The organism is Nocardia sp. XZ_19_385, assembly GCF_015355755.1.
In the GTDB taxonomy this organism is placed as follows: domain Bacteria; phylum Actinomycetota; class Actinomycetes; order Mycobacteriales; family Mycobacteriaceae; genus Nocardia.
Map to the genome: position 1 here is coordinate 619,363 of NZ_JACVEE010000003.1, position 56,156 is coordinate 675,518.

Below are 56,156 nucleotides of genomic sequence, written 5' to 3' on the forward strand. Positions count from 1 at the left end.
CAGCAGAGTGCGGTGACCATCGCGAATGCCGCCGCGATCCCGCCGATTACGTCGGTCAAGTGGTGGTAGCCCAGGCCGATCATGCCGACGGTGACCGCGACCATGGCCAGGGCGGTGACGGCGGCGACCCAGCGGCGGGTGCGGGGCGAATCTGTCAGCAGGGCAAAGGTTGTCGCGACGGCGACCAGATGAACCGTGTGACCGCTGGGGTAGGCGAGATAGCCGTCCAGGGGGCGGTCCCACAGCGGTTTCAGCACCGCGGCATTGACAGCCAGGGCGACCTCGGGGACAACGAACATCGTTGCGGCACGCCACCATTGGCGGCGGTAGGCGAACCAGACCACCGCGGCCAGGAGCAGGGGCAGCACGATGTATGCGTTGCTGGGGAAGACCAGCACCTGGTAAACCCCGCGGTCGCCGTCCAGGGCTTCGTGGACCGAGTCGGCGACATCACGGTCCAGATCGGTGGCACCGCCGCCCGCCGGGAAACTCAGCGGCAGCGCCACGGTGATCAGCGCGCATAGCACGGCCACGCTCACCCAACCGAGGCCCAGCCGTTTGCCCAGTACGGTCACTCGTCGAAGTCAACCATGATCAACTGGGCAGCGGTCTACGGCCCGTAGGTGAGCAGCGCGGTGATGACGAACCACAGCACCCAGGCGAAAGCGACGAGCATGCCGAGGAACAGGGCGGTGCGCATGAATCCGCGGCCCATGTTCACATTCCCGGACTGCACCGGATACAGCTTCCACGGGCTGTACCAGGGCGCGACCACCACCCGGCGGCCCCCGCGCGCGGCCTCCCGTTCGGCGATGGCGAGTTCTTCGGCGTAGGCCTCGGCCTGGGCCTGCTGCGGCCCGCCGTGCCACAGCGTGATGTCGATCGGCCCGAGGAAGCCTTCGGCGAGCAGTTCCTGCGGCGCCGGCAGGTAGGGGAGGATGCCCATCGCACGGAACGCGACCGCGACATCGTTGGCGGTCCACAGGTGCTTCTCGGATTCGGTGAGCGCGTCGAAGTACTGCTCCAGCGCCTCCGGGTCGTTGCCCAGGATGACGTCGAAACTCGGGTCGCTCCAAGCCTGTTCGACGGTCAGCTGCGCGCCACGCAACGGCACGATGAGCGCGACGCCGTGCACCGCGCGCTGCCCGAGCCCCCGTGCCGCCAGCCAGTTCTGCAGCGCGAAGGTGTGCTCACGGGACTTCTCCAGCGGGGTGCGCCGGTCCCGGCCCTCCATGACGGCGGGTTCCTCGTTGATGGTCCAGGGACCGTTGAGCGGGATCTCCAGCACACCGTCCTGGCGGGCCACCAGCGCCTCGGCTTCGATCACCACGCAACTGGTCGGGGTCCACACCACCGCGTCGAACTGGTGCAGCCGGTCGGAATGGAACAGATTGCAGTTGATGGTGGCGACGCCCTTGGGGTTGTCCGGTTCCTTCCAGGTGCGCAGCCAGTCGATCAGCGCCCGTTCGGCATTCGTGCCTGCCGGGTTCTGGACTCGTACCAGCATGGGTGACCGCCCTTCAGTCGTCAGTGCTCAGAATACGAGCCGCGCGCCCCGCCGCGCCGCTCCGGCGGGGCTCGGCGTGTTCAATCCAGCGGCAATTCGGCGGCCAGCTTCCCGGCCTCGACGGCCGCGACGAGCACCGCGTGGTCTTCCTCGGTGCGGTCGGCGTAGCGCACCGCGAAGGCGGCGACGGCGTCCTCGAACTGTTCGTCACCGTCGAGATAGCCGGCGGTCAGGCGCGGATCCAGGGATCGTGAGTGCGCCCGGGCGAGCAGGGCTCCGGCGAGGCGGCCGTAGTCGTCGAGGTCGTCGGCGGACAGGGTGGCCGGGTCGATGCTGCCCTTGAAATTGCGGAACTGCCGCACAATGAACGGCAATTGTTCCGGGGAGCCGTCGTGCGGGTTGGCCAGTTCCACCGAGGTCCAGCCGAGGAGCAGGTCGCTCTGCGCCTGAACGAGGCTGGCGGCCTGGGCGATTCGCTCACCCTCGTGCAGCACGGGCGGCACCGGCAGGAACGGCGACAGCGCCGAGGGGATGGACTGCTTGAGCTGCAGCACCAGCACTTCGCCGTCGTTGCCGTGCAGCAGCGCCACATAGCTGTGCAAGCCGACGCTGCCGGTACCGACGATGCGGAAGGCGATGTCGGACACCGCGAATCGGGACAGCAGGTTGGCGCGCGAGTCGCGCAGGGTGACGGCGTAGCGTTCCAGGCCGTCGATCACCGCCTCGGCGACCCGGTCATCGACCGTGGTGAGCACCGGCGGCTCGCTGACGAACTTGTGCTTGTGGATGCCGGTTTTGTGATCGTCGATGTGGGTCCACTTCGCCGCCACCTTGGCGCTGGTGTTCTTGCGGGCCTTCTTGGCGGCCTTCTTGAAGTTGTCCAGCAGGTCGTCGGCCTTGGCCTTGCCGATCACGGATTCGTCCGGCAGCGCGGTCCAGGCCTCCAGGAAATGCATCCGGGCCAGCTGGTCGATCTCCATGCGATACGCCCGGGCGGCGTCGCGCGCGGCAGCCCGGCAGCCGTCGGCGTCCACCCCGGATTCCCGCCCGGCCAGCACCAGGCTGGCCGCCAGCCGCTCCAGATCCCACTCCCACGGCCCGGGCACGCTTTCGTCGAAATCATTGATGTCCATGATGATTTCGCCCTGCGACGTGCCGAACAGGCCGAAGTTCGCGGCGTGCGCGTCACCGCAGATCTGCGCGTTCAATCCGGACACCGGGCTGCCGTGCAGGTCCGCCGCCATCAACCCGGCCGCGCCACGATAGAAGGTGAACGGGCTCGACATCATCCGGCCGACGCGCAACGGCACCAGATGCGGCAACCGATTCGCATGTGAGGCGCGCAGGAAGGCCACGACGTCCGGGCGGTCCGGGCCGGTGGCGGCGCGGTCGCGGGCCGTCACCGGCGTCGCCTCCCGCAGCGCGCGGCCACGGGCCCGGACCTCCGTTTCCGGAACGTAGGTGCGTAAGTCGATACCACTGTCTGACACAACGGATCACGCTAGCGTGCGCGGATCACGGATGCTGTGTCGTTCCGGTCACGACACCGGCGTGATCGGCAGGCGCAACGCCCCAGGTGCCGCCGCCGGAACGGTCGGCTGCTCCGGCGCCACCGGATTGATCCGCTGGTATGCCGTGCCGAGCTCCGGACGCGGGTCGGCCGCACCCTTGTTGGGCCAGAACGCCATTGCGCGCTCGGCCTGCGCGGTGATGGTCAGCGACGGGTTCACGCCGAGGTTGGCGGTGACCGCCGAGCCGTCGGCGACATGCAACCCCTCGTAGCCGAAAACCCGCTGATACGGATCGACCACACCGGTTTCCGGGTTCTCGCCGATCACGCACCCGCCGATGTAGTGCGCGGTCGCGGGAATGTTGAACACGTCCATGATCATGCCGTGGGTATCGCCGCCGACCTTGTCGGCGAACCGGCGCCCGACATCGTGCGCGAGCGGAATCCAGGTCGGGTTCGCCACCCCGCTGCCCGCCTTGGTCTTGAGCTGCCCGCGCCTGCGGAAGGAGGTCAGCGAGTTGTCCAGCGACTGCATGACCAGCAGGATCACCGACTTCTCCGACGCCCGCCGGGCATTGAGGCTGCGCAGGAACACCATGGGATGCACCAGGATCGCGAGCAGGAAGCGCAGGAACCGGAACGCGCCGCCGTCCACGATCGGCGCCGACAACGGGAACAGCGCGTTCTGTCCCTTGCCGTAGTGGCACACCTCGATGTGGGTGTCGGCTTCGGGATGAATCGAGGACGTGATCGCGATGCCCTCGGCGAAATCCTTGCGTGTGCGGCTCACCACATTCAGGATCGCCTCGGAATTACTGCGCGTCAGCTCGCCCAGCCGCGGCGACAACCCGGGCAGCACCCGCTCGTCCCGCATCTTGTGCAGCAGCTTCTGGGTGCCCAGCGCGGCTCCGGCGAACACCACCTGCTGTGCGGTGAACGTCCTGGGCTGCTTGCGGATCCAGCGGTCCGGGCGGCCGGTGTCGATGGCGTAGCCGCCTTCGGGCAGTGGCCGGACGGCGGTGGCGATGGTGAGGGCGTGCACCTCGGCGCCCGCCTGTTCGGCCAGGTAGAGATAGTTGGTCGGGGTGGTGTTCTTGGCGTTGTGCGGGCAGCCGGTGAAGCATTGCGCACAGTGCACGCAGCCGCGCCGGCGCGGGCCCGCGCCGCCGAAGTACGGATCCTCGACCTCGGTGCCCGGATCGGCCTCGTTGAAGAACACGCCCACATTCGTGGCGTGGAAGGTCTCGCCGACGCCCAGGTCCTCGGCGATCTCCTTGATCACCTCGTCGGCGGGGGACAGGCGCGGGTTCGGCGCCACCCCCAGCATGCGTTTGGCCTGGTCGTAGTACGGGGCCAGCTCGGCTTTCCAGTCGGTGATGTGCGCCCACTGCTTGTCGGTGTAGAAGTTCGGCAGCGGCTCGTAGAGGGTGTTGCCGTAGATCAGCGATCCGCCGCCGACACCCGCGCCGGAGAACACCGCGCACTTGCCCAGCAGGCTGATCCGCTGGGTGCCGGTCATACCCAGCCGTGGCGCCCAAATCGATTTGCGCACATTCCAGTTCGTGCTCGGCAAGTCCTCGGCGGTCCAGCGCCGGCCCGCTTCCAGCACCCCGACCTTGTATCCCTTCTCGGTCAGCCGCAGCGCGCTCACGCTGCCGCCGAAACCGGAACCGATCACTACCACGTCGTAGTCGAAGGCGGGCATGTCTTCCTCTCACTCAGCGAGCCGATCAGTGTGAATCGTTTCACGCTGAATTACTCGGCGATAGAGATGTTCGGCCAGCCAAGGCGTCCGCGCGCCTGGATGGCGTTGCGCGCCCGGTTGGGGTATGCACGGGCTGTGACCACCGAACCCACCGGCCTGCGCGCGGTCCTCGCCGACCGCATCGTGACCGTCCCGAACGTGCTGAGCGTGATCCGGCTGCTCGGTGTCCCGCTGTTCCTGTGGTTGCTACTGGTGAAGCACGCCGATGGCTGGGCATTCGCGCTGCTCGTCGCCAGCGGCGTCACCGACTTCCTGGACGGCAAACTCGCCCGCCTGCTGGATCAGGCCTCGCGCCTGGGCGCGCTGCTGGATCCGTTCGTGGACCGGCTGTATCTGGTGACCACGTTGCTGGCCTTCGTGATCCGCGATCTGATCCCGTGGTGGGTAGCGGTGATCTTGGTCGCTCGCGACCTCGTTCTCACCGTCACATTGTCGGTCTACAAACGCCGCGATCTGGATCCGCCCGAGGTGATCTACCTGGGCAAAGCCGCCACCTTCGCGCTGATGTCGGCGCTGCCCTGGCTGCTGGCCGGTCAAATGGATTGGGCCCTGGCGGGTTTCAGCCGAGCCTTCGGTGGGGCATTCCTGGTCTGGGGCACGGTGGTGTACGTCTGGACCGGCATCCTCTACGTGGCCAAGGCCGTTGCGGTAGCGCGAGCGATACCTGCTTCGGCGCACCCCACCCGGTAGCGCATAGAGTTACGTGCAACCTTCAAATAGGAAAGGACGGCTTGTGACCGAACTGCCCGACGATCTGCGCTACACCGAGGACCACGAGTGGGTGCGCCGCACGACCCCCACCCGGGTCCGGGTCGGCATCACCGATTACGCCCAATCGCAGCTCGGCGACGTGGTGTTCGTGCAGCTGCCCGAAGCGGATGTCGATGCCGCCGCCGGTGACAGCATCGCGGAAGTCGAGTCGACCAAGAGCGTGTCCGACATCTACGCTCCGCTGGCCGCGAAAGTCGTTGCGGTGAACCAGGTCCTGGTCGAAGCCCCGGAGACGCTGAACACCGATCCCTACGGTGACGGCTGGATGTTCGAGCTGGAGGTCGACGACGCCGAGGCACTCGACAAGACGCTTGCCGAATTGCTGGATTCCGCAGGTTATCAAGGAGTTATCGGGGGCTGAAGGTCCCTTCCCAGTTCCACCTGCACGGGTACGCCCTGGCAGGGTACGGTCAATGCCAACTCCAGAAGAGCGAGCCCAGCGTTCGCGTCGGAGACGGCATCACCTGCTTGCATGGATAATCAGGTTCGAGGAGGAGAGAAACGGTGAGCGAGAACAAAGACCCGGGTTACCAGGAGACCGCGGCCGAGACGACGTCGGTCTTCCGTGCGGATTTCCTGAACGAGGTCGACGCGTCGCGCTCCGCAGAGGCGACCGGCGAGCAGCCGGTCCAAGGGGTCGAGGGTCTGCCGGTGGGTGCTGCCCTCTTGGTCGTCAAGCGCGGCCCGAACGCGGGCTCGCGGTTCCTGCTGGACCAGCCGACCACCTCGGCCGGCCGCCACCCCGACAGTGACATCTTTCTCGACGACGTCACCGTCAGCCGTCGGCACGCCGAGTTCCGGCAGGACGACGACACGTTCCAGGTGGTCGATGTGGGCAGCCTGAACGGCACCTACGTCAACCGCGAACCGGTGGACTCCTCGGAGCTGCAGAACGGCGACGAAGTGCAGATCGGCAAGTTCCGGCTCGTGTTCCTCACCGGGCCGCGCGCGCAGGTCAACGAGCCGTCGGCAGGTGCGGGCAGCTTATGAGAACCGCAGCGCCGACGATCTCAACGGGATCGGCGCTGTGACCGGAGCAGCGCAGTGGGCTCGCGGCGGGATGTCGATCGGCTCCGTGCTCGACCTGCTGCGACCCGATTTTCCGGACATCACCATCTCGAAGATCAGGTTCCTCGAAGCCGAGGGCTTGATCCGGCCCGAACGCACGCCGTCGGGCTATCGCAGATTCTCGGTCGCGGATACCGAACGACTCAGATTCGTGCTGACCGCTCAGCGTGACCAGTATCTGCCGTTGAAGGTGATCAAGGAACAGCTCGAAGCGATCGACAAGGGTGCGGCGACGCTCGGTGTGCGGGAAGCCCGCGCCCGGGCGTCTGCCGTCCCGGACACCGACACCCGCCTCGCCGCACCGCGCAAATTCGGCGTGGTGCCCGGCGAGGTCTCGCCGGAGGAACTGCGCTTCGATCACGAAATCCGGCTCACCAGAGCGGATTTGCTGTCCCAGGCCGAGATCGACGAGCCGTTCCTGAACGATCTGATCCGCGCCAACCTGATCGTCCCCGGCGCCGCGGGCTACTTCGACGCCGATGCGGTGACGCTGGCCCGGACCGCTCACGCCATGGCCGAATTCGGGTTGGAGGCACGACATCTGCGTGCGTTCAAGCTCGCCGCGGACCGTGAGGCCGCCCTGGTCGCGCAGATTGCTGCGCCGATAGCGAAAAGTCGCGACGCCGGTGCGCGCGCCCGGGCCGAGGAAACCGTGCGGGAGCTGGCGGCGCTGTCGCTGACCTTGCATACCTGCCTGGTCAAGGCCTCGGTACGGAACTCTTTGGGTAACTGACCGGTAGTCGCCCCATTCGCGAGTCCCGTATTCCACCATGGCAACACGCCGATTTCGGCTGTGCACACCGATCGCAGAGGTGCTCCGAGTTCGCTTAGACTCGGGGGTACGGCGAGCCCCGCGGTGGTCATGCCGGGCGGCCGGCGAATATGGGAGGCAGTGCGATGAGTGAAATGCGGGTCATCGGCATTCGTGTCGAGCAGCCACAGAATCAGCCCGTGCTGCTGCTCCGCGAGGTGTCGGGTGATCGTTATCTGCCGATCTGGATAGGTCAGGCGGAGGCGACAGCCATCGTGCTCGAGCAGGAGGGGGTGACCCCGATCCGGCCGTTGACGCACGATCTGATCAAGACGCTGATCTCCAAGCTGGGGCACACCCTCAAAGAGGTACGGATCGTGGATCTGCAAGAGGGCACCTTCTATGCGGATCTGGTCTTCGAGAACGGCCTGCGGATCTCCGCGCGGCCCTCGGACTCGGTTGCCATCGCCTTGCGGGTGGGTTGCCCCATCTACGCCGAGGAACCGGTGCTCGAGGAGGCCGGGCTGGTGATGCCGGACGAGAAAGAAGACGAGGTGGAGAAGTTCAAGGAGTTCCTCGAATCGGTCTCTCCGGACGACTTCAAAGCCACGGACAGCTAGGGCATGCTCCCGGTAGGGACGAGAGTCTAGACCACAGCTAGAGACTTTTACCGCGCGTCGCGCTTGGTCCGATGCTCCTGCTCCCGGGAGAATCGGGGGAGTAACCTCGGAAGTTGGGCGGGCCGCCAAGTCGTCGAAGGATGGCTGGGCGTCGAAGTAAGGGAGTGGTCAGTGGCAGAGCAAACGCAGGATGATGTCGTACAGCCTGGCCTGTTCCCGGACGACTCGGTGCCCGATGATCTGGTCGGTTACCGGGTGCCCAGCGCCTGCCAGGTCGCCGGAATCACCTACCGGCAGCTCGACTACTGGGCACGAACCGGGCTGGTCGTGCCGTCCATCCGGGGCGCCGCGGGGTCGGGGTCGCAGCGGCTGTACTCGTTCAAGGACATCCTGGTCCTCAAGATCGTGAAGCGGCTGCTGGACGCCGGTATCTCGCTCCAGAACATCCGGATCGCCGTCGATCACCTGCGTGACCGCGGCGTGGCGGATCTGGCCGGGATCACCCTGTTCTCCGACGGCACCACGGTCTACGAGTGCACCTCCGCCGAAGAAGTCGTCGATTTACTGCAGGGCGGACAGGGCGTGTTCGGCATCGCCGTCAGCGGCGCCATGAAAGAGCTCACCGGCGCGATCGCGAACTTCCCCGCGGAGCGCGCGTCCACGGTCACCGAGCGCCCCGAGGACGAGCTGTCCTACCGGCGTAAGGCCAGGCTCAACCGCAACGTCGGCTGAGTGACTCACCAAACACGGACCTGGTGACACGGATTCCGCGACGCACCACCTAAACTGGGCGGTGCGTCGCCGCCGTGCGGGAGAGTTCCGGTTTCGATTCGATTCCGGGCGCCGAAGGAGCAGCACCTCCCCGTCAATCTCTCAGGCAACAGGGACCGTACGGGCTTCGGCGCCTCTGGAAAGTGGTGAGCGTGCTTCAGCTGAAGCAGGTTGTCACCCGCCGATGGGGAAAGGGAGCAGCACTCCCGAATCTCTCAGGCTCCAACGACAGAGGGGGAGGGCTGCCTTGTCGACCGCACCCGTCGACCCGCCCCGACCTTGGAGCCGCCGTGATTCCGACCCGTACCTTCGCCGACCGTCATATCGGTCCTGACCAGGGCGAGCTCGCCAAGATCCTGCCCGTCGTCGGCGTGGGCTCGCTGGACGAACTGGCCGGTCGCGCCGTGCCCGCGAGTATCCTCGACGAGATCGCCACCAATGGCCTGGACGCGTTGCCGCCGGCCGTCTCCGAGCACGAGGCGCTGGCCGAGCTGGCCGCGCTCGCGCATTCGAACACCGTGGCCACCACCATGATCGGGCTCGGCTACTACGACACGCTCACCCCGCCGGTGCTGGTGCGCAACCTGCTCGAGAACCCGGCCTGGTACACCGCTTACACCCCGTACCAGCCGGAGATCTCGCAAGGCCGCCTGGAGGCGCTGCTCAACTTCCAGACCATGGTGTCGGAGCTGACCGGCATGGAGGTCGCCAACGCGTCCATGCTGGACGAGGCGACCGCGGCGGCCGAGGCCATGACGCTGTTGCAGCGGGCCAACCGCAAGTCCAAGTCGGTGCGGCTGCTGGTCGACACCGATCTGTTCCCGCAGACCCGGACCGTGCTCGAGACCCGGGCCGAGCCGCTCGGCATCGAGATCGTCGAAGCCGATCTCGCCGGAGGCGTGCTGCCCGAAGGCGAGTTCTTCGGTGTGCTGTTGCAGCAGCCGGCCGCCTCGGGGCGAATCATCGACGCCAAGCCCGTAATCGATGCCGCACACGAGCGGGGTGCGCTGGTCGCTGTCGGTGCGGACCTGCTCGCGATGACGCTGATCACCCCGCCCGGCGAGCAGGGCGCGGACGTCTGTTTCGGCACCACACAGCGTTTCGGTGTGCCGCTCGGTTTCGGCGGGCCGCACGCCGGTTACCTCGCGGTGCATTCGGCGCACGCGCGGCAGCTGCCGGGCCGCCTGGTGGGCGTCTCGGTCGACGCCGACGGCAACACCGCCTACCGGCTCGCGCTGCAGACCCGTGAGCAGCACATTCGCCGCGAGAAGGCGACCTCGAACATCTGCACCGCCCAGGTGCTGCTGGCCATCGTGGCCGCCATGTACGCCTCCTACCACGGTCCGGAAGGACTGCGGAACATCGCGCGCCGCGTGCACGGGCACGCCCAGTGGCTGGCCGCCGGGCTCGGCGACGCGGTCGTGCATCAGAGCTTCTTCGACACCGTGCTGGTGAAGGTGCCGGCCGGTGCGGAGACCATCGTGGCCAAGGCGAAGGGCGCGGGCATCAACTTGCGCCTGGTCGACGCCGATCACGTCGCCATCGCCTGCGACGAGGTGACCACCGACGGTCATGTGGTCGCCGTGCTGGACTGCTTCGGCGCGGAGGTCCCGGTCGGGCCGGAAGGCGCGCTGTTCCACGGCAAGCCGCGCCCGCACATCGAGAACCGCACCTCGGAGTTCCTGACCGCGCCGGCGTTCACCCGCCACCACACCGAGACCGCCATGCTGCGGTACCTGCGCTCGCTGTCCGACAAGGATATCGCCTTGGACCGCAGCATGATTCCGCTCGGCTCGTGCACCATGAAGCTCAACGCCACCGCCGAGATGGAGCCCATCACCTGGCCCGGCTTCAGCCGCGTGCACCCGTACGCGCCGGTCGAAGACGCCCCCGGCCTGCGCAAGCTGATCGCGGATCTGGAGGGCTGGCTCTGCGATGTCACCGGATACGACCGAGTCTCGTTGCAGCCCAACGCCGGTAGCCAGGGCGAGTACGCGGGCCTGCTCGCCATCCGCCGCTACCACCTGGATCGTGGTGACACCCACCGCGATACCTGCCTGATCCCGTCCAGCGCGCACGGCACCAACGCCGCCTCGGCCGCCATGGTCGGGATGCGGGTGGAGGTCGTGAAGTGCCGCGAGAACGGCGATATCGACCTCGACGACCTGCGCGCCAAGATCGCCGACCACGCCGAGCGGCTGGCCTGCATCATGATCACCTATCCGTCCACGCACGGCGTGTACGAGCACGAGGTCGCCGAACTGTGCGCCCTGGTGCACGAGGCGGGCGGTCAGGTCTACGTCGATGGCGCGAACCTGAATGCTCTTGTCGGCCTTGCCCGTCCGGGTAAGTTCGGCGGCGATGTCAGCCACCTGAACCTGCACAAGACCTTCTGCATCCCGCACGGTGGCGGCGGCCCCGGCGTGGGCCCGGTCGCGGTGCGCGAACACCTCGCCAAGTACCTGCCCGGCAATCCCTTGGAGGCCGGTTCGCACGCGGTGTCGGCGGCCGAATTCGGTTCCGCCTCAATCCTTCCCATCACCTGGGCCTACATCCGGATGATGGGCGCCGACGGCCTGCGCCGCGCCACCCTCACCGCCATCGCCTCGGCCAACTACATCGCCAAGCGCCTCGATGAGCACTTCCCGGTGCTCTACACCGGCGACAACGGCATGGTCGCGCACGAGTGCATCCTGGACCTGCGTGAGATCACCAAGCGCACCGGCGTCACCGTCGACGATGTGGCGAAGCGGTTGGCCGACTACGGTTTCCACGCGCCGACCATGAGCTTCCCGGTGGCGGGCACGCTGATGGTGGAGCCGACCGAGTCGGAGAACCTCGAGGAGATCGACGCGTTCTGCGATGCCATGATCGCGATCCGGGGTGAGATCGATCAGGTCGGGTCCGGGGTGTGGCCGGTCGAGGACAACCCGCTGCGCGGCGCGCCGCATACGGCGGAATGCCTTGTGGGCGAATGGGATCACCCGTACAGCCGGGAGACCGCGGTGTACCCGCGCGGTGTCGGCCACGCGCGCGCGAAGGTGTGGCCGTCCGTGCGCCGCATCGACGGCGCCTACGGTGACCGCAACCTGGTGTGCTCGTGCCCGCCGATGGAAGACTACGAGGACTGAGTGAAATGGCCCGCCCTGGCAAGTCAGGGTGGGCCATTTGCGTTGCCCCGTTGCGATCTGAGCGTATTGCGGAATCGTTCCGCTCAGAGCACTCCGGCGCGCGCGGCCGCCAAGGCGGCGTCGGCGGACTTGACCGCGTCCTCTTTGGTCGGCGGTTCGTGGGTCACGAAGATCCGGTAGTAGATCGGCGCGAGCGCGAAGCGGATCAGTTCCTCGCCGTCGACGCTCTCGGATAGTTCGCCGCGCTCCACCGCGCGGTCGACGATCACCAGGGCTTGCCGACGCCGCGCGGCGATGAAAGAGTGCAGCGCCGTAGCCGCGGCGGGATTCTGCATGCCCGCGAGGATGAACGCGCACCCGATCGCCCCGCCCTGTGGGCTGGCGAAACCGGCGCGGACCGCTTCGGCGAGGGCGCGCAGGTCGTCGACAATGTTGCCGGTGTCGGGGATCGGGATGGGTTCGGTGGCGGCCAGCTGTAAGGCGTCGGCGACCAACCCCTCCGGGCTGCCCCAGCGGCGATAGATCGAGGTCTTGTGCACGCCCGAGCGCTTGGCCACATTCTCGACCGTCAGACCTTGATAGCCGCGCTGGGTCACTTCCACCAGCGTCGCCTGCCGGACCGCGTCCCGGACGCGAGCACTACGGCCACCAGGACGGCGCTGGGTCTCCACAAACAACTCCCGCTCGAAAATCTGAACACAATCCGAAGGTTCGATCCCTCGTTCGTGGCAATTGTCGCTTCCCGGTCGCGGGCCATCGAAGCCGGGGGTTACGGTGTCGTAAGTGCCTGCACCATCGCGGTCCCGAAGCTGAGGTCGTTGGAGGTGGCGAGTTTGGTGTAGGTGCCCCCGGTTTGCTGGGCCAGTGCCTGCAAGGTTTGCGTGCCCGCGCCGCCGATGACGATGATGTTGATGCGCACCGGCTTCGATTTGTCGATGGCGGCGGTGAGGTCGGCGAGCAGCTTCTGGCCGGTGATCGTGGAATCGTCGTCGGGGCCGTCGGTGACGAGCAGGATCGAATTACTCTTGCCCGCCACGTAATTGGTGACGGCGTTGCGGTAGGCCGCCAGCAGGGTCGGGTAGGCCTGGTCGGTGCGGGATTCGGCGGCCTCGACGTCGTCGAGTTCGGTGAGGACGGCGGTGCGGTGGTCGTCGGTTAGCGCTTTGGTCGGGGTCAGCACGTCATACGGGGTGGTTCCGTCGAGGTTCTTCGCGAAAGCCCAGACGCCGAGACCGAAATCGGGCGGCATCACGTTCATGGTCGACTTCAGCGCGCCGATCACGGTGGCCAGGCGGGTGGCCGAGCCGTCGATGGTCGACATGGAGGACGAGGTGTCGAGCAGAACGGTGGATTGCACGCCGAGCACGGGGTTGTCGAGGGTGGCGCGCACCTTCTCCAGCGCGGCCCGGGATGCACCGGGACCGGTCGCGGGCGGGGCGGTGGTGAACCCGGCGGTAGTGAAGAACTGTGCCTGTTCGGGGGCGCGCAGATATTCGGCGAACACGCTGGCAATGAGATTCTGGGTTTGATCGACCCACTGGCCCGACATCATCGCGGCCGGATGGTCGGCCACCGGCGCGGAACCGATCGGGCGGAAGATCGCGGCGCCACCGTGGGCCTGCACCTGCTGTTCGGTGGCGGGGACCGCGTGGATCGCGGCCTTCGCGGGTTGCGGCGCGGCGATCGTGGTCAGCGCGGTCGTGGTGTCGGCGTCGGGTGCTCCCGCGGCGATCCCGGAGACAGCGGAGACGACCTGCCCGGTTTGCGCGGCCTGCTCCGTGAGCGGGTCGGTGCCCGAGGTCGCCGCGGCGACAGCGGTGGCGACGGCCAGGGTGGCGTCCCCGGCGGGCAGCGCCAGCTTCAGCCCAGCCCAGTTCGGCACGCCGATCGCGCTGAGCGAACCCTGTTGCAGGCGAGGCAGATCCGCCCAGGTGGTCTGCGCCTTGTCGAGCGCCTGACGTAGTTCTTCGGGGACGGCGAGCACGATCGGGCTGGCCGCGATCGGCGTCGGGTCGCCCTCGATCAGGCCGGGCACGCGCGCGGCCTCGACGGACCGCGAGGAGCTCGGAATCCAGAGCGCGGGCTGCGGCCCGAGCACGCCGTTCCAGGCGCCGCCCGCGGTCAGCCCGGCCACCATGTCAGCCGAAGGCCGCGCGGTCACCACTACTTTCGCGCAGTGATCACGCACCTGCGGCTTGGACGCGTTGTACTTGTCGGCGACGGCTCGCACCGGCGCCTCGATATCCGGATCGACGGTGACGAACAGTGTCGCGTCGCCCTCGACGCACTCCGAAGCCGCGGCAGTGTTCTCCTGCGCGGCTCTGTCACTTAGCTGAAACCACGCGAAAACCGCCCCGGCCAGCAACAACACGGCCACCACTGCGATAACCGGACCTTTGCTGACGCCCCGGGATCTGGCTCCGCTGCGATGAGTGCCCACGGCGGACAGTCTATGGTCACGTCCGGTTTACCGGGCGACCGGTCAGGCGAAATGCGAGCGGTACACGGGATGCTTTCATGCAGTAGCTGCATCAAAGCATCCCGTGCCGCTGCGAGTGCCCCATCACTCGCGGATCATGCGGCCGCGGTCGAACTCGTGCCCGCCCCAGACACCGGATTGCCCGGTCTCGGCGGCGAATTCACCACAGGCCTGACGGATGGGGCAGCCGGCGCAGATACCGCGCGCGTACTCGAAGTCCTCCGACGGGTACGGGAACCAGGCGTCGTGGTTCGAGTCGCCGCGGCAGGCGGCCCGATGCCAGTCCCGGGTGTCCGAGAGTGGGAGCAGGTCCGCCAGGGTCGGTTCGGTGACGTCGCCGACGGCACGTCTCAGCTCGGTTCGGACGGTCATGGTCCTTGCTCCTTTCTCTCAGGCGGTGGCCAGGGTCTTCCAGATCTGACGTTGGCGCTTGGCCAGGTGGTTCGGCGCCTTCGGTACCCACAGCAGCCGCATGCCCGCTTCCTCCGGCGTGCGGTCGGCCTTGGCCGAATTGCACGGAGCGCAGCAGGCGATCAGGTTGCTCCAGGTGTTCGGGCCACCCCGGCTGCGCGGCCGGATGTGGTCCACGGTGCGGGCCCAGGCGGCGCAGTAGCCGCACCGGTGGTTGTCGCGGCGCAGCACGCCGGGCAGGGTGGCGCGGCTTTCGTCGTGCACCCGCGCGGCGTGTTCGATGAAGACGTATCGGTTCAGCCGAATCGTTTCCGGGAGTGGTATTTCCAACTCCTTGGAGCGGATCGGGAAGTGCGGTTCGCGGTCGGCGATCGATTCGGCGGCCCCGCTCATCAGCAGCACCACGGCACGGTCGGCGCTGATCTCGTCGAGCGCCTCGAAGGAGGCGTTCAAAACCAGTACCGGGGTGTGTATCCAATTGTCTGCGGTCAACACCACCGAATCGGTGGCACGGCGGAATGGCATGGGGCTCACCATGTTTCGTGAAGAGTTGGACGAATTCGTGGAGTACGCCGGTCGCGAAGGACCTAGTGGCGGAGTGACGGGCGGGTCTAGCGACCGGCCAGGAGGAGGACGGGCTGCGGATCGCTGATCCGCTGTCCGTATCCGCCGATCTCGGGCATATTCTGCGAATTCTTCATCTCGTGCGGTTGCACAGGCCGTCTCCTCCTTCCTCGATAGTCCAAAAGATCACCCCGCGAATCGGGGTGATCATCGTCTGATTCCATGGTGGCACACAGCACCCACCGTTGTCGGCTCATTTTTTCCGACCGGTGGGTGCTGTCTTCAATTCTGTTGTAGATCAGGCCTTTTCCAGCGTCGCGGCGCCGAAGGAGACGTTGAACCGGTCGCACCAGATGGAGACGCTGGTGTACTTCGACAGGTCGGCGTCGGCGGGGATGGTGTAGTTCTGGCTGCCCTTGTTGCCTTTCAGCTTGCCCAGGTCGAGGTGCGCGCCGTCGTCGAAGACGCCCCAGCCGTCGCGGCCGTCGATGACCGGCGCGTCGGTGAGCCAGACGTGCAGGTCGGGGCCGTCGGAGGTGTCGAGATCGTCCAGGCGCAGCACATGGCTGCCGTCGGGCAGTTTCAGGATCACCAGGCTGCCTGACGTGGTGTGCTCATGGGAGATGAAGCGGCCGCTGGACAGCGGCCACGGCATCCGCGGCGCGGCGTACGGGTCGGGCCCGAAGACGGCGGTGGGTTGGGCCTCGTTCACCGTGGTGTCGGTGACCAGCTTCCAGGGCTGGAAGAAGGCCAGACCGGCCCCCAGCGCCAGGACGAGCGCGGCCGCCACGGTAAGGGCGATCTTCTTCTTTCGAGGTGTGCTCCTCGCGAATGCCATCTCATCCTCCCGGGACTCGGCCCCGACCATTGTCCGACCATTCAACCGCGCCGGGGCCGGACACGCCCAAGAGGGCGGCTCAGCCCAGCGGACTCTGGCCGAGCACCACCCGCCCGGTGAACTGGAGCTGCTTGGCCCGCGGCAGCGGATGGAACTGGCCGCCATGGATATCGCGGTAGTACATCTCCAGTGCGCAGGTCCGGGAATAGCCCAGACCGCCCACGGTTTCGATGGCCAGGCGCACGGTCTCGATCAACTTGTCGGCGGCGACGGTTTTGCGGCTGAGGGTGCGCGCGGCGTAGTCGTCGGTGTTGGCGAAGCGGAGATTCTCTGAGCCGTTGAACATCGCCTCGATCGTGTCCCCGGCGGTGGTGTAGGCGTTCATCATCTCGCCGGCGAGCTGGTAGACGTGCGCGTCGGTGCGTCCGTGCGCCAGCCTGGTGGCGAGTTCGACCGCACTGTCGGCGATCCCGAGATAGGCGGCCATGACCAATGGCAGCGCCGCCCCGATCACGACATTGAGCAGCGGCGGCCAGACATCGGCCGGGCGGGCCAGGGAGATCGCGGCGTCCGGTACGAAGACATCCTCGAGCACCACGGTGTGCGAGCCACTCGCGCGCAAACCCAAGGTGTTCCAAGTCTTTTCGATCCGGACACCGGGCGCGGACAGCGGGATCGCACAGTGCAACGCCTGCGCACCGCCGGGTGCGTCGTCCCAGCGGAAGCTGGTCACCAGCACGGTACCGACCTCACAACCACTGGCCGGAGCCTTACGGGCATGCACCCGATAACCACCGTCCACCCGGACCGCGCGCCCGTTGGAGCCGACCCAATCCGAAGCGCCGGTGCTCACCAGAATCGCCCCGGCCGCCACCTTCCCGAACACGGCGGACGCGTCCTGCCCATGGTTGTGCCGCCACACCTGCGTCGCGACCAGATGCGAATGCATCGCGAAAGCGACCGCGGTGGAAGGATCGTGGCGACCCAATTCCCGCAGCGCCGCGCCCATTTCGGCGTGCGTTGCCCCGCCGCCACCGAGCTCCACCGGCACCAGTGCGGCGGAAAGCCCGGTTTCACGCAGCTGCTCGAAGGCCGCGGCATTGATCTCGCCGCTGCGATCGCGGTCGGCGACCTCGGTGCGCAGTGTCTCGCCCACCGAACGAGCGAGGGTGACCCAGTCGGTGGCGGTCCGGGAATCAGCAGTAGTTGTTGTCATGCCCGAGTGCTACGGACGGGCGGTCGCGTCAGTTCACCGCCGCGACCGCCCCGCACCAGATTCACCCCCAGGGTGGCCTATGCGCCCACCCTGCCCGAAACGCACTGTGCCCATAGCCTTCTGCTCGGCACCCGCGCCGCCGAGCAGTGGTCTACGGCCACTGATCAGAGGTTGCCGACGGTGTGTTCCAGGCGTTGCGCCACGAGTTCGCGGGCCGCTTCGCGCAGGGCGGGGCGGTAGCCGGAGGGGTAGACCGGGTCGCCCGGCGCATAGGTCTTGAGGACCTCCTTGGCCAGGGTGATCTTGTGGACCTCGGTGGGGCCGTCGGCGATCGCCATGACCTGGGCGTAGTTCATCATGTCGACGAACGGCAGGTCGGTGCTGACGCCGATGGCGCCGTGCAGGTGCATGGCGCGCTGGGCGATGTCGTGCATGACCTTCGGCATCGCGACCTTGATGGCGGCGATATCGTGGCGGACCTTGCGGTAGTCCTGCTCCTTGTCGATGCGCCAGGCGGTGCGCAGCACCAGCAGGCGGAACTGCTCCATTTCGATCCAGGCTTCGGCGATCTTCTCCTGCGTCATCTGCAGGCCGCCGAGCACGCCCTTGCGCATGTGGCGCGAGACCGCGCGCTCACACATCATGTCGAAAGCCTTGCGCACCATGGCGACCGTGCGCATGGCGTGATGGACGCGGCCGCCGCCGAGGCGGGTCTGGGCGACGATGAAGCCGAGACCTTCCGTGCCGAGCAGCGCGTCGGCGGGGACGCGGACATCGGTGAAGCGCAGGTGGCCTTCCTTGTCGGAGAAGCCGGGCACGGTGAAGTTCCGGACGATCTCCAGGCCGGGGGTGTCGGCGGGGACGATGAACATCGACAGCCGCTGGTGCGGGTCGGCCTCCGGATCGGTCACCACCATGACGATGTGGAAGGAGGCGAATTCGGCGGCCGAGTTGAACCACTTCTCGCCGTTGATGACCCATTCGTCACCGTCGCGCACCGCGCGGGTCTTGAACGCCGTCGGGTCCGAGCCGCCGGTGGGTTCGGTCATGACGTAGCAGGACCCGATCTCGCCATCGAGCAAGGGCTGCAGGTATTTCGCCTTCTGCTCGGGGGTGCCGAAGTGGGCGAGGATCTCGGCGTTGCCGGAATCCGGTGCCTGACAGCCGAATACCAGCGGGGCCCACTTCGAGGTGCCGATCACCTCGTTGAGCAGCGCGAGTTTCACCTGGCCGTAGCCGGGACCGCCGAGTTCAGGGCCGAGGTGGCAGGCCCACAGGCCCTGCTCTTTCACCTTCTCCTGCAAGGGCCGCATGAGCACCCGGATCTCCGGGTTCTTCCGGTCGTAGGGTTCGGGGTAGATCAGGTCGAGGGGTTCCACCTCGGCTTTGACGAACTCCGCGACCCAGTCCAGCTTCTTCTGGTATTCCGGATCGGTGTCGAAATCCCAAGCCATGATCAGCCTTTCGTAGTGGTGATGCCGTCGAGGAAGGTTTCGGCGAGCAGGTCGGCGATTTCGCCGGGGGAGTGGTTGCCGTCCGGGCGGTACCAGACGGTCACCATGTTCAACATGCCGAGCAGGCTGTTTGTGATGACGTGGTCGGCGGTGCGCAGCAGCCCGGCCGCGTGCCCGTCGTCGATCACCCGCTGCCAGCAGTCCTGCACGTCGTCGCGCAGGTCTTGCAGTTGCACGGCGCGCTCACCGGTCAGCGCGGTCACATCGCGCAGCTGGATCGCGACCTCGCGCCGGTGCGCGATGATCAACCCGACGTAGCTGTGAATCAGCCTGTGCAGCTTCGCGATCGGATCATGGCCGCTGGCGGCGATCCGCTCGGCATCTTCGCGCATGAGCTGAATGTAATCGCGCAGGATCTCCCACAGCAGCTCCTCCTTCGAGCCGATGTGGTAGTACAGCGCGCCCCGTTGCACGTCGGCGCGATCGCCGATCTCGGCGACGCCGGTGCCGTGAAAACCCTTGTCGGCGAACAGCTCGACGGCAGCGCGGACGATACGCGCACGGGTATCACCGGCAGTACTCGCGGCGGCGGGCGGGCGGCCTCGGCGGCGCGCGGGTGCGTTGGTTGCCGCCGCGGCGAGGCGGCCGGACTGCTTCGGATCGCCGGCGTCGTTGCGCGCTGCCGCGGTCATTGCCACGGATCCAGGACGATCTTGCTGACGCCGTCGGCCCGGTCGGCGAACATCTTGTAGGCCGCCGCGCCGTCCGACATCGGCATCCGATGTGTGACAGCGACTTCGGGCCGCAGCCGCCCCGCGGCGGTTAGCCGGAGCAACGCCGGCAGCTCGTATTGGATCGAGCACAGTCCGATATGGAATTCGAGCTCTTTGATCTGCGCCAGCGGCATATTCACCGGGTAGGCCGTATTCTGGCTGACGCCGATCACGCTGACCCGTCCACGCGGCCGGACCGCGCTCATCGCCAGCTTGATGGTCGCGTCCGCCCCGACCGCTTCGATCGCGACTTCCGCACCGCCGTCGAGCATCTCGCGAATGGCGGTCTTGGGATCGTCGGATTCGACCGGCTCGGCTCCGAGTTCGGCGGCGCGCGCCCGTCGTTCGGCGACCAGATCCACACCGAGCACCCGCGCGGCCCCCATCGCGAACGCCGACTGCACCGCCATCAGGCCGACCGGGCCCAGCCCGATCACCACGACATGGTCGCCGGGTGCGATCCGGGCCCGCCGCGCGCCGTACCAGGCGGTGGGCGCGTTGTCGGTGAGCACGATGGCGGCCTCGTCGCTGACCGAATCGGGCAGGCGCACAAGGTTTCCGGTCGCGTGCGGCACCGCGAGGTACTGCGCCTGCGCGCCCGGCAGCGCACCGCCCAGCCCGTAGCAGGCATCCACCGGGAGGGGATGCCGCTCGCACGCGGCGACCAAGCCCTGACGGCAATTCCGGCACCGATCGCAACCGGCGGAAGCAGGCACCAGAACCCGGTCGCCCACCTTGAATCCGTGTGCCTCCGGCCCGATTTCGACGATCTCGCCCGCCGCTTCGTGCCCGACGCCGTAGCCCGTGCCCTGGACGAAACCGTGCCCGCCATAAATGTGGAGATCGCTACCGCAGATCCCGGCCGCGGTGACTCGCACGATCGCGCCGTCGGGCCCGGGCAGTGTCGGATCCGCGACCTCGCTCAGCGAGATCTGCTGCGGGCCTTCGTAAGTGAGCGCCTTCATCGCCATCCTCCATCGAGTGCGAGCGTGGAGCCGGTGCAGAACGCGGACGCCTCGGTCGCGAAATACATAGCCGCGCCGACGATATCGGCGGGCTGGCCGATCCGGCCCAGTGCGTTGTGGCCGCTCATGTAGGCAACCATCTCCTCGGTCCAGGCCTGGGAGATATCGGTGGCGAACGGCCCGCACTGAATAGCGTTGACCCGCACCTTCGGTCCGTAGGTCTGCGCGAGCCCTGCGGTCAAGTTGTTCAGCGCCGCCTTGGCTGCCGCGTACGGCACGGCCATCGGCTCCGGGTGGGTGGCCTCGATCGAGGTGATGTTGACGATCCGCCCACCCGCACCGGCCGCCATCCGTGACCCGACCAACGCCGAAAGCCGGAACGGCCCTTTGAGATTCACGCCGATGATCTTGTCGAACATCGCCTCGGTGACCTCGGTCAAACTCGGATACAGCAGCGACATGCCCGCGTTGTTGATCAGCACGTCGACCTGACTGAACTCCGCGTACGCCGCCTCGACGAGCTCGCCGCACTGCTCCCAGTCGCTGACATTGCAGGCGAGCGGCAGCGCCCGCCGCCCGTAGGTGGCCTTGACCTCCTCGGCCAGCGCGATACAGCCGTCGAGCTTGCGGCTGGCGATGACCACATGCGCGCCCGCCGCGGCGCAGGCCAGCACCATCTCCCGCCCCAGCCCCCGGCTGCCGCCGGTGACCAGCACGACTTGATCCAGCAGTGGTTGTTCCGGCATCCGACCTCCCGAGCACTAATGTTCCGATCAGTACATTAAATCGGGCACGGGTTAGAATCAAGAGGTTGACCGGCCGACCGCCGTCATCCCCCTGGCCGCAGCCGGACATCACCCGGAACAGATTGCGTGCACTTTGTGTTGACCCGACGCGCGGACCAGCGTCTACCGACGGGTAACATTACGAGCGTCTTATTTAAACCGGTTCTTCTCGACAAGTGAGGCATGAGATGACAGAGCGGATTCAGGTCGGTGGCCTGCAGGTGGCCAGTGTTCTCCACGATTTCGTCGAGAACGAGGCGCTTCCCGGCACCGGCGTAGATTCCGCGGCGTTCTGGGCGGGCGCCGAGCAGGTCATCAACGATCTCGCCCCGCGCAACCGCGCCCTGCTGGCCGAGCGCGACGAGATCCAGGCCAAGCTCGACGCGTGGCACGCCGCGAACCCGGGCACCGGCTACGACAAGGCTGCCTACAAGACCTTCCTGACCGAGATCGGCTACCTGCGCCCCGAGCTCGCCGATTTCCAGATCTCCACCCAGAACGTGGACGACGAGATCGCCGTGCAGGCCGGTCCGCAGCTGGTGGTGCCGGTGATGAACGCGCGCTTCGCGATCAACGCCGCCAACGCGCGCTGGGGTTCGCTCTACGACGCGCTCTACGGCACCGACGCCATCTCCGAGGACAACGGCGCGGAGAAGGGCACCGGCTACAACAAGGTGCGCGGCGACAAGGTCATCGAGTGGGGCCGCAACTTCCTCGACGACGTCGCCACCCTGATCACCAGCTCGCACCTGGGCTCCACCAGCTACACCATCGTCGACGACGAGCTCGAGGTCGGCCTGGAAGACGGCACCACCATCGGCCTGGCCGATCCGTCGCTGCTCGTCGGCTACCTCGGTGATCCGGCCAACCCCACCTCGATCCTGCTGAAGCACAACGGCCTGCACATCGAGATCCAGATCGATCCGGAATCGCCGATCGGATCCACCGACACCGCCGGCGTCAAGGACATCGTGCTGGAGTCCGCGATCACCACGATCATGGACTTCGAGGACTCGGTCGCCGCGGTCGACGCCGAGGACAAGACGGTCTGTTACCGCAACTGGCTCGGCCTGATGAAGGGCAACCTCTCCGAGGAAGTCGCCAAGGGCGGCAAGACCTTCACCCGCACCATGAACCCGGACCGCGTCTACACCGCGCTGGACGGTTCCGAGCTGGTGCTGCACGGCCGTTCGCTGCTGTTCGTGCGCAACGTGGGCCACCTGATGACCTCCGACGCGATCATCGACGCCGCAGGCAACGAGGTCCCCGAGGGCATCATGGACGGCCTGATCACCTCGCTGATCGCCAAGCACGCCCTCAACGGCGACACCGAGCTGAAGAACACCCGCACCGGCTCGGTCTACATCGTGAAGCCGAAGATGCACGGCCCCGACGAGGTCGCCTTCACCAACGAGCTGTTCGGCCGCATCGAAGAGGTCATCGGCGTCCCGGCCAACACCCTCAAGGTCGGCATCATGGACGAGGAACGCCGCACCACGGTGAACCTGAAGGCGTGCATCAACGCCGCGTCCGAGCGCGTGGTGTTCATCAACACCGGCTTCCTGGACCGCACCGGCGACGAGATCCACACCTCCATGGAGGCCGGGCCGATGGTCCGCAAGGCCGAAATGAAGTCGCAGCAGTGGATTACGTCCTACGAGGACTGGAACGTCGACACCGGCCTGGCCACCGGCCTGCCCGGCAAGGCGCAGATCGGCAAGGGCATGTGGGCCATGCCCGACCTGATGGCCGACATGCTCGTCCAGAAGATCGGCCACCCCAAGGCCGGCGCCAACACCGCCTGGGTCCCCTCGCCGACCGCCGCCACCCTGCACGCCACCCACTACCACCAGGTGGACGTCTTCAAGCAGCAGGCGCAGCTGGCCAAGGCCGGCCCCCGCGCCACCGTCGACCAGATCCTGGAAATCCCGCTCGCCCAGGACACCAACTGGACCGCCGAGGAGAAGCAGCAGGAGCTGGACAACAACTCCCAGGGCATCCTCGGCTACGTGGTGCGCTGGATCGACCAGGGCGTCGGCTGCTCCAAGGTCCCCGACATCCGCGACGTCGGCCTCATGGAAGACCGCGCCACCCTGCGCATCTCCAGCCAACTGGTCGCCAACTGGCTGCGCCACGGCGTCGTTACCGAAGACGAGGTCATCGCCAGCCTGCAGCGCATGGCCCCGGTCGTCGACAAGCAGAACGCCGGCGACGCGAACTACCGCCCGCTGTCCCCGGACTTCGCGGGCAGCATCGCGTTCCAGGCGGCCAAGGAACTGGTGCTGGAAGGCACCAAGCAGCCCAACGGTTACACCGAGCCGATCCTGCACCGGCGTCGGCGTGAGGCGAAGGCAGCCTGCAAGTGAGTGATGTTCAGTGATTGAAAAGTAGCTCCTAGCAGCTCTTTTCGACTCGAGGCCCCGCATCGGTGAACCCGGTGCGGGGCCTCCTTCATCACCGGAGATCACCCGAAATACCGGCCCGTCACGCTCAAAACGGTCACAAAAACGGTCACACACGGCATGGGGCAGCCAGCGTCCGCGACAGTTGCGCTGGTCCTCGGTGGGAATACTGCTCGAATCGTTGCTTGGTGGGCCACGATTCGTGCTTGGGCGTTCAGGAGAACATTGTCAGGAAGTGGCGTGTAAACCAGAGGCTGACGAGGAAGAAGATGATCGGTCCGATCCAGTCTTTCAGGCTGGATCCCAGGGCCAGGATCAGCCATCCGCAGTTGGCGAGCAGGCGTCGGGGCCGCCCGCTGAGCGCCGCCCAGATCCCGATCCCGGCGAGGACCCAAATGAGCATCAGCCGCCAGCTCATCGCCTGATCGCTGGGCGTAGGGAGGTTCTCGGTATGTCCACCAATAGCGATCTGTGCCACGGCGTCCTCCCACAATCGCAGTTCGACGGCTCGGCCGTGGCCCGCGGCGCGGTAGGTGCCGTAGCCGACATCGAGCCACGTGGTGGACCCGCGATAGCTCACCTGCACCTGGTGAGAGGTGGTGCAGGATCTCAGATTGTTGTCGCCGGTGTTGCTGAGCACACACGTAGGCTTTGGTGCAACCCTTCCGTCACCTGCGCGGGAATGGTCAACCTGTTGCATTAGCGTTCGCGCGAGCTCCCGGTCATCGGTCGCGACCAGCGGTCAGGCGTTCTTGTATGGAGAGCAGCCAACGCTCGCTTCGCAGACGCGGAAGCGGATGATGCGATCGACGACGCCCTGGTGGGAGTGGCCTGACTCGCCCCGGCAACCATTGGCATGGACCTTGCGGTCGCGTGTGAAGTCTGTGTCGAATTGGGCGTAGACGTGGTTGGCGTCGCACTCACCGTCCGACACCCAGATGTCGGCGTGGGTGACGTTGATCCATGCCTTGTCCTGGCCATGAAACGTGCTGGTGGCATGGGCATGTGCCGGCGTGGCGAACAGGGTTGCAAAGGCAAGGGCGGCGACGGTCGCAACGGCACCTAGTGCGGTGTTCCTCATCGGCTTCAGGCGGGGACGGGTCGCAGTCATGGTCGAACTCCAACTACTGGGATGCGAGGCGCACCCAGAATCCCGTGGTTTGCGGTGGTGACCCGGTTAATGTGGACAACCCTGGACGGGATTGGTCGTATCGAGACATCGGGTGGAGGGGGGAGGCCCCGCATCGGTGACATCCGGCGCGGGGCCGCTTTATCGCCTTGCGGGCCACGGCCCTTCGAGCTCAGAGTCCAGCGGCGGCGAGCCGGTAATCGGCTTCCAGGAGCATCCAGCCACTGAGCTGTACCGAGAGATCGCGGCTCAGGTTCGCCGGCGCGGCGACCGACGTACGCGGGGGTCGGTGAAAGTCGGCGGTGTGCGCCGCCGTCGTGATCGGGCGGGCCCAGTCCACGCCGAACAGCGGTAACCCGGCAACCTCGGCGCGATTGTTCCAGGCCGCCCGCGCCGAAGCGTGCACGATGGCGGCGGCGGTGGTGTCGCCCAAAGACAGGGCGGCCTCGGCCAGGTACCGGGCGAGGATCCCCATGAACAGCCCGGAGTCGTCGGCGCCCGCGGCGGCGATCACCCCGGCGTTCGTCAGCCGCTCCCCGGTGGCGGCGATGAGTGCGGCTGCGCGGTCGCGATGCTTCGATTCGCCTGTGCGGGTGGCGAGTTCGGTTTCCAGACCGATGGTCACGCCCTGACTGTAGGTGTGCACGGTTCGGTCCAGATGCCCGCCGGGTTCGTGGACCCCGTCGAGGATCAGGCCACTCTGCGGGTCGCGTAGTCGAGTGTGCAGGAAATCGGAAAGCTGCCGGGCACGGGACAATTCGCCCAGCCGCGCCATGGCGAGGGCGGTCGGACCGATTGCCGGTGTGTTGTAGTAGTCGTCGCCGGCCCGCCAGGGGACGGCCCCGACCATCGGGTTCCAGCCGTCGACCAGGGCGGACCGGAGATCGTCGAGGGCGGCGCCGAACTGGACATCGAGTTGCCGGTCGGACCGTTCCAGCGCCAGCGCCAGCCACCCCATATCGTCGAAGTACCGGTTGGTCCAGCCGGTGATATTCCGGAGCCGGATGCCCTGTGCCACACCGCGAACCTGCGCTATCCGATCCGGAGTGCGAGCGCGGGACGCGGCATCCACCGCACAGTCCAGCAGGTGCGCTTGCCACCAATAACACCATCGCAGGAACAAATGGTCTACCAAGGTCGCGGGCCAGGCGAGCAGCCCCAGCCGCGCCCCCGGCTCACCCAGCGGCGCGCGCAGATGGCGCCGCACGACCGCTTCCTCGGCCAGCGCCGCTCGCTGCACCGGCTGCTCGGGCCCGCCGCGCACATCCCGCGTGACCGTCACCGCCTGCGCCGGCCGTGCCATCGCTGTCTGTGCGACCGAAGCACCGGCCGCCAGCAACACACTGCGCCGACTGATCACCTCATTACGGCGATCCATCCGCGCAGCCTCCCTCGCAACGCTCATCGGAGCCGGAAACCGTTCGCTACATCCTATCTCGACCCCTTCGGACGAGTCGCTCCCCGCGCAAGCACGGCCCTGGTCAGTCGCCGGGGTGGCCTGCTCCGCGACACCCCAAAGCGCGCTGAGAGCGAATGAGACGACGATCACTGATAGTTTGCCGTGACGAATCTCTACGCAGCGGTGTCCTACACAGGAGCAGCGGAGGAGGTGCCGGTGTGACCACGACGTCGCCCGCACCCGAGGCAACGTTGGATGACGCGACCCTGGTCGGCCGGTCGCGTGACGGCGATGTCCGGGCATACGAGCAGCTGGTGCTGCGCTACCAAGGACCGATGTTCCGGTTGGCCGCCAAGATGCTGGCCGATCGCGCCGAGGCCGAGGACGTGACCCAGGAGGTGTTCCTGAAGGCGTGGCGCACGATCGGCCGACTGCAGGACGATGCGGCGTTCGCCGGGTGGCTCTATCGGGCGACGACCAACCGGTGTCTCAACGTCTTGCGCGCCCGCCGGCTCCCCGCCGACGTGGATCCCGACACGACGGCGTCACCACACGCCGACACCAGGCCCGAGCACGCGACCGAAATGAGCAGCCAGATGTCCGCGCTCACCGAGGCGCTACAGCAGCTGACACCCGAACAGCGCGCCTGCTGGCTGCTGCGCGAAGTGCACGGCCGCTCCTATGACGAGATCGCCGAGATCGTCGGCGCCAACAGCACAGCGGTGCGCGGGCGGATTGCGCGCGCCCGAGCCCAACTGGCAGAGGTGATGCAGCCATGGCGGTGACCCAGAGCACCGACAACGACTACCTGCTTCCGTGCGGACGCGGTCTGGAAGAGGTGTGGGAGCGACTCGACGACCTCGACGGCGACGACCACGATGTGTCCTGCCCGCACTGCCCCGCGGCCCGGGAAAGCCTGCTGACCCTGCGCAACGCCACCCGGGAGTTGATCGACGAACCGGATCCGCCGCCCCCCGATCTGTTCGGCCGGATCATGTCCGCCGTGCGCGCCGATGTGCGCCGCAGCCGGACTGTCACGGTGGACACGCCGTTGCCCGGCGCGATCCACGTCAGCGAACAGGCCGTGGCCACAGTCCTGCGATTCGCCGCCGACACGGTCGACGGCGTGCGCGCCCGCGGTTGCCGGGTGCGCAGCAGCGAACCCGACGACGACGGCGAGCAGACGATCGCGGTCGAGATGACCATCGCCGTGCGCAACGGTGAGCACACCATCGACACGCTGGTGACGGCAGTCCGCGAGCGGGCGCGCGCCGCCACGAACGCCCGCATCGGAGTTCGATTGGGCACGCTCGACATCACGGTGGTCGACCTCTACGAGGAGCGGCAATGACCGTCCCGGCAGCCGAGCTGGTCGTCGGGGAGCCCGTGATCGCCGGCGTGGCTGCCAGGGCGGCCGCCCGGGTGCCGGGCGTGGCTCGGCTCGAACCGGGTGTGCTCGGACTGGTCGGTCAGCTCGTCCGCTCCGGGCGGCAGCTGTGGAGCGGTCAGGAACCCGCCCCGTCGGCGGGTGTCCGGGTGCGGCGAGCGGGGGGCGTAGTCGATATCCAAATCAATCTGGCGCTTTCGGCCTCGGGAAATGTCGCCGAGGTGGGCCGGGCGGTCCAGCGGGCCGTGGCCGAGGCGGTCACCGAAGCCACCGGCGCCGAGGTCGACTCGGTCCGGGTGTACGTAGTCGATATAGAAACGGGGCGGCCGTGAGCACCGACGACCTGACCGACCGGATCGTCGCGGCGATCGGCACCATCGACGGCGCGGACCCCGCGGTGCCGATGGGTCTGCAGAACAATCGCTGGCTGTCGGGCCGCGCCGCCGTCGACCTCGGCGAGACGGTGGAGATCCGGGTGGTCGCCACCACGCTGCCGCTGCCGCCGTTGGTCGAGAAGCTGGACGCGGCCGTGCGGCCGGCGCTCGCCGGAAGCGCCTGGGCGAGTACGGCATTGCGAATCCATGTGGTGGACCTGCACGCCGACGCGTTCGGCAGCGATCCAGATCACTCTCCCGGCCCGTGACGATTCGCCGACCGCGGTGTCCTACCTATGACAGTTCGTCAACCCTTGTAGCACAAGACAATTGGGAGGCATCATGTCCAGCAGCACCACCGAGAACACCAAGACCGTGGCGAAGAGCGGCGACGGGGCCAAACGCCCCAGCGCCCTGGTGACCGACCAGGGCACCACCACGATCGCCGACGCCGTCGTGCAGAAGATCGCCGGGATGGCCGCGCGTGAGGTCCGCGGCGTGCACGACCTCGGTGGCGGCACCGCGCGCGCGATCGGCGCACTGCGCGACCGGATTCCGGGCGCGTCCTCGAGTGTCGGCCAGGGCGTGTCGGTCGAGGTCGGCGAGAAGCAGGCCGCGGTCGACCTCGAGCTCGTCGTCGAATACGGCGTCGCCATCGCCGAGCTAGCCGCCGCGGTGCGCCGCAACGTGATCACAGCGATCGAGCAGATGACCGCGCTCGAGGTCGTGGAGGTCAACATCAACGTCAACGACGTCTACATCGAGGACGACTCCGAGGAACAGCAGCCGACTCGCGACCGGGTGCAGTGACATGAACGCCACCACGATCTGCCTCGTCATGGGCTTGTCCCTCGGATTCGCCGCCGCCTTCGGCGGACTGGGCGCCTTCGCTGTCGTGTTGATCTTCGGTGGCCTCGGCCTGCTCATCGGGCGCTGGCTCGATGGCGAGGTCGACCTGTCCGGGCTGCTGCGTTCGGCGCAGGACCGGGGCAGGCGGTGACCACCGCCGCCGTCCACCTGCCCGGCACCACCACGATCGGCGAGCGCGCGGTACGCCGGATCGCCGAGCGAGCCGCCGCCGAGGTGGCCGGAGTCGAGCCGCGGGTACAGGTGGACGCGCAGGTCGTCGGAGCCGGCGCGACCCTGTATGTCCGGCTTCCGATCCGCTACCCGCTGCCGGTCGGGCGGGTCGCCGACGAATGTCGCGCGCATCTGATCGCCCGTACCGAAGAGTTGACCGGCCTCACCGTTCCCCGGGTCGATATCGAAGTCTCGGCGATGGTGCCCGCGCCACCCGAGAGGAGGGTCCGATGACACGTCTGCCACGCCGGGTCGTCCCGGCGGTCATCGTCGCGGTATTGCTTTGCGCCGCTGCCGTACTCGTCGCGGTATCACTGATCCAGCGGCTCACCGGAACTCGGGAGTGGGTCTCCTACGACAGCATCGCCACCCGGCTGCACGACACCACGTGGGGCAGTGTGTGGGTGCTGGCGGCGGGCATCATCGTCACCGTGCTCGGGCTTGCCCTGCTCGCGGCGGCGGCCCTGCCCGGAAAGCCGGTCGTGCTCGCGCTCGAACCCGGTGACGGCATCGACGCGGGGATCGCCCGCCGCAGTCTGCGGCATGCGCTCGCCGAGGCGGCGGGTCGCGTCGACGGTTTGGACAAGCCCCGAGTCGCGCTGCGCAACAAGAAGATTCACGTCAAGGGTCACACCCGCCACACCGTTGAACAGACCGCGCAGGAGGTCGGCCTCGCCGTCGCCGACCGGCTGGACCGCATCAAACCGGCCACCGTTCCGCTGCTGCGCACCAGCCTGCGCACGATCGACCAGGGAGGTGCCCGATGAGTGCCACCGCCAATCGGCCCGCCCGGCTCAATCGCAGCGTGCTGGGTCTGCTCGGCCTGCTGTGCATCGTGGGCGGCGGGCTGCTGATCGCCGCGCACTTCGGTGCCCTCGGTACCGCAGCCGGATCGCCGCTGGTCCCGGGTACCGAGGAACCGCCGCGGCTGGTCTTCAACCTGGTGATCGCTGGTGCGGTGGTGCTCGCTCTGCTCGCGCTGCGGTGGCTGGCGGCACAGTTCATCCGGCTGCCCAAGCCCACCCGATGGCAGCTCGGCGACACCAGCGACCAGGGCCGGACCGTCCTCGGTTCCGACATCGCCGCGGCTGCGGTGGCGGCCGATATCGAGACCTATGCGGGAGTCCGGTCCGTGACAGCCCGGCTCTCGGGCAGCGCGCTCGGACCCGACCTGCATCTGCTGGTCGACGTCGACCCCGCGGCTGATCTGCCCGCCCTGCGCGAGCAGATCCTCGGACATGCCGTCGCCCGGTTGCGGACGGCGCTCGACCTCGCTGTCGTCCCCGTGACGGTCGAGTTCCGCATTGCGGGCCGGGGTTCTGAACGCGGGGGCGTGGTCGAACCCCGAGCCAAGACTTCGCGACGGCTTGTCGAGCGCTCGCGGCGGTGATGCTCTGGAGAACCCGTAGACGTCTCGCGGGGGAGGACCTCGGTCGGGTCGCCGAGCCCTGCGGCAGAGGGTCGGCCGGGCACCCGGCAAACTGAGGGAATGGGTTCTGGTTCATCACCTCGGCCGTCGCCCGCAGATTTGGCCGCGGCGCCGGACAAGACTGTTCCCGATGTGATCGGCCCCGACTTGCGTGTGCTGTTCTGCGGAATCAATCCAGGTCTGTGGTCCGGGGCCACCGGATATCACTTTGCTCGTCCGGGAAATCGGTTCTGGCCGGCACTGCATCGGTCCGGTTTCACGCCGCGCCTGCTGCGGCCCGACGAACACCAAGAACTGCTCGGGCTGGGCTTGGGAATCACGAACGTGGCCACGCGCACGACAGCCAAAGCCGACCAGCTGACCGCCGACGAACTGCGCGCCGGCGGCCGCGCCCTGGTTGAACGGGTCGAGCAGTATCGGCCTCGGGTGCTGGCCGTACTCGGGATCGGCGCCTACCGCACGGCCTTCGGTCGTCCACGCACCACAATCGGTCCCCAACCCGAGCGGATCGGTGCTACCGCGGTGTGGGTTCTGCCCAACCCCAGCGGGCTCAACGCCCACTACACCCTCGACGCCCTCGCCTCGGAATTTGGCGCGCTGCGCGAGGTGGTCGAAGCCTGAGTGATCAGAGTGTTTTCACACCCCTGAAGCAGAGTCCAGTGGCGAGCTCGGCGGGTGCGGCCCGCATGCACGATCCGAATTCGCACCGAGTTAGCTTGTCGTTCAGAGCATTTCGCTACTGGTGACGGAACGGCGGTGGTTGAATCAGGGATCTGTCGCCGAATCGGTCTGCCACGAGCCGGTAGTTGGGAATGGCGGTGATTACATCGAGGGAGAGGGGCCACGATTGACTGCCACGGTTGCGGGAGAGAGCAAGGACGCCGATATTTCTGCTGCCCTGGGCGAGCTGCGTGGCCATGTCACCAGGGTGTGGTCGCCGGACCGGATCGAGGCCGTCTGCCGCGTATTCAGCGCGGACGGGCACGTGAAGCTCCCCGAACTGGTTCCGCCCGGAGTGAAGCGGATCGTCGCCGACGAGGTCGATGACCTCATTGCCGCCGAAGGTGTCCGGCGCGAACTTGCCTTCGCCGAAACGGGTTTCACGCCGCGACGAATGCGCAATGTCACTCGCGAGGCGATCGCGGCCCGAGCCCCGTTCATTCCCCGCCTCTACGGCGATCCGGCACTGTTGGCGGTGCTCTCCGCCGTCGCGGGCGAGCCGGTGCTGCGTTGCCCATATGAGCCCGAGCAGTTTTTGATCACCTGCCTCGAGCGCGACGGAGACACCCACGGCTGGCATTGGGACGACTACAGTTTCGCGCTGGTCTGGGTGATCGACACGCCGCACGCCGACAGCGGCGGGTTTGTCGAATGCGTGCCGAAGACGTTGTGGGACAGGAACGATCCGCGCATCGATGACTTCCTCGAGCGCGGTCCGGTGCACCGGATCGACTTGGCGCCAGGGGATTTGTATCTGATGCGCACCGACACCACGCTGCACCGTGTCGCCCCGATCAGCTCCGGTATCCGCAAGATCGTCAACATGGGATATGCGAGCAGCCGCGATGTGGCCTGTCCGCCGGTGTCGCACGAGACGATGGACCGGCTGTGGTCGACCAGCCGAGCGGATCAGACACGCTGAAACAATCCAGCTCAGCACCCGACCGGGTTACGGTTGCTCCGCGGCTCCGAGTGCGAGATGAACGAAGGTGCCGGACAGGCCATAGGTGTTGACTCCGGCGTAGAGGGGGCCAGGGTAGGGCCAGTCGATGCTGGTGCGAACGGGGGCGATACCCAGTCCGGACCAGTCCACCGCCGAGGTTGGCCGGTCGCAGTGCAGAGTCGCCGGGATGTGCCGATGCTGCAGTGCGAGTGCGGTTTTGATCAGGCCGGCCAGTCCTCCCGCAGCCTCGGGGTGCCCGAGGTTGGATTTGACGGATCCGACCAGGCAGGGCTGGCCGGGTGCTCGCAAGCGGCCGATCGCGGTGCCGATGGCTTGCAGTTCGAGGTGGTCACCGGCCGGGGCGGCGTTGCCGTGCGCCTCGATGTAGCCGAGTAGATCCGGAGTCAGACCAGCTGTGGCGCAGGCACGTTCGATGACTTGGAGGTAACCCTCGACCGAAGGCGCGATCACGGCCTTGGCGGTTCGGCCTTTGCTCGCTTGGGCGCTGCCATGAATGAGCGCGTGGATGTGGTCGCCGTCGCGGCGGGCGTAGGTGAGAGGTTTGAGGACGAGGACCGCTGCGCCGTCACTGCGCACGAAACCGTCGGCATCCGCACTGCCGAAACGGCAACGGCCGGTGCGGGAGAGCATGCCGGCCGCGGCGTAGCCGTCGGTGTGATCGGTACCCAGGACCAGACTGACCCCGCCCGCGAGCGCGGTGTCGCATTCACCGGTGCGCAGCGCCTGGCAGGCCAGATGCACCGCCAGCGTCCCCGATGAACAGGCAGCATCCACTGTCGCGCACGGGCCGCGCAGATCCCAGGCGTAACCGATGCGCCCCGAGGCCATGCTGCGGGCAGCTGCGCCGGCGATGGCGTACATGTCCGCGGGGCGATCGAGGGCGCGGGTGTCCCAGTGCTCGGCGGTGCTCTGCCCCATGAAGATCCCGATGGATTGCCCGGCGACATGGTTCTCGTCGAGCCCGGCATCGCGCAACGCATCGCGAGCGGTGAGCAGCAACACCTTGTGCTGGGGATCGAGAGCGGCGTTCTCGCGGTCGGTGAGGTGAAAGTCCCCGGGCACGAAATCGGCGGTGCCGTCCGGTGATTCGCCGCCGGCCAAGGCGTCGGTGCCCGCACACAGCAGCTCCCACAGTTGTCGATGGTCGGCGGCGCCAGGAAATCGGCAGCCCATCCCGACAATCGCGATCGGTTCGCTGAAACTCATGCACCCATCCGTTTCTCGACACGGGATCGACAGAGTGATCGTCCTTACAAGATCACTCGTAAGATAGCCGAGCCCTATCGCAATTGATTGACACCTGATGCTGGTCGGCGTGGCCGTGAACCGTACTTCCCTCTCCCGCAACAGAAAAGGTGTCCGAAATGTGCGGTATCGCAGGCTGGGTGGATCCCTGCGCCCTGGTGCGCGACGGCGAACGAGTGGTGGCAGCCATGGCCCGGACGCAGTCTCGTCGCGGCCCCGACGGGCACGGCACCTGGGCCGATTCCCATGCCGCACTGGCGCATCGCCGTCTCGCCGTGCTCGACCCCGAGCGCGGTCACCAGCCCATGATCGCCACCGACGACGCCGACCGCACCCTCGCGGCGCTGGCTTACACCGGTGAGGTGTTCAACTACGCCGAGCTGCGCGGCACACTGGAGTTACTTGGGCACAAGTTCACCACTGGCACCGACACCGAGGTGGTACTGCACGCCTGCCTCGAATGGGGCCTGGACGCGGTCCACCGACTGCACGGCATGTTCGCCTTCGCCTACTGGGATGTCGCCAGCCGCCGCCTGCTGCTGGTCCGCGACCGCCTCGGCATCAAACCGCTGTGCTACCAAATGCACGGCAGCGGTGTGCGTTTCGGTTCCGAACCCAAGGCCTTGCTCACCCCGGGCTCGGTCCCCGCGATCGATACCGATGGGCTGCGCGACTTCCTCTCGTGCGTCCGCACCCCCGGCCGGACCTTGCTGCACGGCATCCAGGAGGTGCGGCCCGGCACCGTTTTGATCGCCGACCCGCGAGGTGTTCGCGAACACCGTTACTGGCAACTGGAATCCGCCCCGCATACCGACGACCTATCCGCCACTATCGGAACCATCAGCGACCTCTTGGACGACATCACCACCAGCCACCTGCGCGCCGACGTCCCTCTCGGCGCGCTGCTATCGGGTGGATTGGATTCCAGCGCGCTCACCGCGCTGGCTCAACGCACACTGCACCCGACCGGCGCCGCGCTGTCGACGTTTTCGGTCGATTTCGCCGGGAACACAACCGATTTCACACCCGATGCGCTGCGCACCACGCCCGACGCACCCTATGTGCGCGATATGGTCGCCCACTGCGGTTTCGACCATCGCGACATCGTGCTCGACGCCACCGCCCTCACCGACCCCGCGCTGCGCAGCGCGGTCGTTGCCGCCCGTGATCTGCCCGCCGCCGGCGACATGGATTCCTCGCTCTACCTGTTGTTCGCCGCGGTGCGCGAACATGTGACCGTCGCAGTGTCCGGTGAGTGCGCCGACGAAGTCTTCGGCGGATACTCCTGGTTCCACGATCCGCAAACGATCGCGCGGCCCGACTATCCGTGGCGGTACTTCGCGGGCCGCAGCGGCGCCTACCGGGCGCTGCTGCGCGACGACGTCGCCGCCGAGCTCGATCTGACTGCACATCGTTACGCCCACTATCAGCAAGCGCTCGCCGAAATACCCGTGCTCCCCGGCGAATCCGCGGACGCGCGCCGCATGCGTGAGATCTTCTGGCTGCATTACACGCGCTGGCTTCCGGACCTGCTCGACCGCAAGGACCGCTTGTCGATGGCCGTCGGCCTGGAAGTGCGGGTGCCGTTCTGCGACCACCGCCTGGTCGAGTACGCCTTCAACATCCCTTGGCGCCAGCAGACTTTCGACGGCCGCGAGAAGTCGCTGCTGCGCGCCGCTGTCACCAGTTTGCTGCCGCCCAGCGTCAGCGGCCGCACGAAGGCTCCTTACCCGATCACCCACGACCCCGCTTATGACCGTGCCCTGCGCGAACAGGCCGCCGACCTACTCGCCGAACCCGCGGCCCCGGTCTGGGATTACCTCGACCGCACCCGTTTACGGGAGCGCCTGCAACGACCGCTCGACGATCGAGCCACCCGCTCCGGCATCGACTTCGCCCTCAACTTCGACATCTGGCTCCGGCACCTGGCTTAGTCTCCAAAATACCCGGGACTAGGACGGATGCAGGCGGCGGGTTCGCTCGCCGAGGATGTCGGTGACCCCGGGTAACCTCTGGATGGTCAATGCACTCGGACATCGGTCCGATGGGTTCGCGGCAACGAGTTTGGATGGACAGAGAGTGCAGGACAGGGAAAACGGCGTCGACGAGGACGCGACCACGCCATCGCGCGCGGTCACCGGCTGGACGGTGGGTCTGGCCTGTATGGCGGTCGTAATGTCCGGAGTCATCGTCAACGGGCTGTTTCACGAGCCGCAGCGGGAGTTGACGACCACGCCCGTTATCCCGACTGCCGAGGAGACGCCGGAATCGATCGAAACCTTGTATGTCACTGAGCCGGTGGTGTTTCCGGTGCAGATTCCGGGTTGTGATGTCGTCGAACCGCCCGTGGACGGGCGGGGGTACTCGATGATGTATATGGAGTCCGGGTACGACAATCCGGCCTATCCGTGGTTCTCGGGTCCCAAGGCGGGCGCGATGACCAACGCGCTGCGGGACGCGTTGCCCGATGACATCGAAATCGCCTTCGCGCCCGTCCGTGAGTCGCTGGTGTTCGAGCCGATTTCCGGAGACGGCAAGGAGCCGTACGGAATCGGCGGGTGGACCAGCGCTCGGGCTGCCGTGTTGCGCGGTGCCGGCGCGGGCGCGCTGAGCGTGACTGTCCGGCAGTCCACCAAGCCCATCCCGGCGTGTGTCGCCGGCGCTCTCGACGAACGGCGGCATCTGGCCGACGGCGCCATCGTCGATCTCCAGGACACCTGGTCCGAGACCAACGGGGTGCGCACCCTCTCGCGCACCGCCACCGCCTACCTGCCGGACGGCACCGAGGCCCGTGCCAACGCCACCGATGTCACCGTCGACGGCGAAGGCCACACCGGCGCTGTCCCACTGACATCGGAGGATCTGCTCGCCCTCGTCACCGCGCCCGGCCTGCGAGTAACGGCGCCGGTCCCGCCGGGGACACCGGATCCACCCCAGCAGTGCAACGTCTATGTCTTTACGCAATCCACCGCCCCCATCGATGAGGCTCGAGCCCGCCGAGTGAACGCTGTGCTGGCGCGGATCCCGCTCCCGGACCTCACCCTTGATCGCCCATTGGAGCTACGACCGGACCGCACGGGCGGACTCTGCCAGGCGGTTCGCGTCACCACACCAGGGCGAGAATCGGACTTGAGAATAGCGATTACCGCCGGAGTGGTCCTCCCTTCGATAACCGAGACCTCGTCGAATAGCGGTTCGGAGCGTGTGACCACACGGCAGCAACCGGATGGCTCGGTTGTCGAGAACAGCGAGCGGCGGGACGTGAGAGTGAGTCAGGCAGGCCAAACCACCGTTGAGATCGATCGCTCCGTCACTGTCACGTACCGGTCGGGTACTCAGGTCGACGTGGCGTCGTCTGGCGCCGAGCCCTTGTCGTTCGCGGTCCTCGAGGCGATCGCGCTGAACCCCGGCCTCGAGGTGTCTGCATGAGATCGATCCCTGGCCTTCGAAACCTGGTGCTGGCCGCCGCGGCCGCCGTCATCACCAGTGCCGGTGCGGTGCTGGTCCTGCTGCAACCCCCGGACACCACCCGCAAGATCACCGGGACCGCGGACTCGGCGCCGGGTCTGGCCTGGTCGGTCGACGCCGCGGCGATGTCCGGGCGGGCGGGTGCGGAGTTCCGCGACCCGGTTGCCGGCACCGAGTACGACTTCGGCGGGGGGCCCGGATTCGTCGACGCCGGTGCCACGCTCGTGACGGTGCTCGGTGTGTCGGATGACAATATGCCCCTGCGGGATCCGGTCCTGGTCGGCATCGACGCCGAAACCGGCGCACAGCGTTGGCAGGCCGCCGCCCCGGACCTGAGTGGTTGCGGAGCCGCTCCCGTGGCCGGCCGGCTCGTCTGCTTCGACGCCGACTCGGCGCTGGTCGGCTACGACATCGACACCGGGAATATCACTCGCACGCAGACAGATTGGTACATCTTCGCTATCGCCACCGACGCCGATCGCGTGTACATCGCCGAAGGCGACGTCGAGTCCGATGATGTGCGTGTGCATGCCGGAACCGTCGACGACCCGGACGCGCACTGGTCCCGCGCGTTCGACATGGGCGCCTCGTGGGAAGACCTCCCCGGCGACGCATTGGACGTCTCCCATGGGCAGGGCGTGTTCAGTCTCGGTGGCGATCTCGCCGGATTCGACCTCGCCAGTGGCAGGGCGACCTGGAGCGCGGACGTGGTCGGCTGCTCCGATGCCACCCCAACCAACGGCGGATTGATCGAACGCACCCGAAGCGAATGCGACGGTAACGGCCTCACCGGCACAGACCTCATCGACAACACCGGCCGCATCATCGCGACCACCAATAGTGCAGCTGCCCACAATATTTTGATCGACTTGCCGGCCGACGAAACCATCCCGGTACTGCTCGGCGACAGCGCCTACGACCGTCGCACCGGAACCCTGATGTGGACCAATCCCGAGCTGCTCGCGACCCAAGAGGCGGACGAACACAATGTCGCCTCCGTGATCGGCACCGCCACGGCGATTATCGGCGATGTCGCCCTGCTGCGAGATACCGCCGCGCACACCGCAACCGGCCTGGATATGCGCACCGGCGAGCGCCTATGGCGCATCGAGGCCACCCGTTTCGAAACGGTTCACGGAGGTGACGAGCACGCCGCCGTCTTTTCCGACTACACCGGACTCTGGGCGATCGACCCGCGAACCGGCGCGACGATATGGGATATCCCGTTCCTCGCCGTGAACGACAAGCCCGACGCCATCACTGGCGACGGCGAACTCGCGTTCCAGGGGAACGGCCGCTACACCTACGCCAGCGCCCGCACGATGATCGGCCTCCGCCCGCTGGACTGACCCCCTTTGTCAGCGTTCGGCCGCCAGCCGGACGCCCAGTCCGATGAACAGGCTTCCGGTCGCGGCATCGATCCGACGCCGCACCGATTGTCGTTCGCGCAGCCAGCTGCCGATGCGTCCGGCCAGGACGCCGACCGTGCCGTCGGCGAGGAACTCCAGGACGATCAGGACGCCGCCGAGGACGGCGAACTGCGCCCACACCGGACCGGCTGCGGGGTCGATGAACTGGGGTAGGAGTGCGACCATGAACGTGAACGTCTGCGGGTTGGCCGCAGAGGACACCACACCGTTGAAGAACGCGCGCCGACCCGACATCCCGCCGGCTTCCGGATCATCGACCTGAGGATTGCTGCGCCGGCGGATCAGCTGGATGCCGAGGTAGATCAGGTAGGCGGCCCCGGCGAAGCGCAATATCGTGAAAACGACTGGGAACGTGGTCAACAGGACGGCGAGTCCGGCGGCGGCCGCGGCGATGTACAGCGCGTCCCCCGTGACCACCCCGAGGGTGGCCGACAGCCCGGCGCGGGCCCCGCCCCGCATGCCGCATCCGAGCACGAACAGCATGTCGGGTCCGGGCGTGACCAGGGCGATGATGGTGGTCACCGTGAATGCGGCGAGCAGGTGAGGATCAACGGGCATTTCGGTAATCTTTGCAGCCGAATTCGCGGCGCGGAAGCTGTTTGATGGTGCTGGCGACGGGTATTGCGTGCGTTCGTGCCCCAATACTTCTAGCTGGAGGACAAACCGAACGTGCCTCAAACGCGAGAATCCGCCTTGCGGAACGAAACCGGCTCAGACCTTGCGGTGCTCGACATTCCGGTGCCGGCAGCGACAGCGTTGATCCAGCGCAACCGCGTCGTGCACCTGGTCAGCCGGATAGCGCCGGGGTTGTCGGACGCGGCGCTCGCCGAGCTCGCCTCGATAGCGGACCAGCTGCGCTGTGCGGAAGGGCTGCCGCCGGTCGAGTTCACCGCTCAGTGGTGACTCCTGCAGCGGCGGGCTGGACCCAGCGGCGGAGGGCATCGATGGTGGATTCCGGAGAGGTGTTGAAGCACAAACGGATTCCGGGAGCGACCTCGGTAACCACGTTGACGAGACGCTCGAACAGCAGCGTGTGTTCGGCCGCCATGCGAACCCCCGCCCCGATCATCGCGACCCGGAACGTCCTGCCCGCAGCGCATTCGCGCAGCTTCGCCTCGGCGGCCTCGGGGGCCGCGGGCACCTGGCAGGACACGATGTCGAATCCTGCGGCCCGCAGCGCGGTTTCGCCCGCCTCGATCCGGGCGGTGAGCGCCGCCTCGTCGAGACCCGGGTAGCGGCTGTAGTCGACGGCGCTGGGGTGCAGTCCGATCGACAACACGGTCGAATTCTGTGGTTCCACTGGATGATCCTCCGCTTTTGCGACGAGCATGAACAGTGCCAGGCACACGCCCGACAGGGTGAGGGCGATCGCCGCAGCCCTCACCACGGGGTGGTCGTTGTCGTCATGGGACCAGCCTCGCGCCGGTCATGATTCGGCTCCAGGGACAGCCGGTACCACCCCGGACGGTCGGCCCTGCGGCACGATGGGATGGTGGACAGAGCCGAGTTGGCCATGGTGCTGCGCACCGCGCGATCCCGCATCAAACCCGCGGATGCCGGGCTGGCGGGTGGACCGCGCAGGCAGGTTCCCGGGTTGCGGCGGGAGGAAGTCGCTCAGTTGGCCGGACTGAGTGTCGACTATGTGGTCCGGCTCGAGCAGGCGCGTGGCCCCAAGCCCTCCGATCAGGTGCTGGGCGCCTTGTCACGGGCACTGCGATTGAGCGACTCCGACCGTGATCTGATCTTCCGGCTCGCCGGTTCCGATCCGCCCCAGGCCGGCCGCATCCCGATGGCGATCCGCCCCAGCGTCCTGCGCCTGCTGGATCGTATGGCGGACCTGCCCGCCCTGGTTCTGTCCGCCAAATCCGATGTGCTGGCGTGGAATCCGCTGGCGGCGGCACTGTTCGGCGACTTCTCCGAATGGGTGCCCGCCCAGCGCAACATCATGTGGCAGCGCTTCCTCGGCATCGGACTCGACCGGCTCCGCATGACACCGGCGGAGGAAGCCGCCAATGCCGTCGACTGCGTCGGCTGTCTGCGCACGGTGCGGGCCAAATACCCGAAGGACCCCGGCCTGGCCCAGCTGATCGCCGAACTCCGGAGCGGCAGCACACGATTCGACGAACTGTGGCGGGCCGGGCGCTCAGGACAGCTGCGCAGCCTCACCAAAACCATCGCTCATCCCGACCTGGGCACCCTCACCCTCGATTGCGACGCGCTGCTGGTGCCCGAGGCCGATCAAACCGTCGTCGTCTATTCCGCCGCACCCGGCACGCCGTCCGCCTCGGCCCTCGAACTCCTCCGCGTCACCGGCCTCCAACGGTTCAGCCCGACCAGCTGAGGACCGTTAGATGGACGATCCGACCCGCGGGTATCGGTCGGTATCGAACGGTTGTCCCGGTTCGATCCCGTTGACCTCGTCCTGATACGGCTGGTCGGCGTCCGGGTGGTAGGTGGCCGCGGCGTCCATGTAGACAGTCGCCAAACTGATGCGGGCGGTGTCGGTTTCGTTGGCGCCCGCCATGTGGACGAGCCTGGCGTCGTGGAAGGTGCAGTCGCCTGCCCGCAGCGGGACGGTGACCCGCGGCCACCACTGCAGTTCGGGACGCGACTCGAAGGGATCGAACGACAGGTCCATGCCCTGCGGCCAGTCCTGCGAACCCGGCACGAAGGACATGCAGCCACGCTCGACCGGCACATCCACCAGCGCGACCCAGGCGGTCAATGCCGCCCCGCTGACCGGGAAGGCGGGGGCGTCGATGTGCAGCGGCGTTCTCGTCCCGCCGGGGCTGCGCTTGCGGAGCAGTTCGCTCTTGAACATGCGCAGCGGCTGACCGGCCAACTTCTCCGCGATCCCGGTGATCCCGGGATGCAGCGCCAGCCGGCGCATCGCGGCGCTCTTGGCTTCGGGTTCGGCCACCCAATCCATCACATTGCCGTTGCCCTCCTCGTCCCAGGAGATCTTCTCGTGCCGATCGAGCTGGTCCTGCGCATCCGCGAGGAACTCCCTGATCTCGTCCTGACTCAGCGCACGCGGAATGTGCAGGTAACCGTCCCGCCGGTACTGCTGGATCGCCGCGGCCGAAAGCGTCTGCGGCGTAGTGATATTCATCAGTTCGGTCATAAGTCCACGCTAACCGTCAATTAGGACAGCCTGGTTCCTAGGCGATGTCGACGTCCGGGTCGTGCGACGCCGTCCGCGGGTCGGCGGCACACGGATCCCCGGCTGGTGGCACCCGGCCGGGGATTGTGGTTTTGTGTGGTTGAGCAGCGGCTAATTCGATCCGTTACCCTGGTCGCTGCTAGAGAGAGATCGCTCGAGGTTAGGAAAACATGGGAAGCACCGCGCTCGACATTGTCGCTTTGATCACCAACCGCGTTGCGGCATTCTGGAATTGGATGGCCACCGGCTCCGCGGGATTCCCTCCGCTGTGACGTCACGCTGATCAAATCTCGGCGAAACCCCCTGGTCTGTACCTCATCCGAGGCATCGGCCCGGGGGTTTTCTCATACGTAGGCCCGGTCACCGTCGTATCTTGTGGGCATGAGCATTGGTGGCGAGCGGATTCGCACGCCGCGCTGGTTCGTCTTCGCCATGGGCTTGCTCACCCTGGTCGTCGCGGCGCTGTGCCTGGCGCTGTGCTGGGTGCTCGCCGCGCAGGGCACCTTCGTCGCCAAAGCGCTGCTGTGGGCCGCGCTGGTGGGGTTCGGGCTGGTATCGGCGGCGCTCGGGTTGATCGGGCTGGTGCGCTACCACGCGATCCAATTGTGCCTGGCCGCACCTCTGTTCATCGGCATCCTGGCCGCGCTGGTCTGGTATGAGATTCCGGAGCGGGCGGGGTGGGAGGTCACTCGCGGGATCCTGGAGGACCAGGCGGTCGAGTGCGCGCATCCGGGGGAGCGCACCCGGCTGGGTGTCTACCTGGTCCGTTTCGTCGAGCGCCGCGACGGCGGGTGCCTGTTCTACACCGAAGGGGCCGACCTGGATTGGTCGGGCTTCGCCTACTTCCCGGACAGCCCGCCCCCGGTGCTGGGCCGCCCGCAGGGGCCGGGCATCGGGTACGAAGCGTTCGACGGCGATTGGTACCGCTTCACCGAAAACTCCTGAATTCCCTGCCGCCACGCGGGTGCTGAATGTTAGCTGGGAGCCATTTGGGGTTACTGTCGTTTCGCTGTGTCGGTAGGTGGGGGCGCGGAACGGAGGAGCAATGGGTCTCGGATCGGTGTTCGTCAGCGAAGCGGTCGGTACAGCAGTGCTGGTTCTGCTCGGCGCCGGAGTCGTAGCCAACGTATTGCTGGTGAAGTCGAAAGGGTTCGACGGCGGCTGGCTGCTGATCAACTTCGGCTGGGGCCTGGGCGTGATGGCCGGCGTCTACCTGGCCTTCAAAACCGGAGCCCACCTGAATCCGGCTGTCACCCTCGGCATTCTGACCAGCGGTGCCAGCGACTACGCGCCCGGCATACCGGTGACCTTCGGCGCCACGCTGACCTACATCGCCGCCCAGGTGTGCGGTGCGTTCGTCGGTGCGTGCCTGGCCTATCTCGCCTACAAGAAGCACTTCGACGCCGAACCGGACGCGGCCAAGAAGCTCGCGGTCTTCGCCACCGGGCCCGAAATCCGCGACTACCGCTGGAATCTGCTCACCGAGATCATCGCGACGTTCGTGCTCGTGCTCGTGGTGCTGTCGTTCGGGAACACGCCTTCGGGTCTGGGCCCGCTCGCGGTCGCGCTGCTGGTCGTCGGCATCGGCGCCTCGCTCGGCGGTCCCACCGGCTACGCCATCAACCCCGCCCGCGACCTCGGGCCACGGTTGGCGCACGCGGTCCTGCCGGTCGGCCGCACCGCGCGCACCCCGGTCGCGGTCGGCGCGCACCCGTCGGCCGATCCCGGAGCGGACCACCCGGCCGGCTCCAGCGATTGGAGCTACGCCTGGGTCCCGGTCCTCGGGCCGACCCTCGGCGGCATCCTCGCGGGCCTGGCCTCGCAGTTCCTGTTCTGATTCTCAGCGCTGGCGCGGCTCGATCCAGAGCGCTTCGGCGAGGGCGCAGAGGTCGCCGTCCGGGGTGGCCAGCGCGACCCCGACGGTGTATTTGCGGCCGTCCCGGTTGGCCGCCCAGGAATACGAAATGTAGTCCGCGCCAACAGAAATCGGCTGCAACTGGGTGGCGGTGAGCGCGGCGGTGACCGCGCCGGGCCGCATGCCGTGCATGGTCATGGCCGCCCAGCCGCCGGGGCAATCGAGCAGTGACCACACGTGTTCGGCGCCGAGGGTGCCGTCGGCGCCACCCAGCGCCGGGTCCGGTGTCCAGGCCCCGGCGATGAGGTCGTGACCGGGCAGTTTCGAGGTGAACAACCGCATCCCGCGGCCGGGTGCACAGTCCGCGCCGCAGCCGTAGCAGTCGGTGCGCGGGCGTTCGCGGGACACCAGTGCCGCCTCGGTGGCCGCCTTCGCTTCCGCCCAGGACGGTACCGGCGGCGCGACGATGCCGACCGTCGCCTTCGCGGTCTCCGCCAGGAGCAAACCGTCGGCATCGGTGAGCGTCCGTGCGCCGGACTCGGTGGACGCGATCGTCAGTGGCTGCTCGATCGGGACCGGGGCCCGGAAATCGACCCGCAACTCGGTCGGATCTTCGGAATTCGCGGCGAGCACACCGGCCACATACCCGCCGAACGCCACCTCCGGATACCCGTGCGCATACCCCGGAATCCTGACCGCCACCTCAACCATGTTCCAACCCTTCACACACGCTGCCGCTCGAGGTTCGACACTACCGAGGGCCTCCGACAGCGCCGGTTTCGAGTGTCGGACGACTTCGCCAGGCATATGCTGAGGTGGACGCATTGGTGTGGAGTCCGGTTCGCTGCTCCGATCCCAGAATGGTCAGGCGCATGGCAGGTAATTCCAAGATGTCCGTGGTGGCGTGGGGTGCCAACCGCCTGGATATCCTCGCCGTCGGGGCCGGTAGCTCGTTGTTCCACAAGGCCTGGGACGGGGTGCGCTGGCATCCTGGGGGGACGGTCTGGCAGGGGCACGGCGGCACCACCCTCAACCCCGATTTGACGGTGGGCGATCCGGCGGTGGTGGCGTGGGGGTCCAATCGGCTCGACATCTTCTATCGGGACACCAGTCAAGCCAATCGCATGCTGCACCAGGCCTGGGATGGTGCGGCGTGGCGGCCGGGGGTGGGGGACTGGGAGAACCTGGGCGGAAATCTGGGCGGCGACCCGGCCGTGGCTTCGTGGGGAGCGAACCGGCTCGATATTTTCGTCAAAGGGCCGGGCAACAATATGTTCCATAAGGCGTGGGACGGCAGTGCCTGGCGGCCGGGTCCGACCGACTGGGAGAACCTGGGCGGGAGCCTGGGTGGTGATCCGGCGGTCGTCTCGTGGGGGCCGAACCGGCTGGAAATTTTCGTTAAAGGGCCGGGTAACAACATGTTTCATAAGGCGTGGGACGGTAGCGCCTGGCGGCCTGGGGTGACGGAATGGGAGAACCTGGGCGGGAATCTGGGTGGCGATCCTGCCGTGGTCTCGTGGGGGCCGAACCGGCTCGATATTTTCGTTAAAGGGCCGGGTAACAACATGTTTCATAAGGCGTGGGACGGTAGCGCCTGGCGGCCCGGCGTGACCGAGTGGGAGAACCTGGGCGGGAATCTGGGTGGCGATCCTGCCGTGGCGTCCTGGGGGCCGAACCGGCTCGACATTTTCGTCAAAGGGCCGAGTAACAACATGTTTCATAAGGCGTGGGACGGCAGTGCCTGGCGGCCCGGCGTGACCGAGTGGGAGAACCTGGGCGGAAGCCTCGGCGGCGACCCCGCCGTCACCTCCTGGGGGCCGAACCGGCTGGACATCGTCGTGTCCGGCCCGGGCAACAACGTCTTCCACAAAGCCTGGGACGGCGCGAACTGGCGGCCGAGCCGAACCGATTGGGAGCTCTTGGGATTGGGGGCCACCGGCCCGGGGCCCGGCCCCGGACCCGGACCGCTCAATCCGACCTGCGCCGTGGAAGTCACCGGGCCGGGTAGCGACGCCGTAGTCCCGGTCCGCGTCTTCGGCGGCGGATTCAGCGGGTCGGAGCCGGTCCACATCGAACGGGACGGCAACTTCGCCGGAACGGTCACCGCCAGTTCCGGCAGTTACAGCATCAACCTCGGCGCGTTCGTCAGCCATCCGCCCCGGCTCGTCGTCTTCCAAGCGTTCGGTGCGCAGAGCGGCAGAGCGTCCAACAAGGCCGGCATCACCCTCTGACCCGCTGCGGCCACCGATGTACGCTGCGCCGGTATCGCCGGATGACGAAAACCGCGGTGACTATCAGCAGCAGCGGATAGCAGCCCGCGTAGAGCGGAACCGCGAGGTAGGACCACCATTCGGGGATGTCCTCACGGGGGAGCATGAATAGTCCGATGCCGATCGGGTGGTCGGCGCCGAACAGCGGTGGCTGGTCGGAGTAGTTCCACCACCAGCAGAAGCCGACGAGTCCGATGATCAGCGGTGCCGCCGTCCACCATCGCGAGCGTTCCGAAAGCGCTTGGTGCAGTGCGAGGATCAGCAACGGGACCAGCCAAACCCAGTGGTGCGCCCACGAGAACGGCGAGACAGCGGCCGAGGTCATCCCGGCCACGGTGGCCGCCAGCAACGGGTGTCCGGTGCGGTAGGCGAGAGCGGCCGCGAGCAGGCCGAGCACGGCCACCGGCACCGCCACGGCCAACCACAACCAGGTGGGCGGCACGAACACCACAGCGTCGGCGTTGCGCACGGCGAACTGTTCGATATCGAGGAAGCGTGACATCTGTGCGAGGAAACCGTTGATCGACTGGTTCGCCGGTGAGTCGACCGGGCCGACCCGTGCCGGGGCGATGACTCGCTGACTCCAGAAGGTCTTCGCGTCGTCGGGGCGTGCCGCGAAGCCGATCGCGATGGTGGTCGCGAAGGCCGCGGCGGCGGTGAACAGGGTTCGCCACTGCCGGGTCCAGGCGAGGTAGACCAGGAAGAAGGCCGGGGTCAGCTTGATTCCGGCGGCGAGCCCGACACCGACGCCGCGGAGCCGGGCCGACGGCTCGCGGGTCAGGTCCCAGATCACCGCCAGCACCAGAAACACATTGATCTGTCCGAGCCAGATCGTGCTACGCACCGGCTCGAGCGCGGTGCACACCACCGCGAGCTCCACGGCGAACACCCAGGTGCGCAGGCAGTTTCGATAGCGCAAGCTGCGCAGGCAGCGCCAGACCAGCAGGACGAGCGCGACCATGGTCGCCACCCACCAGAGGACCTTCGTCACCGCCATCCCGGCCACGGTGAGCACGACGAACACCAGAGCGGCGAACGGGGGATAGGTGAACTCCATTCCATAGATCACCGGGCCGTCGTAAAGCGCGGCGTGCCGCCGCCAGACTTCCCCACCGGCCCGGTAGACCTCCAGATCGAGGTCGTTGCTGAACAGTCCGTAGTAGGGAGTGCCGAGCGGTACCGCGTAGCAATGCCACACCAGGACGAGCACCGCCGCGAGGCCGCCGACGACGACCATGGCTCTGGTCGCGGCCGGCTCGTCGGTCGTCCTGAACCACACGGTTCCTCGCTCGCGTCGACCCGGTCTTTCCGCACGGTGAGCGGGAAAACCGGGCTAATTCAAGACTAACGGAGCAGCCGCTGCGAACGCGGCGGAAATCGCTGGATCAGACTGCGTGCCTTTCATTTTCGATGCCGAGACCGACTCGGATCCGGTCGCGCGCAGCGGCAGCGCGCGCACCCGTCCGGGCGGCCTGCCGAATTGCGGGATTCGGGGTGAGTTATCTCATGAAAACCGATTCGGGCACCGCTCCGGAATTCGACCGCCGAATTGCGTGGTCACCAGGGGATTCATCGGCCGCGGCTCCGGAAGCCCGTTGTTGCGAATTGCCTATTGGTCAGGTGAACGAGCCTGATCTGCGTGTTTACCTGCTTGTTACCTCGGCTAACGTCTAACTCCAACAGCTGTGACCATCCATTGGGATAGAGAAAGGCTGGACTACATGCGAATCGGCCCATCGCTGCGGGCGGCGGCGCTGACCTTGACGGCCGCGATCGGACTCGGGCTGGTGGCGGTCGCCCCGGCGGGCGCTACCGCCGACCTGGACCGCTATCTGGACTTGCCGCTGGTCAACCGTGATGCCGCGAGCAGCCCCGGCGGGGTGCACCCCGAACTGCCTTACGAGGCCGACAGGCTGCGCGAGCTGCTGGACAGCGCCCGGCAGCAGGGTGTCGAGCCCGTCCGCTACGCGGCGCTGCTGTCCCAGTACTGGCTGGTCGACGCGACGACCAAGGCGGGTATCGACCTGCGCTCCTGGAATCCCCGAGCAGGTGTGACAGCCAATCGCGACAACCTGATCAAGTCCTATCAGTATTACGAGAACCTTCAGCTCGGCCACCGTGAATTGCGCTGGGCGGGAATGGGTGGCCAGGTCGGCGCCGATTTCGGTGGTGGGCTGGTCGATTTCGAATTGCTGGGCACCGTATATGACCTTCCGGGTATTTCCGAGGCCGCGCGAACGGTGCTGGGCGCGGTGCGCAATGCCGCGGGCCCGCAGGCGGTGGCCATGCTGCCGCCCGGTCTCGCCGCCCTCGCGGAGGCCGGACCGAATATCACGCCGGAAGACCTGAACTACATCAACGGGATGATCCTGGTGATGCAGAAGAACATCTTCTCGGATCTGATGCCGATGCACGATGCCTACGTCTCGGAAGGACTTCCGGCGCTCGAGGAGTTCCAAGCCGCCGGGCTGTTCGGCCCGGACATCATGAGCGCCTGGCGCGACGTCGCCTCCGGGGACGAGGACCGTATCGCCACCGGCAATCGGGCGCTGCTGCGCCGGGAACAACAGTGGGCCGTGAGCGCCCAGTGGGACCAGGTGCGCGGCTACAAGGGCAGTGTGGGCGAGGCCATCACCTATCTCAGTGGCGCGGCCGGGTCGCCGTCGGTGGCCGGGGTCGTGCCGCCGCGGGAATTCCATCCGATCCGGATGCCGGTCACCCTGGCCGACGGCCGCCCCGGCCTGCTGACCCTGCCGCTGCCGGACTGGAACTGGTCGGTGCTCGATTCGCGGTGGGATTACATCACCAGCGAACTGCTGCCCAAATACCAGGCGCAGGTCCAATCGAATTGGCCCGCACTGGAATCCGCGATGCGGGTGCCGTATCCGGTGCAGCTGGAATCCAAGCGGCCGCTGCTGAATATTCCGCAACTGCTGATCGCCGCGGCGCGACAGCTCACGGTGACACCGATCGACCAGGAGAGCTGAGATGAGACGAATTACCCAGCGGCTCTGGGTGGTTGCCGCAGCGCTCGCGCTGACCGCGGGCACCGCGAGCATCGCCACCGCCGACGAGGTACCGCCGTCGACCCCGGGCCCGGAGCGTATCTTCAACGGCTTCACCCTCGCCGCGCTGAACAGCGCTACCCAGCCCTCGGCGCAGGAGTCGTTCGAGGCGCTCATGGCCGACGACCCGTTCTACGAGGAACCGCCGCTGACCGGTGCCGAAAAGCCCGGCGACATCCTGAAATCCAAGAAGGTCAAGGTGATCTTCAGTGGTGTCAGTCCCGGCAATGTCGAGGGCTACAAGCTCATGTATGTCACCACCGGCAATGACGGGAAACCGTTCATCAGCACCGGCGTCCTGCTGATGCCTGTCGATGGGAAACCGAACTCGCAACGCCATGTGATCGGCTACCAGGAGGCCAACGACAGCGTCGGCTGGAATTGCCATCCGAGCACCCAGTGGACCGGTGGCGCGCCGCTGGACGGCTCGTCCTGGTCGGCGCTGGGACCGCTGGCGATGATGTTCGACAAGGGCTACGCCGTCATGATCTCCGATGTCGGCAACGACGCGGACAAGAAGCCGCACGGGGTCTTCGCGGGCAAGTTCGGTGGGCAGGCCCAACTCGACGGTGTCCGTGCGGCTCTCGCCCTCGGCGACGCCGGACTGAACCCGAAGGCACAGGTCGCGCTGTTCGGAATCGCCGGTGGCGGTGTGGGTGCGGCGTTCGCGACCGAGATGGCCGCCGAGTACGCGCCGGAGCTGGACATCAAATCGACTGTGCTGGAAGGCATGGTGGTGAAGCCGCGCGAGTTCATGCGTGTGGCCGACGGTTCGATCGGTTCCGGGTTCGCGCTGGCGACGCTGCTCGGCCTGGAGCCCTGGTACCCCGAGATGCAGGTGAACGCCAAACTCAATCCGGCAGGCCGGGCGCTGGCCGACGTCTTCCGCACCCAGTGTCAGACACCCGCCTACTTCGGAACGCCCTATTTGCCCTTGCGTTCGCTGTTCACTTCGGGTCTGAGCCCGGCCGACGAGCCGGCCTTCCAACAAGCCTTCGACGACAACCTGCTCGGCCGGTCGGGCACGCCGCGGGGAAAGGTCATCATCGCCTCCTGCGCCAAAGATGATTCGCCCATGTCGCTGGTTCCGGCCCGGGACGCCCGCGAACTGGCCGATACCTATCGCGAGCAGGGCGCGGATGTGAGCTACCAGCCGACCGACTGCGGTATGGAACGGTTCGTCACCGACCTATACGGCTGGGGCACAGACCTTTTCGGAATGCAGACCATCGACCAAATCGACAGCTACTTCACCTGATACTCGAAAGGGCCTCCCGCTCATGGCAATTCTCTACGGCTTGGAATACCTGCTGACCTTCGGTTCACTCGCGGTCTGGAAGCTGGTGGGGCAAGCATTCGGTTTCTAGGTTCTCGTCAATGCCGCAGGGCGCGACCGGTTTTCGAGTCCGGGTGGGCGGCTAGTGCATCGGGGGTGCCCTCGAAGATGAGCTGGCCGCCGTGGCGTCCGGGGCCGGGGCCGAGATCGATGATGTGGTCGGCTCGGCGCATGACATCGAGGTTGTGTTCGATGACGACCATGGTGTTGCCCTTGTCGACGAGGGTGCCCAGCACCTCGAGCAAGGTGTCGATATCGGAGAGGTGCAGGCCGGTGGTTGGTTCGTCGAGGATGTAGAGGGTGCTGTCGCCGCGGCGGGTCAGTTCCTTGGCGATTTTGAGGCGCTGGCATTCGCCGCCGGACAGGGTGGTCAGCGACTGGCCGAGGCGCAGGTAGCCCAGGCCGACTTCCGCGATATGGCGCAGCGGTCGGGTGATGGCTGGGTCTTGTAGTCGCGTGGCGGCTTCGGCGATGGTGAGGTCGTCGATATCGGCGATGGTCAGCCCGTCCACGGTGTATCCGAGTACCTCGGGGGTGAAGCGCCGGCCGCCGCAGGTCTCGCACACCGTTTCGTGGCCGTCCATGAAAGCCAGGTCGGTATAGATGACGCCGAGCCCATCGCAGGTGGGGCAGGCACCGGCCGAATTGGCGCTGAACAGGGTGGGGCTCACGCCGTTTCGGGTGGCGAACAGCCGGCGGATAGCGGGCGCGATGCCGGTGTAGGTGAGGGGAGTGGAGCGCCGGTTGGTGGTGACCGCACGCTGGTCGACGACGGTGGCCGGATACTGGCCCGTCAGTTCCGCGACCAGGCTGGACTTCCCGGACCCGGCGACGCCGGTGAGCACGGTCAGCACTCCGGTGGGGATGTCCACGGTGAGCCCGCGCAGATTGTTGCGGGTGGCGTTGTCGATCCGCAATTTTCCTGTGGGAGTGCGGTGTTCGCGCGACGGCCGCCGCTCCCGTAGTCCGCGTCCCGTCGGGGTATCTGCGGTCAGTAGTTCGCTGAACGGGCCCTGGAACACGACCTCGCCGCCGGTGGTGCCCGCACCGGGCCCGATCTCCACGATCTGGTCGGCGATGCGCATGACATCGGGGTCGTGTTCGACGACGAGCACGGTGTTTCCCTTGTCCCGCAACTGTTTCAGCAGATCGGTGAGCGACTGCACGTCGTGCGGGTGCAAACCCATGGTGGGTTCGTCGAAGACGTACAGCATTTCGATGAGGCTGCTGCCGAGGTGCCGCACCGTCTTGATGCGCTGTGATTCGCCGCCGGACAGGCTGCCGGTGGGCCGGGCCAGCGACAGATAGCCCAGTCCGATGGCGGTCAGCGCCGCGAGCCGCTCCCGCAAGGCCGCCACCACCGGCGCCACACTCGGTTCCGCCACGTCCGCGATGAGATCTGCGAGTTCGGCGATCTCCATAGCGCTCATCTCGACGATGGTGCGGTCCAGCACCCGTGCCGTCCGCGCGGCCGCGTTCAATCGCTCGCCGTGGCAGTCCGGGCACGGCTGGCTATGGGTGAACTGCCGCAGCACAGCCTGTTTGCGTTCGGAGAGATTGTCCGCGGTGTGCAGGTAGATCCGTTCGAACCGCTCGATGACGCCCTCGTAGTCCTGCGGCGGGCGAGTGCCGAGCTTCGCTGCGGCGTCACCGCCGTACAGCAGCGCCTTTCGTTCGCCCGCGGTCCAGTCGCGCAGCGGTGTGGTCGCGTCGAAGGACCCGATATCGGCGTACTGCCGATACCAGTACTGGCCATTGCCGAAGCCCGGCAGCAGCACCGCACCCTGTTCCAGCGATTTGTCCAGATCCAGCACCCGCTCGACGGCGGTGGTCATGGTCTGCCCCAATCCTGAACAGGCGGGGCACATTCCGGCCGGATCGTTGAACGAGAAATGGTTGGATTCCCCCACATGCGGGGTGCTGACCCGGGAGAACAGCAGTCGCAGATAGCTGTAGACATCGGTGATGGTGCCGACGGTGGAGCGGGCGTTGCTGCCGAGCCGCCGCTGGTCGATGACCACCACCGGTGACAGGCCCTCGATGTGGTCCACCTCGGGCCGGGTCCAGCGCGGCAGCCGATTGCGGACGAACGGCGGGTAATTCTCGTTCACCTGATAACCGGCCTCGGCCGCGATGGTGTCGAAAACCAGCGACGACTTGCCCGATCCGGACACCCCGGCGAAGACGACGAGGCTGTTGCGCGGGACGTCGAGGTCGATCCGGCGCAAGTTGTTCGTGCGTGCGCCGCGGATACGGATGCTGCGATGCTGCTCGAATGCGGTCATGACTCGACGCTAACCGGAGATGTGGCCGGATTCTGGCCGCAATTACGGGCATTATGGAGCCATGGCCGATGTCACCCGCCGGATGCTCGAACTGCTGGCCCAGCTCCAGACCGGGCGGCGATTCAGCGGAGCCGAGCTGGCGGCCCGCCTCGAGGTCAGTCCGCGCACGGTGCGCCGGGATGTGGAGCGTCTGCGCGAGTACGGCTACCCGGTCTCGACACAGCCCGGACCCAGCGGCTTCTATCGGCTCGCCGCGGGCCGCACCCTGCCGCCGCTTGTTCTCGACGACGACGAGGCGGTCGCCACTCTGGTCAGCCTGGCCTTGCTTGGTGCCACGGCGCCGCGAGAACCTTTGGACGGCAGTGGATTCGCGCCCGCCGCCGACCGCGCCTTCGGCAAAATCGACCAGTTCCTGCCGCACCGCTTGCGCCCGGCGGTGACCGCCCTGCGTGAAACCGTGGAAGCCGCACCGCAGAGCGCCCCGGCAGTGCGGCCGGAAGCCCTTGCCGGTCTCGGCTCCGCGGCTGCGCGCCACGAATACGTCACCTTCACTTACGCCGACCGGGACGGCGAGACCAGCCGCCGCCGGGTCGAGCCCTACCGCGTGATCCATCTACATCTGCGCTGGTATCTGCTCGCCTGGGATCTGGGCCGGGACGACTGGCGCACCTTTCGCCTCGACCGCGTCGACGAGATCGCGCCCGCCGCAAGCTACTTCACGCCGCGTCCGCTACCGGCCCGGTCGGGTACGGAGTATCTGCGTGCGGGGTTGAGTGCCGCACACCACCGCGCGGTCGTCACCGTGGCCGCCCCCGCCGCCACGGTCGCGGACGTCCTCAAGTTCCGGGACTGCGAGATCGAGTCCCTGGGGCCGGACCGCAGCCGGCTCATCACCCGGGTGGACTCCTTCGAATGGCTGATTCTGCAAGTCGGCCTGATCGGCGCGGATTTCGTCATCGAGGAGCCTGCCGAATTCCGCGACCGCGCAGTCGAACTCGCCGACCGGCTGCACCGAGCCGCTGCGGGCTAGGTGGTAGCACCAGATCTTCCCCTGGCGCAGTCGACTTCCGGGCGTTGCCAGCTGCCGCGCAGCCCAACTCGCCGACCGGCTACACCGCGCCGCCGCACCATGATCATCGCGGGATCTGTCGAGGGGCGGCAATTCGCCTCGGGCAACGGGTGTGTTGGAAGACCGGCCGTTCCCATTCCAGGCGGCCCGCGAAGAACGCTCGGCCGATCGCGGCGAGTCAAGGGCGCACGTGACCACTTCCGCGGCCTGCCCCTGCGGCCGCCGGTCAGCCGCAGCGGGCAGGATGGGCGGGTGGACTCGCGCGCTTCTCGTTCCGAATCGACGTCTGCTGCCTCGGTCGAGGCTCAGCTCAGTGGTTTGCTCGGTCCACTTCGGCGTGCGGTGTTGCGGCGCACCAGGGACGCGGAGGGGTTGCCCGATCTGCCGGAAGCGCAGATCGAACTTCTGCGACTGCTGGTAGCGGTGGGCGAGCTGCCGCCTGGCCGGGCGGCCAGCGAACTCAAGGTGGCGCAGTCGACGATCAGCAACCTCGTTCGGACGATGACGGGCGCGGGGTTGGTCGAGCGCGTTCCCTCGCCGACGGACGGGCGCGGGGCGGTTCTGGTCGCCTCAGCCACGGCGCGGGAGTTGCTGGCGAGGTATGACCGTGCCAGCGCCGCGATGCTGCGCGAGTTTCTGGCAAAACTGTCGCCTGCGGACCGGCAAGCGCTCGAGGCTGCGATGCCCGCGCTGCGGCAACTACTGGCGGCGCTGACCGAGTAGGCCGCCAGCACATTCATGGGTTCCCTTGCGGGACTCCATGTCCTACAGTGCTTTTGTCTCAAAAGTAAATGCACTGTGGGAGCTCTCGATGCGGGTCCGCACCGCCACACCCCGGGTCGGGGTCACCAGATGGTTGATTGCCATGGTCTGTCTCGTCGCGGCGGTCGCGGCCCCGCGAGCGGCGGCCCAGCCCGCCGGTGCCGCCCCGGTGGTGACCGTCACGGGCGGTTCGATCCGCGGTCTGCACTCGGATGGGATCGTCGAATACCTCGGCGTGCCGTTCGCGGCACCGGCGATGGGGGAGAACAGGTTTGCACCCCCGCTGCCCCCGGCTCCGTGGACGGGCGTGCGGTCCGCGGTTACCCACGGTCCGCAGTGCCCGCAGTCGTCTCCGGTGCCGGGCCTGGCATTGCAGGAGTCGAGCGAGGATTGCCTGAGCATCGATATCTACGTTCCCCCGAACTCCGCCGATGTCGCATTGCCGGTCATGGTTTGGTTTTACGGGGGCGCCTTCGTGCTCGGATCCAACGCACAATACGACTCCCCGAGCAGGCTCGTTCGTGACGGCAAAGTCATTGTGGCCGTTCCCAATTACCGGGTCGGGCCCTTCGGATTCCTGGCGCTGCCCGAGCTGGCCGACAGTGCCGGCGGAATCACGGGCACCTATGGCTTGCTCGATCAGCAAGCCGCGCTGCGCTGGATCCAGGACAACGCCCGCGCGTTCGGCGGAGATCCCGGCAATGTCACGATCTTCGGTGAGTCCGCCGGTGGCATGAGCGTGTGCAGCCAGATCGCCTCCCCGCTGACGCGGGGACTGTTCAGCCGGGCGATCATCGAGAGTGGCTCCTGTGCCCGCAGCCCGCTCGCCCCACCCAGCAAGGAGCGCGCCTACCAGCAGTCGGCCGACTACGCCGCCGGCCTCGGCTGTGGCGAGGTGCCTACGCGGCTACAGTGCTTGCGCGCACTGCCGATCGACCGGTTGCTCAGTTCGCCTACGACACAATTGAATTCGATGGCGGTGACCTGGAGTCCGGTCCAGGACGGCGTCGTGGTGACCTCCAGCCCCGAACAGGCGCTGGCTTCCGGAGCGGCACGCGATATGCCGCTCATCATCGGTAGCAACGCCGACGAAGGCGCAACGTTCATCGCTCTGCTCGATTACGCGCGCGCAACCATACCCACCGCGGCCGACTACCTCGGCTGGGCACGAGAACTATTCGGTGACAACAGCACTCAGGTGCTGGCCCGCTACCCTGTGACCGGCTTTGCCACTCCGGCCGCGGCCAAGGAGCGGGTGATCACGGACGGATTCTTCGCCTGCCCCGCACAGTTCACCGCCGAGGCCGCACGCCGCGGCGGCGCACAGGTCTGGCAATACCGATTCAACGACGCGCCCCTGGGTCGGAATCCCCTGCTACCAGGAGCCTTTCACGGCGCGGAAGTCCCCTACGTCTTCTCCGGGCTGATGGGCGTGCCCATCCCGCTGCCCCCGGCCGCGGATCGGCTCTCCCGGGGCATCCAGCAGAGCTGGGCGCAATTCGCGCATACCGGCGACCCTGTGACAACGGACTTCACGCCCTGGCCGGCCGCTCCCGGGATCACCCTCGAGCTCGGAGGCGACCGCATCACTACCGCCGACTCGTTCGCCCGGGACCACCATTGCGACCTGTGGTCGGGCATCAGCCACATTGGCTAGCGGTGGCGGCCGGGGAACGACTGAACTCCGGCCGGAGCGCTCCAACACCGTTGCGCGGCAGGACGATCGCGGTTCCCCGTCGGTATGACCAGGTGCGCGGCAGGATTAGATAGGTGTCGTTGGTGCTCATCACCAGGACCAGGCCGTCGTAGCGGTAGCGATAGGCCGACCCCGGGTCGGTACAGGCCACCTTGCGCACGCCGGGGATGTTGAGGTCGATCGCCTTCTCGGTGTAGAGGGTGAGCGTCGGGATGCTGGACAGGCTTTGCTCGATCCGGACCGCCCGGC

General features: G+C 67.2%; 57 protein-coding genes and 1 riboswitch (2 of these 58 only partly in view). Of the genes, 32 read left to right on the top strand and 25 right to left on the bottom strand.

Features of this window, described 5'->3' with window-relative positions; all coding sequences use genetic code 11:
- The 4 genes from IBX22_RS26585 to IBX22_RS26600 form a co-directional block, all read right to left on the bottom strand.
- On the bottom strand, positions 1-575 hold the 5' portion of the coding sequence (locus IBX22_RS26585; RefSeq protein ID WP_194818427.1) for a phosphatase PAP2 family protein. 58 nt of this gene lie to the left of the window's left edge; only the first 575 of its 633 coding nucleotides appear in the window; it begins with the start codon at positions 573-575; the stop codon falls past the left edge of the window.
- Positions 576-610: 35 nt separating this feature from the next.
- On the bottom strand, positions 611-1,507 hold the full coding sequence (locus IBX22_RS26590; RefSeq protein ID WP_194818428.1) for a nuclease-related domain-containing protein: 897 nt from the start codon (positions 1,505-1,507) through the stop codon (positions 611-613).
- 80 nt (positions 1,508-1,587) lie between these two features.
- Positions 1,588-2,997, bottom strand: a complete 1,410-nt coding sequence (locus IBX22_RS26595) for a DUF2252 domain-containing protein (RefSeq protein WP_194818429.1) — start codon at positions 2,995-2,997, stop codon at positions 1,588-1,590.
- Positions 2,998-3,045: 48 nt separating this feature from the next.
- The gene (locus tag IBX22_RS26600; RefSeq protein WP_194818430.1) at positions 3,046-4,722 is read right to left on the bottom strand and encodes a GMC oxidoreductase; all 1,677 of its coding nucleotides are present in this window, start codon (positions 4,720-4,722) and stop codon (positions 3,046-3,048) included.
- Positions 4,723-4,821: 99 nt separating this feature from the next.
- Here IBX22_RS26600 and IBX22_RS26605 point away from each other — a divergent pair, with 99 nt between their 5' ends.
- From IBX22_RS26605 to gcvP, 7 genes are all read left to right on the top strand, one after another.
- Complete coding sequence (locus IBX22_RS26605) at positions 4,822-5,472, top strand: CDP-alcohol phosphatidyltransferase family protein (protein WP_194818898.1); 651 nt, start codon at positions 4,822-4,824, stop codon at positions 5,470-5,472.
- Positions 5,473-5,515: 43 nt separating this feature from the next.
- On the top strand, positions 5,516-5,914 hold the full coding sequence (gene gcvH, locus IBX22_RS26610) for a glycine cleavage system protein GcvH (protein ID WP_194818431.1): 399 nt from the start codon (positions 5,516-5,518) through the stop codon (positions 5,912-5,914).
- 143 nt (positions 5,915-6,057) lie between these two features.
- On the top strand, positions 6,058-6,543 hold the full coding sequence (locus IBX22_RS26615) for an FHA domain-containing protein (RefSeq protein ID WP_194818432.1): 486 nt from the start codon (positions 6,058-6,060) through the stop codon (positions 6,541-6,543).
- 70 nt (positions 6,544-6,613) lie between these two features.
- Complete coding sequence (locus IBX22_RS26620) at positions 6,614-7,354, top strand: MerR family transcriptional regulator (protein ID WP_194818899.1); 741 nt, start codon at positions 6,614-6,616, stop codon at positions 7,352-7,354.
- A 164-nt stretch (positions 7,355-7,518) separates the two neighbouring features.
- On the top strand, positions 7,519-7,992 hold the full coding sequence (locus tag IBX22_RS26625; protein ID WP_194818433.1) for a bifunctional nuclease family protein: 474 nt from the start codon (positions 7,519-7,521) through the stop codon (positions 7,990-7,992).
- Between the two features lie 171 nt (positions 7,993-8,163).
- The gene (locus tag IBX22_RS26630) at positions 8,164-8,724 is read left to right on the top strand and encodes a MerR family transcriptional regulator (RefSeq protein WP_194818434.1); all 561 of its coding nucleotides are present in this window, start codon (positions 8,164-8,166) and stop codon (positions 8,722-8,724) included.
- 67 nt (positions 8,725-8,791) lie between these two features.
- Positions 8,792-8,892, top strand: a riboswitch (glycine riboswitch).
- A gap of 161 nt (positions 8,893-9,053) precedes the next feature.
- A complete protein-coding gene (gcvP, locus tag IBX22_RS26635) occupies positions 9,054-11,894 on the top strand; it encodes an aminomethyl-transferring glycine dehydrogenase (RefSeq protein WP_194818435.1) in 2,841 nt (946 codons plus the stop codon).
- An 83-nt stretch (positions 11,895-11,977) separates the two neighbouring features.
- Here gcvP and IBX22_RS26640 read toward each other — a convergent pair whose 3' ends face one another.
- From IBX22_RS26640 to IBX22_RS26685, 10 genes are all read right to left on the bottom strand, one after another.
- Positions 11,978-12,565 carry a TetR/AcrR family transcriptional regulator gene (locus IBX22_RS26640; RefSeq protein WP_194818436.1) on the bottom strand — a complete coding sequence of 196 codons (588 nt, stop codon included), beginning with the start codon at positions 12,563-12,565 and terminating at the stop codon, positions 11,978-11,980.
- Between the two features lie 98 nt (positions 12,566-12,663).
- A complete protein-coding gene (locus tag IBX22_RS26645; RefSeq protein WP_194818437.1) occupies positions 12,664-14,334 on the bottom strand; it encodes a VWA domain-containing protein in 1,671 nt (556 codons plus the stop codon).
- Positions 14,335-14,457: 123 nt separating this feature from the next.
- Positions 14,458-14,745 (bottom strand): WhiB family transcriptional regulator, encoded by a 288-nt coding sequence (locus tag IBX22_RS26650; RefSeq protein ID WP_194818438.1) that lies wholly within the window; start codon positions 14,743-14,745, stop codon positions 14,458-14,460.
- An 18-nt stretch (positions 14,746-14,763) separates the two neighbouring features.
- Positions 14,764-15,309 (bottom strand): HNH endonuclease, encoded by a 546-nt coding sequence (locus IBX22_RS26655; protein ID WP_194818439.1) that lies wholly within the window; start codon positions 15,307-15,309, stop codon positions 14,764-14,766.
- A gap of 337 nt (positions 15,310-15,646) precedes the next feature.
- Positions 15,647-16,186 carry a DM13 domain-containing protein gene (locus tag IBX22_RS26660; protein WP_194818440.1) on the bottom strand — a complete coding sequence of 180 codons (540 nt, stop codon included), beginning with the start codon at positions 16,184-16,186 and terminating at the stop codon, positions 15,647-15,649.
- 79 nt (positions 16,187-16,265) lie between these two features.
- On the bottom strand, positions 16,266-17,402 hold the full coding sequence (locus IBX22_RS26665) for an acyl-CoA dehydrogenase family protein (RefSeq protein ID WP_194818441.1): 1,137 nt from the start codon (positions 17,400-17,402) through the stop codon (positions 16,266-16,268).
- A 164-nt stretch (positions 17,403-17,566) separates the two neighbouring features.
- Positions 17,567-18,856, bottom strand: a complete 1,290-nt coding sequence (locus IBX22_RS26670; RefSeq protein ID WP_194818442.1) for an acyl-CoA dehydrogenase family protein — start codon at positions 18,854-18,856, stop codon at positions 17,567-17,569.
- Positions 18,857-18,858: 2 nt separating this feature from the next.
- Positions 18,859-19,548, bottom strand: a complete 690-nt coding sequence (locus tag IBX22_RS26675; protein ID WP_194818443.1) for a TetR/AcrR family transcriptional regulator — start codon at positions 19,546-19,548, stop codon at positions 18,859-18,861.
- A complete protein-coding gene (locus IBX22_RS26680) occupies positions 19,545-20,594 on the bottom strand; it encodes an alcohol dehydrogenase catalytic domain-containing protein (protein ID WP_194818444.1) in 1,050 nt (349 codons plus the stop codon). The genes IBX22_RS26675 and IBX22_RS26680 overlap by 4 nt, the downstream gene beginning before the upstream one ends.
- Complete coding sequence (locus IBX22_RS26685; protein ID WP_194818445.1) at positions 20,591-21,340, bottom strand: SDR family NAD(P)-dependent oxidoreductase; 750 nt, start codon at positions 21,338-21,340, stop codon at positions 20,591-20,593. Before IBX22_RS26685 ends, IBX22_RS26680 begins: the two co-directional genes overlap by 4 nt.
- Positions 21,341-21,567: 227 nt before the next feature.
- On the opposite strand from IBX22_RS26685, the gene IBX22_RS26690 reads away from it, so the two are divergent.
- Positions 21,568-23,745 carry a malate synthase G gene (locus IBX22_RS26690; protein WP_194818446.1) on the top strand — a complete coding sequence of 726 codons (2,178 nt, stop codon included), beginning with the start codon at positions 21,568-21,570 and terminating at the stop codon, positions 23,743-23,745.
- A gap of 250 nt (positions 23,746-23,995) precedes the next feature.
- Here IBX22_RS26690 and IBX22_RS26695 read toward each other — a convergent pair whose 3' ends face one another.
- The 3 genes from IBX22_RS26695 to IBX22_RS26705 form a co-directional block, all read right to left on the bottom strand.
- Positions 23,996-24,421: a hypothetical protein gene (locus IBX22_RS26695; RefSeq protein ID WP_194818447.1), complete on the bottom strand. Its 426-nt coding sequence runs from the start codon at positions 24,419-24,421 to the stop codon at positions 23,996-23,998.
- A gap of 102 nt (positions 24,422-24,523) precedes the next feature.
- The gene (locus tag IBX22_RS26700) at positions 24,524-24,892 is read right to left on the bottom strand and encodes a hypothetical protein (protein WP_194818448.1); all 369 of its coding nucleotides are present in this window, start codon (positions 24,890-24,892) and stop codon (positions 24,524-24,526) included.
- A gap of 190 nt (positions 24,893-25,082) precedes the next feature.
- The gene (locus IBX22_RS26705; RefSeq protein ID WP_194818449.1) at positions 25,083-26,288 is read right to left on the bottom strand and encodes a glycoside hydrolase family 76 protein; all 1,206 of its coding nucleotides are present in this window, start codon (positions 26,286-26,288) and stop codon (positions 25,083-25,085) included.
- A gap of 239 nt (positions 26,289-26,527) precedes the next feature.
- On the opposite strand from IBX22_RS26705, the gene IBX22_RS26710 reads away from it, so the two are divergent.
- From IBX22_RS26710 to IBX22_RS26760, 11 genes are all read left to right on the top strand, one after another.
- A complete protein-coding gene (locus IBX22_RS26710; protein WP_194818450.1) occupies positions 26,528-27,094 on the top strand; it encodes an RNA polymerase sigma factor in 567 nt (188 codons plus the stop codon).
- Complete coding sequence (locus IBX22_RS26715; RefSeq protein ID WP_194818451.1) at positions 27,085-27,660, top strand: Asp23/Gls24 family envelope stress response protein; 576 nt, start codon at positions 27,085-27,087, stop codon at positions 27,658-27,660. Before IBX22_RS26710 ends, IBX22_RS26715 begins: the two co-directional genes overlap by 10 nt.
- Positions 27,657-28,028, top strand: a complete 372-nt coding sequence (locus tag IBX22_RS26720; protein ID WP_194818452.1) for an Asp23/Gls24 family envelope stress response protein — start codon at positions 27,657-27,659, stop codon at positions 28,026-28,028. The genes IBX22_RS26715 and IBX22_RS26720 overlap by 4 nt, the downstream gene beginning before the upstream one ends.
- Entirely contained in the window at positions 28,025-28,339 is a 315-nt protein-coding gene (locus IBX22_RS26725) for a hypothetical protein (protein WP_194818453.1), read from the top strand. The genes IBX22_RS26720 and IBX22_RS26725 overlap by 4 nt, the downstream gene beginning before the upstream one ends.
- 73 nt (positions 28,340-28,412) lie before the next feature.
- Positions 28,413-28,880, top strand: a complete 468-nt coding sequence (locus IBX22_RS26730) for an Asp23/Gls24 family envelope stress response protein (protein WP_194818454.1) — start codon at positions 28,413-28,415, stop codon at positions 28,878-28,880.
- Between the two features lies 1 nt (position 28,881).
- Complete coding sequence (locus IBX22_RS26735) at positions 28,882-29,070, top strand: hypothetical protein (RefSeq protein ID WP_019050519.1); 189 nt, start codon at positions 28,882-28,884, stop codon at positions 29,068-29,070.
- Positions 29,067-29,384 (top strand): Asp23/Gls24 family envelope stress response protein, encoded by a 318-nt coding sequence (locus IBX22_RS26740; protein ID WP_194818455.1) that lies wholly within the window; start codon positions 29,067-29,069, stop codon positions 29,382-29,384. The genes IBX22_RS26735 and IBX22_RS26740 overlap by 4 nt, the downstream gene beginning before the upstream one ends.
- Positions 29,381-29,917, top strand: coding sequence for a DUF6286 domain-containing protein (locus tag IBX22_RS26745; protein WP_194818456.1), 537 nt, complete (start codon positions 29,381-29,383; stop codon positions 29,915-29,917). The genes IBX22_RS26740 and IBX22_RS26745 overlap by 4 nt, the downstream gene beginning before the upstream one ends.
- Entirely contained in the window at positions 29,914-30,540 is a 627-nt protein-coding gene (locus IBX22_RS26750; RefSeq protein ID WP_228539455.1) for an alkaline shock response membrane anchor protein AmaP, read from the top strand. The genes IBX22_RS26745 and IBX22_RS26750 overlap by 4 nt, the downstream gene beginning before the upstream one ends.
- A 99-nt stretch (positions 30,541-30,639) precedes the next feature.
- Positions 30,640-31,200 carry a G/U mismatch-specific DNA glycosylase gene (mug, locus tag IBX22_RS26755; protein WP_194818457.1) on the top strand — a complete coding sequence of 187 codons (561 nt, stop codon included), beginning with the start codon at positions 30,640-30,642 and terminating at the stop codon, positions 31,198-31,200.
- Positions 31,201-31,426: 226 nt separating this feature from the next.
- A complete protein-coding gene (locus IBX22_RS26760; protein WP_228539457.1) occupies positions 31,427-32,221 on the top strand; it encodes a hypothetical protein in 795 nt (264 codons plus the stop codon).
- A gap of 27 nt (positions 32,222-32,248) precedes the next feature.
- On the opposite strand, the gene IBX22_RS26765 is transcribed toward IBX22_RS26760, so the two are convergent.
- Positions 32,249-33,469 carry a polyketide synthase gene (locus IBX22_RS26765; protein WP_194818458.1) on the bottom strand — a complete coding sequence of 407 codons (1,221 nt, stop codon included), beginning with the start codon at positions 33,467-33,469 and terminating at the stop codon, positions 32,249-32,251.
- Positions 33,470-33,627: 158 nt separating this feature from the next.
- On the opposite strand from IBX22_RS26765, the gene asnB reads away from it, so the two are divergent.
- From asnB to IBX22_RS26780, 3 genes are all read left to right on the top strand, one after another.
- Positions 33,628-35,442, top strand: a complete 1,815-nt coding sequence (asnB, locus tag IBX22_RS26770; protein WP_194818459.1) for an asparagine synthase (glutamine-hydrolyzing) — start codon at positions 33,628-33,630, stop codon at positions 35,440-35,442.
- A gap of 145 nt (positions 35,443-35,587) precedes the next feature.
- Entirely contained in the window at positions 35,588-36,937 is a 1,350-nt protein-coding gene (locus IBX22_RS26775) for a hypothetical protein (RefSeq protein ID WP_194818460.1), read from the top strand.
- The gene (locus IBX22_RS26780) at positions 36,934-38,325 is read left to right on the top strand and encodes a PQQ-binding-like beta-propeller repeat protein (RefSeq protein ID WP_194818461.1); all 1,392 of its coding nucleotides are present in this window, start codon (positions 36,934-36,936) and stop codon (positions 38,323-38,325) included. Before IBX22_RS26775 ends, IBX22_RS26780 begins: the two co-directional genes overlap by 4 nt.
- Before the next feature lie 9 nt (positions 38,326-38,334).
- On the opposite strand, the gene IBX22_RS26785 is transcribed toward IBX22_RS26780, so the two are convergent.
- Entirely contained in the window at positions 38,335-38,964 is a 630-nt protein-coding gene (locus tag IBX22_RS26785) for a LysE family translocator (protein ID WP_194818462.1), read from the bottom strand.
- Between the two features lie 135 nt (positions 38,965-39,099).
- On the opposite strand from IBX22_RS26785, the gene IBX22_RS26790 reads away from it, so the two are divergent.
- On the top strand, positions 39,100-39,309 hold the full coding sequence (locus IBX22_RS26790; protein ID WP_228539458.1) for a hypothetical protein: 210 nt from the start codon (positions 39,100-39,102) through the stop codon (positions 39,307-39,309).
- Here the strand turns inward: IBX22_RS26790 and IBX22_RS26795 are convergent.
- Positions 39,293-39,706: a hypothetical protein gene (locus tag IBX22_RS26795; protein WP_228539460.1), complete on the bottom strand. Its 414-nt coding sequence runs from the start codon at positions 39,704-39,706 to the stop codon at positions 39,293-39,295. The genes IBX22_RS26790 and IBX22_RS26795 overlap by 17 nt on opposite strands.
- Positions 39,707-39,895: 189 nt before the next feature.
- On the opposite strand from IBX22_RS26795, the gene IBX22_RS26800 reads away from it, so the two are divergent.
- Positions 39,896-40,747: a helix-turn-helix transcriptional regulator gene (locus tag IBX22_RS26800; protein WP_375540279.1), complete on the top strand. Its 852-nt coding sequence runs from the start codon at positions 39,896-39,898 to the stop codon at positions 40,745-40,747.
- A 6-nt stretch (positions 40,748-40,753) separates the two neighbouring features.
- Here IBX22_RS26800 and IBX22_RS26805 read toward each other — a convergent pair whose 3' ends face one another.
- Positions 40,754-41,530 (bottom strand): phytanoyl-CoA dioxygenase family protein, encoded by a 777-nt coding sequence (locus IBX22_RS26805; RefSeq protein WP_194818465.1) that lies wholly within the window; start codon positions 41,528-41,530, stop codon positions 40,754-40,756.
- A 420-nt stretch (positions 41,531-41,950) separates the two neighbouring features.
- On the opposite strand from IBX22_RS26805, the gene IBX22_RS26810 reads away from it, so the two are divergent.
- The gene (locus IBX22_RS26810; protein ID WP_194818466.1) at positions 41,951-42,514 is read left to right on the top strand and encodes a hypothetical protein; all 564 of its coding nucleotides are present in this window, start codon (positions 41,951-41,953) and stop codon (positions 42,512-42,514) included.
- Between the two features lie 100 nt (positions 42,515-42,614).
- Complete coding sequence (locus IBX22_RS26815) at positions 42,615-43,406, top strand: MIP/aquaporin family protein (protein ID WP_194818467.1); 792 nt, start codon at positions 42,615-42,617, stop codon at positions 43,404-43,406.
- A 3-nt stretch (positions 43,407-43,409) separates the two neighbouring features.
- On the opposite strand, the gene IBX22_RS26820 is transcribed toward IBX22_RS26815, so the two are convergent.
- Entirely contained in the window at positions 43,410-44,135 is a 726-nt protein-coding gene (locus IBX22_RS26820) for a PaaI family thioesterase (RefSeq protein WP_194818468.1), read from the bottom strand.
- Positions 44,136-44,296: 161 nt separating this feature from the next.
- On the opposite strand from IBX22_RS26820, the gene IBX22_RS26825 reads away from it, so the two are divergent.
- Complete coding sequence (locus IBX22_RS26825) at positions 44,297-45,655, top strand: hypothetical protein (protein WP_194818469.1); 1,359 nt, start codon at positions 44,297-44,299, stop codon at positions 45,653-45,655.
- On the opposite strand, the gene IBX22_RS26830 is transcribed toward IBX22_RS26825, so the two are convergent.
- Positions 45,645-46,973 carry a glycosyltransferase 87 family protein gene (locus tag IBX22_RS26830; RefSeq protein WP_194818470.1) on the bottom strand — a complete coding sequence of 443 codons (1,329 nt, stop codon included), beginning with the start codon at positions 46,971-46,973 and terminating at the stop codon, positions 45,645-45,647. The genes IBX22_RS26825 and IBX22_RS26830 overlap by 11 nt on opposite strands.
- Before the next feature lie 442 nt (positions 46,974-47,415).
- Here IBX22_RS26830 and IBX22_RS26835 point away from each other — a divergent pair, with 442 nt between their 5' ends.
- Positions 47,416-48,681: a hypothetical protein gene (locus tag IBX22_RS26835; protein WP_194818471.1), complete on the top strand. Its 1,266-nt coding sequence runs from the start codon at positions 47,416-47,418 to the stop codon at positions 48,679-48,681.
- Position 48,682: 1 nt separating this feature from the next.
- Positions 48,683-50,017 carry a lipase family protein gene (locus tag IBX22_RS26840; protein WP_194818472.1) on the top strand — a complete coding sequence of 445 codons (1,335 nt, stop codon included), beginning with the start codon at positions 48,683-48,685 and terminating at the stop codon, positions 50,015-50,017.
- 116 nt (positions 50,018-50,133) lie between these two features.
- On the opposite strand, the gene IBX22_RS26845 is transcribed toward IBX22_RS26840, so the two are convergent.
- Positions 50,134-52,380, bottom strand: coding sequence for an excinuclease ABC subunit UvrA (locus tag IBX22_RS26845; RefSeq protein ID WP_194818473.1), 2,247 nt, complete (start codon positions 52,378-52,380; stop codon positions 50,134-50,136).
- A gap of 61 nt (positions 52,381-52,441) precedes the next feature.
- On the opposite strand from IBX22_RS26845, the gene IBX22_RS26850 reads away from it, so the two are divergent.
- From IBX22_RS26850 to IBX22_RS26860, 3 genes are all read left to right on the top strand, one after another.
- A complete protein-coding gene (locus IBX22_RS26850; protein ID WP_228539462.1) occupies positions 52,442-53,410 on the top strand; it encodes a YafY family protein in 969 nt (322 codons plus the stop codon).
- Positions 53,411-53,701: 291 nt separating this feature from the next.
- The gene (locus IBX22_RS26855) at positions 53,702-54,172 is read left to right on the top strand and encodes a MarR family transcriptional regulator (RefSeq protein WP_309234803.1); all 471 of its coding nucleotides are present in this window, start codon (positions 53,702-53,704) and stop codon (positions 54,170-54,172) included.
- Positions 54,173-54,260: 88 nt separating this feature from the next.
- Complete coding sequence (locus IBX22_RS26860; RefSeq protein ID WP_194818475.1) at positions 54,261-55,868, top strand: carboxylesterase/lipase family protein; 1,608 nt, start codon at positions 54,261-54,263, stop codon at positions 55,866-55,868.
- Here the strand turns inward: IBX22_RS26860 and IBX22_RS26865 are convergent.
- Positions 55,852-56,156, bottom strand: partial view of a hypothetical protein gene (locus IBX22_RS26865; RefSeq protein ID WP_309234804.1) — the final stretch only. It continues 622 nt past the right edge of the window; the window shows 305 of its 927 coding nt (coding positions 623-927); the start codon falls outside the window, past its right edge; it ends in the stop codon at positions 55,852-55,854. The two genes, IBX22_RS26860 and IBX22_RS26865, sit on opposite strands and share 17 nt — an antisense overlap.

Coding starts and splice junctions, on each gene's coding strand:
- IBX22_RS26590 (WP_194818428.1), bottom strand. CDS start 1,507: ATGCTGGTACGAGTCCAGAACCCGGCAGGCACGAATGCCGAACGGGCG.
- IBX22_RS26600 (WP_194818430.1), bottom strand. CDS start 4,722: ATGCCCGCCTTCGACTACGACGTGGTAGTGATCGGTTCCGGTTTCGGC.
- IBX22_RS26605 (WP_194818898.1), top strand. CDS start 4,822: ATGGCGTTGCGCGCCCGGTTGGGGTATGCACGGGCTGTGACCACCGAA.
- IBX22_RS26620 (WP_194818899.1), top strand. CDS start 6,614: ATGTCGATCGGCTCCGTGCTCGACCTGCTGCGACCCGATTTTCCGGAC.
- IBX22_RS26625 (WP_194818433.1), top strand. CDS start 7,519: ATGAGTGAAATGCGGGTCATCGGCATTCGTGTCGAGCAGCCACAGAAT.
- IBX22_RS26650 (WP_194818438.1), bottom strand. CDS start 14,745: ATGACCGTCCGAACCGAGCTGAGACGTGCCGTCGGCGACGTCACCGAA.
- IBX22_RS26655 (WP_194818439.1), bottom strand. CDS start 15,309: ATGCCATTCCGCCGTGCCACCGATTCGGTGGTGTTGACCGCAGACAAT.
- IBX22_RS26660 (WP_194818440.1), bottom strand. CDS start 16,186: ATGGCATTCGCGAGGAGCACACCTCGAAAGAAGAAGATCGCCCTTACC.
- IBX22_RS26665 (WP_194818441.1), bottom strand. CDS start 17,402: ATGACAACAACTACTGCTGATTCCCGGACCGCCACCGACTGGGTCACC.
- IBX22_RS26670 (WP_194818442.1), bottom strand. CDS start 18,856: ATGGCTTGGGATTTCGACACCGATCCGGAATACCAGAAGAAGCTGGAC.
- IBX22_RS26675 (WP_194818443.1), bottom strand. CDS start 19,548: ATGACCGCGGCAGCGCGCAACGACGCCGGCGATCCGAAGCAGTCCGGC.
- IBX22_RS26680 (WP_194818444.1), bottom strand. CDS start 20,594: ATGAAGGCGCTCACTTACGAAGGCCCGCAGCAGATCTCGCTGAGCGAG.
- IBX22_RS26685 (WP_194818445.1), bottom strand. CDS start 21,340: ATGCCGGAACAACCACTGCTGGATCAAGTCGTGCTGGTCACCGGCGGC.
- IBX22_RS26690 (WP_194818446.1), top strand. CDS start 21,568: ATGACAGAGCGGATTCAGGTCGGTGGCCTGCAGGTGGCCAGTGTTCTC.
- IBX22_RS26700 (WP_194818448.1), bottom strand. CDS start 24,892: ATGACTGCGACCCGTCCCCGCCTGAAGCCGATGAGGAACACCGCACTA.
- IBX22_RS26705 (WP_194818449.1), bottom strand. CDS start 26,288: ATGGATCGCCGTAATGAGGTGATCAGTCGGCGCAGTGTGTTGCTGGCG.
- IBX22_RS26715 (WP_194818451.1), top strand. CDS start 27,085: ATGGCGGTGACCCAGAGCACCGACAACGACTACCTGCTTCCGTGCGGA.
- IBX22_RS26720 (WP_194818452.1), top strand. CDS start 27,657: ATGACCGTCCCGGCAGCCGAGCTGGTCGTCGGGGAGCCCGTGATCGCC.
- IBX22_RS26730 (WP_194818454.1), top strand. CDS start 28,413: ATGTCCAGCAGCACCACCGAGAACACCAAGACCGTGGCGAAGAGCGGC.
- IBX22_RS26735 (WP_019050519.1), top strand. CDS start 28,882: ATGAACGCCACCACGATCTGCCTCGTCATGGGCTTGTCCCTCGGATTC.
- IBX22_RS26745 (WP_194818456.1), top strand. CDS start 29,381: ATGACACGTCTGCCACGCCGGGTCGTCCCGGCGGTCATCGTCGCGGTA.
- IBX22_RS26750 (WP_228539455.1), top strand. CDS start 29,914: ATGAGTGCCACCGCCAATCGGCCCGCCCGGCTCAATCGCAGCGTGCTG.
- mug (WP_194818457.1), top strand. CDS start 30,640: ATGGGTTCTGGTTCATCACCTCGGCCGTCGCCCGCAGATTTGGCCGCG.
- IBX22_RS26765 (WP_194818458.1), bottom strand. CDS start 33,469: ATGAGTTTCAGCGAACCGATCGCGATTGTCGGGATGGGCTGCCGATTT.
- asnB (WP_194818459.1), top strand. CDS start 33,628: ATGTGCGGTATCGCAGGCTGGGTGGATCCCTGCGCCCTGGTGCGCGAC.
- IBX22_RS26780 (WP_194818461.1), top strand. CDS start 36,934: ATGAGATCGATCCCTGGCCTTCGAAACCTGGTGCTGGCCGCCGCGGCC.
- IBX22_RS26785 (WP_194818462.1), bottom strand. CDS start 38,964: ATGCCCGTTGATCCTCACCTGCTCGCCGCATTCACGGTGACCACCATC.
- IBX22_RS26800 (WP_375540279.1), top strand. CDS start 39,896: ATGGTGGACAGAGCCGAGTTGGCCATGGTGCTGCGCACCGCGCGATCC.
- IBX22_RS26805 (WP_194818465.1), bottom strand. CDS start 41,530: ATGACCGAACTGATGAATATCACTACGCCGCAGACGCTTTCGGCCGCG.
- IBX22_RS26810 (WP_194818466.1), top strand. CDS start 41,951: ATGAGCATTGGTGGCGAGCGGATTCGCACGCCGCGCTGGTTCGTCTTC.
- IBX22_RS26815 (WP_194818467.1), top strand. CDS start 42,615: ATGGGTCTCGGATCGGTGTTCGTCAGCGAAGCGGTCGGTACAGCAGTG.
- IBX22_RS26820 (WP_194818468.1), bottom strand. CDS start 44,135: ATGGTTGAGGTGGCGGTCAGGATTCCGGGGTATGCGCACGGGTATCCG.
- IBX22_RS26825 (WP_194818469.1), top strand. CDS start 44,297: ATGGCAGGTAATTCCAAGATGTCCGTGGTGGCGTGGGGTGCCAACCGC.
- IBX22_RS26835 (WP_194818471.1), top strand. CDS start 47,416: ATGCGAATCGGCCCATCGCTGCGGGCGGCGGCGCTGACCTTGACGGCC.
- IBX22_RS26840 (WP_194818472.1), top strand. CDS start 48,683: ATGAGACGAATTACCCAGCGGCTCTGGGTGGTTGCCGCAGCGCTCGCG.
- IBX22_RS26845 (WP_194818473.1), bottom strand. CDS start 52,380: ATGACCGCATTCGAGCAGCATCGCAGCATCCGTATCCGCGGCGCACGC.
- IBX22_RS26850 (WP_228539462.1), top strand. CDS start 52,442: ATGGCCGATGTCACCCGCCGGATGCTCGAACTGCTGGCCCAGCTCCAG.
- IBX22_RS26860 (WP_194818475.1), top strand. CDS start 54,261: ATGCGGGTCCGCACCGCCACACCCCGGGTCGGGGTCACCAGATGGTTG.